A 44,831-nucleotide genomic window follows, 5' to 3' on the forward strand; every position below is an offset into this window, starting at 1 on the left:
CCTGGCTTCTAGCAGACTGCGTTCGGGGTTTTGCAGGATTTCCCTAGCTGAATTGTGGGTGACTCAGGGGCGGATGTCGAATAGCCGGTTGTGGCCGATAGGGACTCGGTTGTTGACCACTTGGTAGCACTCCTGCACCTTGCGGCGTTGCCAGCTACCATCCACGGCGCGGCGTCATGCCGCTGTGCATCGGCCCACTTAGGGTGCACAGACGCTTTTCAATCAGGAGACCCACCCCCCATGTTCAGCCACGTCATGCTGGGAGCCAGCAACCCCGACCAATCCAAGCAGTTCTACGACGCCTTCCTGGGCGCCCTGGGTTGCAAGCCTGGCTTCACCGACCCCAAGGGCCGCACCTTTTGGCGCCACGCGGGCAACACCTTTGCCATCTCCGCGCCCATCAATGGCGAGCCGGCCTGCTTTGGTAACGGCGCCACGACGGGCTTTGCGGCCGAGTCGCCCGAGCAGGTGGATGCGGCGCACGCGGCAGGCGTGGCCAGCGGCGGCGTGACGTGTGAAGACCCACCGGGCTGGCGCGAGCATGCGCCGGGCGGGCGGCTGTACCTGGCCTATCTGCGCGACCCGGCCGGCAACAAGCTGTGCGTGCTGCACCGCCCGCCCAAGGCCGCCTGACCCCCGGAGCGTTCACGCATGCAACTGTCTGAACAATGGGTGCTGGTCACGGGCGGCGCCCGGGGCCTGGGCCAGGCCATCACGCGCGCCGTGGCGCGCGAGGGCGCGGGCGTGGTCATCAACTACCACCGCAGCGATGCCGCCGCCAAGGCGCTGGCCGACGAGCTGGGCCCGCGCGCCATCGCGCTGCAGGCCGATGTGACTGACGCCGCCGCCGTGCAGCGCTTGTTTACCACCGCGCGCGAGCGCACGGGCGCCCCCATCAGCGCCGTGGTGAACAACGCGCTGGCGCAGTTCTCGTTCGACGGCGATGCGCGCCCCAAGCTGGGCGAGATCACCTGGGAGCGCTTCAGCCAGCAGATCGAGGGCGCGGTCAAGGGCGCGCTCAACACCATGCAGGCTGCGCTGCCCGCCATGCGCGCGCAGGGCTTCGGGCGTGTCGTGAACGTGGGCACCAACCTGTTCCAGAACCCGGTAGTGCCGTACCACGACTACACGGCGGCCAAGGCCGCGCTGCTGTCGCTCACGCGCACGGCGGCGCACGACCTGGGGCCGGATGGGATCACGGTGAACATGGTGTCGGGCGGGCTGCTGCGCACCACCGACGCCAGCAGCGCCACGCCCGAGGCGGTGTTCGACCTGATCGCCAGCATGACCCCGCTGCGCCGCGTGACCACGCCGGCCGAGTTTGCCGACGCGGTGCTGTTCTTCCTCTCGCCGTGGGGCCGCGCCGTGACGGGGCAGAACCTCGTGGTGGACTGCGGCCTCGTCAAGGATTGAAAAAGGAGCTGCCCATGGCATGGACCCACCCCATCACGGCCAAATGGCCGGCCGCGCACCCCGACCGGCTGCAGCTGTATTCGCTGCCCACGCCCAATGGCGTGAAGGTGTCGATCCTGCTGGAAGAGACGGGGCTGCCGTACGAGCCGCACCTGGTGAGCTTCGAGACCAACGACCAGCTCTCGCCCGAGTTCCTCGCGCTCAACCCCAACAACAAGATCCCCGCCATCCTCGACCCGCATGGCCCCGGCGGCCAGCCGCTGGCGCTGTTTGAGTCCGGCGCCATCCTGGTCTACCTGGCCGAAAAGACCGGGCGCTTTCTGCCGCAGGACGCCGCCGCGCGCTACGAGACGCTGCAGTGGCTGATGTGGCAGATGGGCGGCGTGGGGCCGATGTTTGGGCAGCTCGGGTTCTTCCACAAGTTCGCGGGCAAGGACTACGAGGACAAGCGCCCGCTGGGCCGCTACGTGGCCGAGTCCAAGCGCCTGCTGGGCGTGCTGGAGCAACGCCTGACGGGCCGCGACTGGATCATGGGCAGCGACTACACCATTGCCGACATCGCCGTGTTCCCCTGGGTGCGCAACCTCGTGGGCTTCTACGGCGCGGGCGATCTGGTGGGCTTTGACGCCTTCCCGCAGGTGCAGCGCGTGCTGGGGGCCTTCGTGGCACGCCCCGCCGTGCAGCGAGGGCTGGAGATTCCGGCGCGGGGCATCCCGGCGCGGGGCTAACCCGGCGCGGGGCATTCCGGCACGGGGCTAGTCAGGCGCGGGGCATCCCGGCGCGGGGCTGACCCGCCCGAGGCCCACCCCGCCCAGGGCGCACGCGTGGCGCGGCGAGCCCTCACGCATCCGGCCCGGCGCGGCACAAGCGCACGCACCAGGGTGGGCGTGCGCCGCGCCCCGGCCAGCGCGCCGGTTCATGGTCAAAAACGGCTCTAGCGCTTATGTAGCAATCGCGAGCAGCTATGCTTTTGATACTTCCACCAGCGCATCCACCACCACGGCGCCCTGGCCTGCGGCGCCCACCATCACCGGGTTCAGGTCCAGCGATGCAATGGCGCCGCCGGCACCCGCGATCACCTGGCCCACCGCCACGGCGATGCGCGACAGGGCGGCCACGTCCAGTGGCGGTTCGCCGCGCACGCCATCCAGCAGCGGGGCGATGCGCAGCGTGCGCAGCGCGGCCTGCACGTCGGCCTCGGAGAACGGGGGCAGCAGCACGGCGCAGTCCTTGAGCGCCTCCACGTACTTGCCGCCGTCGCCCACCACCACCACGGGGCCAAAGATCGGGTCCATGCGCGCGCCCACCATGAACTCGTGCTGGCCCTTGCGCGTGGCCGCCACGATCACCCCGTCGCGCTGCACGCCCATCGCGTCCATCTTGGCCCAGAAGCGCTCGAACAGCTCGGCCGCCTGCTCGCGCGTCTGCACGTTGAGGGCCACCAGCCCGTGCTCGGACTTGTGCGGCACCTCGGCCGAGCAGGCCTTCACGACCGCGGGCGCGCCGATGGCGTCCAACGCTGCGCGCGCCTCGTCGGCGGTGCGGCACAGGTGCATGGGCACCGTGGGCACGCCGTGGCGCGCCAGCAGGCCCAGGCTGTCCACCTCGTTCAGAAAGCCCTGCGCGCCGGCCGGCACCTGCACATGGGGCAATGCGGGCCACGTGGCGCGCGGCTGGCGCATCCGTTCCGTGTGGCCGGCCACCTGGGCCAGCACGGCGATGGCCTCGCCCTCGTTCGGGAAGGTGGCGATGCCGTGCGCGCGAAAGGGCGCCGCCACGCTTTCTTGCCACGCGGCCACGGCCACGGGCTTGCCCGTCGCGGCCTCGAAGGCCGCGGCGTCGCGGGCGAACCGGTCCACGTCGTAGCCCGCGCCGGCCACGGGAATGTTCAGGAAGAACAGGTCCGCCGCCGGGTCCTGCGCCACGGCGGGCAGCACGTCGCCGAACAGGCCGCTGTTGGACAGCAGCGCGGCGGTGACGTCGATGGGGTTGCTGGCGGTGGCAAAGCCCGGCAGCTTGGCGGCCACGTCGGCCTGCGTGGCGGGGCTCAGCTCCGCCAGGGTCAGGCCCATGTCTTCGGCGGCGTCGGCGCCCATCACGCAGCTGGCGCCGGAGTTGCTGATCACCACCAGGCGGCGGCCCTCAGGGCGCCAGCCCTTCAGGTAGGCGTGCGCGGCGCGTGCCTGCTCATGCGGGTCCCGCACGCGCCAGATGCCGTGGTGCTTGAAGAAGGCGTCCACCGTGCGGTCCTCGTTGGCCAGCGCGCCCGTGTGGGACGACGCGGCCTTCTGCCCGCTGGCCGACCGCCCGGCCTTCACCGCGACGATGGGCAGGTCGCGCTCGCGCGCAAAGGCGGCGGTGGCGGCCAGCATCTCGGGGTGGGCGATGTTCTCCAGGTACAGCAGCAGCAGTTGCACGTCGGGGTCGTGCGCCACGGCCCAGGCCATCTCGGACGCGGTCACGTCGGCCTCGTTGCCCGTGGCATGCACATGGCGCACGCCCAGGCCGCGCCCGCGCAGCAGGCCGTAGGCCATGGCGCTCATGCCGCCGCTCTGGCTCACGATGCCCACGGGGCCGTCCATGGGCGGCACTTCGATGAACATGGTGGAAAAGCCCGCGATGGCGCCCGTGCCGAAGTTGGCCAGGCCCTGCGTGTTGGGGCCGTACAGGCGCATGCCGGCGGCGCGCGCGGTGGCCACCATGTGGTCCTGCAGCTCGCGCCCGGCGGGGCCCGTCTCGCCAAAGCCCGAGGCGATCACCACGGCGGACTTCACGCCGCGCGCGGCGCATTCCTCCACCGCGGCGACGGTCTTGTCGCCGCCCACGGCAATCAGCGCCAGGTCGGGCACCTCGGGCAGCGCGGCCAGGCCGGCGTAGCTCTTGTATCCCTGCACCTCGTCGCGCGCCGGGTTGATGGGATAGACGATGCCCCGGTAGCCGTGGCGCTGCATGTAATGAATGGGCCGGCCGCCGATCTTGTGGATGTTCTCGGACGCGCCGACGATGGCGACCGAGCGCGGATTGAGTGCGGAGGTGAGAAGGTCTTGCATGGTAGTTACGTGTGTCTCAGTGATCCATGGTCATGGCGCGCAGACCGTGAAACTGGCGCAACCCCCTGCGCGGCAGCCGAGCAAGGGCCGCCCCGCAGCGAGGGCTGCGTCCCCCCTTCCAGGGGGAAGGCGCGCAGCGCCTCAGGGGGTCAGTCAATCTTTGCGCCCGAGGCCTTGACCACCTTGCCCCACTTGTCCACCTCGGCCTGCAGGAAGCCGGCGTAGGCGGCGGGCGTGTTCCAGGCGGCGGCAAAGCCCTGGGCCTCGAAGCGCTGCTTCACCTCGGGGTTGTCCAGCGCCTTCTTCAGCTCGGCGTTCAGGCGGTCCACCACCTCCTTGGGCGTGCCCGCGGGCGCCAGCACGCCGTTCCAGGCGATGGCCTCGTAGCCGGGCAGGCCGGACTCGGCCACCGTGGGGATGGCCGGTGCGCTGGGCGAGCGCTGGCTGCTGGTGACGGCCAGCGCCTTGAGCTTGCTGGCCTTCACGTGCGGCATGGACGAGAGCATGGTGTCGAACATCAGGTCCGCCTGGCCGCCCATCACGTCGGTGAGTGCGGGCGCGCTGCCCTTGTACGGCACATGCGCCATCTTCACGCCGGCCGACGCGCTGAACAGCTCGGCCGACAGGTGCGTGGACTGCCCGTTGCCGGACGACGCGTAGTTGAGCCCGCCCTGCTTGGCCTTGGCCAGCGCGATCAACTCTTTCACGTTGTTGGCCGGCGTGGCGGGGTGGGTCACGATGACCAGTGGCCCGCTGGTGAGCTGCGAGACGGGCGCGAAGTCCTTGGTGATGGAGTAGCTGAGCTTGGCGAACAGCGAGGGATTGATGGCATGCGCCGTGGTGGCCACCACCAGCGTGTAGCCGTCCGCGGGGCTGCGCGCCACGGCCTCGGCACCAATGTTGGCGCCCCCGCCGGGGCGGTTGTCGATCACGAAGGGCTGGCCCATCTGCTCCTGCAGCTTTTGCGCCACCACGCGCGCCACGATGTCGGTGGGCCCGCCCGGCGGGTAGGGCACGACCAGCTTCACGGGCTTGTTGGGGTAGTCGTTGGCCCAGGCGAAGGGCGTGGCGGCGGCGCACAGCGCGGCGCAGACCAGGCCCGTGAAGCGGCGGCGGTGTAAAGAGGTGAATGGCATGGTTTGTCTCCTTGTGATCTTTCAGTCGATGGATGAAAAGCGCGGCCGATGCAACTGGCGCAACCGAAACCAGGGCAGCCGAGCAAGGGCCTGGGCCGGCCGCGCCGCCCCGCAGCGAGGGCTGCGTCCCCCCTGCCCGCGTTGCGCAGCAATGCGAGAGCGGGGGGAGGACGCGAAGCGTCTCAGGGGGGTGTTGCTTCATCTGGTACAAAGCGCAGCAGCGGCCGGCCCTGGTGCTCAAAGAAGGTGGCGCGCACGCGCTCGCCGATCTGCACGCCCGCAGCTGCATGGCCCATCAGGCGCGGGCCTTCGTCGAGCTGCACGATCGCCAGCGTGTAGGGCGCCAGCGCGCGGAAGTCCTCCGAGGGCGCGCGCGCCACCACCGTGGCGGCGCGCACGGTGGCTGTGCCCGCAGCGTCGCGCCAGTCCAGGCGCTCATGGCCGCAGCGCTGGCAGGCGTAGCGCGCCAGGGTCTGTGCCTGACCGCAGGCGGCGCAGTGTTGATAGCGCACCACGCCTGCGCGCAGGCCGTCGTTGAAGGGGGTTGCCAGCGAGGTCATGGGGTTCAGCCCTGCGTTGAAAGAATCAGGCTGACGTGGGACGACATCACGCCCCCGTCGGCATGGATGAAGGCGCGGCGCGGCGCACGAATCTGGCGCTCGCCGGCCTGGCCGGTCATCTGGCGCCAGGCCTCCACGGTGTGGGCCATGCCGCCGGCCACGCCGCAGTGGCCGAACGACAGCAGGCCGCCGTGCGTGTTCAGCGGCAGAGCGCCCGTGGGCGCGAAGTCGCCCGCGCGGGCCCGCGCGGCGGCGCCGGCGCGCGGGGCGAAGCCGATCTCTTCGAGCAGCATCACCAGCGTGATCGTGAACGAGTCGTAGATGCCCAGGTAATCGATGTCCGCAGGGGCCAGGCCCGCCTCGGCAAAGGCCTGGGCGGCGGCATCGGATGCGCCGCACCGCATCACGTCGGCCATGGCGGTGAGGTGCTGGTGGCGGTGCGCCTGGCCCGCGCCCGCCAGGCGCACAGGGGCGTGCGGGCCGGGCTCGGCCGAGACGACGAACGCCATGGCGCCGTCGGAAATGGGGCAGCAGTCCAGCAGCGACAGCGGCGCGGCGATGGGCTTGGCGGCCAGCACCTCGGCATGGGTGATGGGCGTGCGCAGGTGCGCCTCGGGGTGGCGCGCGGCGTTGGCGCGCATGAGCACGGCGAACTCGGCCAGATCGGCGCGGGTGACGCCCGTGCGGTGCATGTATTCGGACGCCATCAGCGCGTAGTACGCGGGCACGCTGGCGCCGTTGGGCACCTCGTAGTCGGCGTCGCCCACCTGGGCCAGGGTCTGGATGGAGCTGTCGCGCGACTGGCCGGTGAGGCGGTTTTCGCCCGCCACCACCAGCACGTTGCGGCAGCGGCCCGAGCGCACCAGCTCGCGCGCCGCCATCAGCATGGCCGCGCCCGTGGCACCGCCCAGCTGCATGCTGTGCGCGTAATGCGGCGCCAGGCCAAAGCGCTCGCAAAGCAGCGTGGACAGCATCAGGTGCGGCAGCGTGGTGGCATAGCCGCACAGCACGCCGTCGATGTCGGCGCGTGCCAGAGCGGCGCTGGCCAGCGCCTGACGCGCGGCGTCGGCCATCAGGTCGAGCGCGCGGCGGCCTTCGTGGCGGCCAAAGGGGGTGCTGCCCGCGCCGCGCAGCCAGGCGAAAGGGGGTGAGTTCATCGCAATGTCTCCAGGGAAGGGGGGCGAGGTGGCGTGCCCGCCTGTTGGCGGCTGGTGCGCATGGCCTCGGACCAGCGCACCTGGCACACGGTGGACTCGCGTATCAGCGCATGCGCCATGGCGGACTCGCGCGCAAGAATGCGGTCATTCAGCGCGGCAATGCTCAGGGCAGCCACGGGGCGGCCCTCGGGGTCGAGCACGGGCACGCCAATGCCGCCCATGCGCTCGACCACCACGTCCAGCAGCACCACGTAACCGCGTTCGCGCGCATCGGCGATGCGCTCGCGCAGCAGCGCGGGCGTGATGCGTGGGTAGCGGCTCATCTGGCTGGCGAGGATCTCCAGCGCCGCCTCGCGCTCGGCATCGGGCATCCAGGCCAGCAGCGCCAGGCTGCCCGCGCCCGCGCCCAGCGGGCGGCGGCTGCCTACGCGCAGGTAGTTGGCGCGGATGGGGTAGGTGCCGTCCTCCACGTCGATGCACAGCGACTCCACCCCGCTGGGGATGGACAGCACCGCGCTGTCCTCGAACTGGCCCACCAGCCGCAGCAGGCTGGGGCGCGCCAGTGGGCGCGGGTCAAAGCGCCGCAGCGCGGCCGCGCCCAGCACCATCAGCTCGGGCCCCAGCGAGAACTGCTTGCTCTGCGCATCGCGCGCCACGAAGCCGTCGCGCACCATCACCTCCAGCAGGCGCAGCGCGGTGGCCTTGTCCAGATCGGCTGCGGCGGCGATGTCGGTCAGGCGGGCATTGCCGCCCTCGGACATCACCCGCAGCACGCGCATGGCGCGCTCCACGGTGGACGTGCTGCCGCCGGGCAGGTGGTTCACCACGGCCTTGGGGCGGGCGTTGGCGCTGGGCGAGGACATGGGGTTTGTTTCTTTGGTTGAAACCTGATTTGTCATGCAATTTAGGTGCGATGCACGATGTGGGTCAAAAACGCTGTTTTAAATTTCAATGGATAAAACAATCGTGTGGCGATGCCAGGGCTTACCCTGACGCGGCAGCGCCGCTGCGTGGCGCCCATGCCCGACAATCGCCGCCTTGCCGCCACCCGCGTGCGCCCGCTGCGGGTGTGCGCCGCCTTCCATGTCCCATGCCGTTTCCCTGCTGCGCGCCGCGCGCCTGGCCCGCAGCGCCAAGCCGTTTCTGGCGCGCGGCGGTTCGCGCCGCGAGCGCTGCGAGGGCTGCCGCCTGCCGCTGAGCCACTGCCAATGCGCGCTGCGCCCGCAGCCGGTGGTGCACGCGGGCATGTGCCTGCTGATGGCGGACATCGAGCCGCTCAAGCCCAGCAACACGGGCTGGCTGATCGCCGACCTGGTGCCCGACACCCACGCGTTTGGCTGGGCGCGCACCGAGGTCGATCCCGCCCTGCTGGCGCTGCTGGCCGACCCGCAGTGGCAGCCCTACGTGGTGTTCCCGGGTGAGTTCGCCCAGGCCGCGCGCGTGGTGCAGGCCGTGGCGCCACAGGCCGACGCGGCTGCGCCCGCCGCTGCGCCGCAGGGCCCGCGCCCGCTGTTCGTGCTGCTGGACGCCACCTGGCCCGAGGCGCGCAAGATGTTCCGCAAAAGCCCCTATCTGGACCGCTTCCCGGTGCTGAGCCTGCACAGCGACGAGGCCTCGCGCTACCGGCTGCGCCGCTCCAAGCGCAGCGACCATTTCTGCACCGCCGAGGTGGCGGCGCTGTGCCTGGCGCAGGCGGGCGACACCCACGCGGCCGCGTTGCTGCTGGCCTGGCTGGACGTGTTCAGCGAGCGCTACCTGCTGGCCAAGCACCAGCGCCCCGTGGACCTGGACAGCGCTGCGCACCAGCAACTGCGCGCGCTGGCCGGCCCGCAACACACTGGTTGACGCAGTTGGTTGCACCGCGGGCCGCGGCGCTGCGCACAATGCCAGGTCATTTACAGACGCCGCCATGCACCGCCGACTCGCCCTCTCGCACGCACTGACCGCCGCCCTGGCCCTGGCCGCCGGCTGCGCCAGCGCGCAGCCCAGCTACACCATCAGCACCCAGCAGCTGCAGCAGGCACTGGCCGAGCGTTTCCCGCGCAGCTACCCGCTGGGCGGGCTGCTGGACCTGCAGTTGCAGACGCCGCAACTCACGCTGCTGCCCGAGCGCAACCGCCTCAACGCCGTGCTGGACGTGGCGGCCAGCGGCGCGCTGCTGCAGGCGCGGCGGTACACGGGCGCGTTCGATGTGGACTTCGGCCTGCGCTACGAACCCACCGACCGCACCATCCGCGCGCACGACCTGCATGTGAACGCGCTGCGCCTGGACGGTGTGCAGCCCTCTGCCGCCGGCATGCTGCAGCGCTACGGCCAGCAGTTGGCCGACCAGTCGCTGCGCGAGGTGGTGCTGCACCAGCTGCGCGACAAAGACCTGGCGCTGGCCGACGGCATGGGCCTGCAGCCCGAGAGCATCACCGTCACTCCGCGCGGGTTGCTGGTGCGCTTCGGCACCAAGCCGCTGTCGTGAATGCTGCGCTACCCATAGCGCTTCGCGCTGGATACGCAAGCGCTGCGGGCTGTTTGGATGCAAATGCGCAGCGTGAGGGCGGCTGTCCTACGCCGTTGCGCCGCCAGCGCGGTTACAAATAGGGTTTTGCCCTTCGTTGCGCCGCGCAGCGTCTGCGCGGCCCGCCGCACCATGACCACAGCTTTGCCCGCCAGCCCGTCCAGCGTCTTTGCGTCCTCGCCCAATCCGGTGGTGGTGATCACCGGCGCCTCCAGCGGTATCGGCCACGCCACGGCGCTGGCGTTTGCGCGCCGCGGCGCGCGCCTGGTGCTGGCCGCGCGCAACCCTGACACGCTCGCCCCTGTGGCGCTGGCCTGCCGCGCCGAGGGTGGGCAGGCGCTGGGCATTCCCACCGACGTGACCGACGCCGACGCGGTGCAGGCCCTGGCCGACAAGGCGGTGCGCCACTTCGGGCGCATCGATGTGTGGATCAACGGCGTGGGCGTGGGAGCCGTGGGGCGCTTTGACGATGTGCCGCTGGCCGCGCACCGCCGCGTGATCGAGTCCAACCTGCTGGGCCACGTGCACGGCGCGCACGCGGCGCTCACGCGCTTTCGCGCGCAGGGCCACGGCCTGCTGGTGAACCTGATCTCGCTGGGCGGCTGGGTGCCCGCGCCCTACGCGGCCGCCTACACGGCCAGCAAGTTCGGCCTGCGCGGCCTGTCCGAAAGCCTGCGCGCCGAGGTGGTCGACCTGCCCCAGGTGCATGTGTGCGACGTGGCGCCCACGTTCGTCGATTCGCCGGGCCTGTCGCATGGCGCCAACTACACGGGCCGGCGCATCCGCCCGCCGCTGCCCATGGTGGACCCGCGCGCGGTGGCCCAGGCCATCGTGGACCTGGCCGATGCGGCCCACCCGCGCGCCGTCACCTGGCTGGGCCTGGGCGCGATGCCCGGGCGTGTGGCGCATGCGCTGGCGCCGCAGGGCACGGCGCGCGCCATGCGCTGGTTCAGCGACCTGGGGCTGCGCCGGGCAGCGCCCGCGCCGCTCACCCAAGGCAATCTGTTTGCCCCCTCGCACCAGACCTCCATCGACGGCGGCCACCGCCAGCGCATGGCGGGATCGGCCACGGTGGTGGCGGTGCTCGGTGTGGTCGGCCTGGCGGTGGGCTGGTGGTGGGGACGCGGACGGCGCTGATGCTCCTATTTACATAGCTGTCGGCGCTTGATGGGCGGGCGCTGTAGGCCTTTTTTATGCAAAGCAGCAGCGCCCGGCGTTTTCCTACAGCCCGCGCGCGGCCGGCTGCCTACGATGGCGCTGCCGGGGCCGCACCATGTGTGGCGCGGCATCCCACCTGCCACCGCCAGGACGCCGCCATGACCTCTCGCCCCTCCCACACCCACGCCACCGACGCCACCGACGCCGCGCCGCCGCCGGCCGAAAGCCACCCCGCCCACACCTTCACGCTGTACGCATCGGGCGGGCGCGTGTACGCCAGCAATGTGCGCGACAAGCTCATCGACCTGGGCGCCCTCGCACCGCAAGCGCAGGGCTGGGCCTACCAGCTGGACGGCGACGGGCGCGTGGAGGCCGAAGGCTTTGACGATGCGCGGCAAGCGCTGGCCCACATCGCCGCCAGCATCACCTTCCTGTACCTGGACGGGCAGTTCACCGCGCTGCAGGATCTGGGCGACCGCTCCCGCCCCGACGTGCGCGAGGCCCCGCAGATCCAGGTGGCGCTGGACCCGCGCGGACAGGCCCGGCCCGCCATCGGCGCGGCGGCGTAGGCGGTGCCTTTCAACCCCACGGCCCTTTGTGCGGAGAACGCGATGCAAGTCCAACCCTATCTGATGTTCGATGGCCGCTGCGAAGAGGCGCTGGCGTTCTACGCCCAGGCGCTGGGCGCGCAGACGCAGTTGCTGATGCGCTTTCGGGACAGCCCCGAGCCGCCCGCGGGCGAATGCTCCGCGTCGGCCGCCGTGCCCGGCGACAAGGTCATGCAGGCGGAACTGCGCGTGGGGGAGACGACCCTCATGGCCTCGGACGGCATGGCGGGCGGCCACCCGGTGTTCAACGGCATCTCGCTCACGCTCTCGGTGGCCAGCGAGGTGGAGGCGCGCAGCAGGTTCGACGCGCTGGCCGACGGCGGCACGGTGGTGGCGCCGATGGCCAAGACCTTCTTTTCGCCCGCGTTCGGCATGGTCAACGACCGCTTTGGCGTGTCGTGGATGGTGCTGGCGGACTCCGCGCCGGGCTGAAGGCGCGGGGCAGGTGACGCGGGCGGGCCTTCGCTGCGGGAGCTGGGGCCCGCGCACAGGGCGCCAGGTTGCTCATGAAAAGGTAGCTGCCAGCGCTCAGCCCGACTGCCTTTGCGACGGTTTTTGCTCGAAGATTGGGCTGCCATCGTTCCACGCATGGGCCGCAGTGTCGCGCCGGCGCCCGCTGGGCAAATGGCCTTCCGTCCCCACATGATGCACAGTGCCTGCGCCGTGTCGCCGCGCCGGCCTTGGAAAGGAACCCCATGAACACCCGCGCCAGTCCCGTCCTCCAATCCCAGCCCCTGGGGCCGCTGTGGCCCACGCTCGATCCGTTCCTGTTCTGCGCCCACCATGACGACGCCTACCCCGCCGGCAACGGCGCCATGGGCGTGCAGGCGGTGGCGCTGGAGGGGCGCCAGATGGGCAGCGATTTCAGCCGCAAGGACGGCTTTTCGATGTACCACGGCGAGCACGTGCCCGGCTTCCCCGGCCACCCGCACCGGGGCTTTGAGACCGTCACGCTGGTGCGCAAGGGCCTGATCGACCATGCCGACTCGCTGGGCGCGGCCGCGCGCTTCGGCGGCGGCGACGTGCAGTGGGTCACCGCCGGCGCGGGCATCATGCATTCGGAGATGTTCCCGCTGCTGAACACCGACGCGCCCAACCCGCTGGAGCTGTTCCAGATCTGGCTGAATCTGCCCGCGCGCCACAAGATGGTGCGGCCGCACTTCACCATGCTGTGGAACGAACGCATCCCGCGCCTGGAGCATGCCGACGCGGCCGGCCTGCGCACCACGGTCACCGTGGTCGCCGGCGCGCTGGACGGCGCCGGTGCGCCGCTGCCGCCGCCCCCCGAGTCCTGGGCCGCGCAGGCGGACGCCGACGTCGCCATCTGGACGCTGCGCATGGAGCCCGGCGCGCATTGGACGCTGCCGGCGGCCCGCGGACAGGGCACGCGCCGCATGCTGTACTGGTTCGTGGGCGAAGGGCTCTCGATCGCCGGCGAGCCCCAGGGCGGCCACGCGGCGCTGGAGGTGGCGGCCGATCGGGCGCTGGAGCTGGTCAACACCGGCGGCGACACCGTGGAATGCCTGCTGCTGCAGGGCCGCCCCATCGGCGAGCCGGTGGTGCAGTACGGCCCGTTCGTGATGAACACCCAGCAGGAAATCATGCAGGCCATGCAGGACTTTCGCCGCACGCAGTTCGGCGGCTGGCCCTGGGACGCGAGCGACCCGGTGCACGGCAGCGCCCCCCGGCGCTTTGCGCGCCACCCGGGCAGCGCGCAGGACGAGGTGCCGCAGGCCTGAACGCCTGCGCAGCGGCCGGCCCGGCCGCCCGCGCGGCCTTGGCGTGTGCGGGACAATGGCGGCCTTGTGGCGGCGCCTGCCCGCGCCGCCGCCCTCCACGGAAACCAAGCCATGAACATCACCCAAGACACCGCCGTCACGCTCAGCTACCGCGTCACCGATCCCGCCACGGGCAAGCCGCTCGATGCCGGCAATGTGGCCTACCTGCACGGCGGCTACGAGAACATCTTCCCCAAGGTCGAGGCCGCGCTGGAAGGCCAGGCCCCGGGCCATGCCGTCACGCTGGAACTGGCGGTGGAGGACGCATTCGGCGCGCGCGACGAGAGCCTGGTGCGCACCATCCCCAAGAGCGAGTTCCCCCCCGGCGTGAAGGTGGGCGGCCAGTTGCAGGGGCCCGGCGCCGACGGCCAGCCGCAGATGTTCCACGTGGTCAAGATCAAGGGCCCCGTGGTGCACCTGGACGGCAACCACCCGCTGGCCGGCAAGGCGCTGCGTTTTGCCTGCAAGGTGACCGAGGTGCGCGCCGCCACGGCCGAGGAGATCGCCCACCGCCATGTGCATGGCGGGCACGGGCACCACCATTGATGCTGCGTTATTGATAGCTGTCAGCGCTTGCCTATCAAGCGCCAGCGACCATTTTGGTTAACGCCTGCGCAGCAATGCGCGGCGCAGCAGGCGCTCCGCGCGGTCGCGGATCTGCAGCGGGCTGTGGCCGGGTCGGGGCAGCACGCGCGCCCGGCTGCAGGCGGCCAGGAAGTCGTGCAGCAGCGGCGAGTCGTCCAGCGTGACGGCCGCGCTGGCGCGGAATTCCGGGTGCCACTGCGTCGCCGCGATGTAGCCGCGCCCGTGGCTCGGGTTGCGGCGTATCGCCTCGGGCACGCCGTCGGGGTAGCTCCAGGCCTCGATGTCGAAGCCGGGCGCCAGGTTCTTGATGCCCTGGTGGTGGATGCTGTTCACGGTGACGCGCGGCTGCTCCGGATACAGCCGCGCCAGCCGCGTGCCGGGCACGATGTCCACCTCGTGGAAGTGCTGGTCGTAGGTGCTCGGGTTGCGGTGCTGCAGCGCGCCGGGGTGCTGGGTTTCGATGTCCTGGTACAGCGTGCCGCCAAAAGCCACGTTGATGAGTTGCAGCCCGCGGCACACGCCGAAGATGGGCTTGCCGGCCTGCTCGAAGGCCTCCACGACCGCCAGGTCGTACAGGTCGCGCACGCGGTCGCCCAGCCATGCGTCCTTGAGCGGCACCTCGCCGTAGCTGCCGGGCCAGACGTCCGCCCCGCCGTGCATCACCACGCCGTCGAGCCACTCGGCGTAGTGCTTGAGCGTGACGTCGCCGCGCGCGGTCTCGCCCGTGGGGCAGGGCACCATCACCACCAGCGCGCCGGCCGACATGATCCAGTGCGCGATGGACTGCTCCACGTACTGCAGGGTCTTGTTGGTGAACAGTGGCCGGCCCGGGTCCGCATGCGAAAAGCACGCGGACAGGCCGATCTTCAGGCGCGGCTGGGAGGGCGTCACCGACGGCATGCGGTCGGGCTGTAGCCAGGGCGGCAGGACAGTCATCGGCTCAGTTGTAACACCGCGCTTGGCCGTACGCTGTAGGAACGAGCCGCAGAGCGCGGCTGTGCGTTTTGCTTGATACGAATCAAGCATGCAGGCGCCTACTGGGGCATGATAAAGACAGGGGCGCTACCGTCTGCCCCATCGACCCATCCACTTCACGAAGGAGAAAACATGCAGATCCAGGTGCATACCGACGACCACATCCAGGGCGGCGAATCGCTGGCCCGCTGGGTGCAGGAAGAAGCCACCGCCAAGCTGGCGCGCTTTCGCGAGCACGTGACGCGCGTGGAGGTGTTCCTGTCCGACGTGGACGGCGGCAAGTCCGGCGCGGCCGACAAGCGCTGCGTGATCGAGGTGCGCCCCGCTGGCCGCCAGCCTGTGGCTGCGCGTGCCGAGGCGGCCAAGGTGGCCGATGCTTTCACGGCGGCCGTGGAGAAGCTGGTGCGCGCGCTGGGCGACGACATCGAGCGCGCCAAGGACCGCAACGGCCGCGACACCATCCGCACGGCGGAGTGAGCGGGCGCTATTGATGCAATAGCTGCCAGTGCCCGACAGCAGGGCGCTGCAACGCGCAAAAGGCCGCAGGAGCGTTGGCTCCTGCGGCCTTTTGCCTTTCAGAAGCTGCTGCCCGGCTGCTGCAGGAAGGCGAGCTCCTCGGCCGTGCTGGCGCGGCCCAGTGCGGCGTTGCGGTGCGGATAGCGGCCAAAGCGCGCAATGATGTCCCGGTGCGCATGCGCGAAGTGCAGGCTGCCCGGGTTGCCCAGCGCGGTGAACAGGCGCACCGATTCTTCCTGCACGCGCGGCGACTCGCTGTGCATGTAGGGCATGTACAGGAAGGCGCGCTGCGCGGGCTCCAGCCGCGCGTCCAGACCCTGTGCCAAGGCCTCCTGCGCCAGCACCAGGGCCATGCCGTCCTGCGCGAAGGCGGCGGGGGTGTCGCGGTGCAGGTTGCGCGAAAACTGGTCGAGCACCAGGATTTCCGCCAGGCGGCCCTGGGCATCACCGCGCCAGTGCCACAACTCCCCCTGCGCGGCCTGCGCATGCAGCGCAGCGAAGCGGGTGCGGATGGCGGCGTCGAACGCGGCGTCCTTGGCGAACCATTGCTGCGGCGTGGCCTCGTCGAACCAGAAGCGCAGCACGTCGGCGGCGGTGGGGAGGGCGGGAGAGGTGGTCATGCCGCAAGTATGGGGTGCCGGCCGTGGACGTGCTTTGCTATTGAATAAATAGCTACCTACGCTTGATGGATAAGCGCTGGAGGCATATTTGACATAAAAAACGCGCCCGAAGGCGCGTTCTCTGTGAGCGGCGGAGGCTGCGGCTTACTTGCCGGCCATCACGCGCACCATCTCCAGGCACTTGTTGGAGTAGCCCCACTCGTTGTCGTACCAGGCCACGACCTTCACGAAGGTCTTGTCCAGGGCGATGCCGGCGTCGGCGTCGAACACCGAGGTGTGGGTCTCGCCCACGAAGTCGGTGGCCACCACCTTGTCCTCGGTATAGGCCAGCACGCCCTTCAGCGCGCCCTGCGACTGGGCCTTCATCTCGGCCTTGATCTCGTCGTAGCTGGCTTCCTTCTCCAGCTCCACCGTCAGGTCCACCACCGACACGTCGGAAGTGGGCACGCGGAAGGACATGCCGGTCAGCTTCTTGTTCAGCTCGGGGATCACCACGCCCACGGCCTTGGCGGCGCCGGTGGAACTGGGGATGATGTTTTCCAGAATGCCGCGGCCGCCGCGCCAGTCCTTGTTGCTCGGGCCGTCCACGGTCTTTTGCGTGGCGGTGGCGGCGTGCACGGTGGTCATCAGGCCGCGCTTGATGCCCCACTTGTCATGCAGCACCTTGGCCACGGGGGCCAGGCAGTTGGTGGTGCAGGACGCGTTGGAGATGATGGCCTGGCCGGCGTAGGTGGCGTGGTTCACGCCGAACACGAACATGGGCGTGTCGTCCTTGGACGGGGCCGACATCAGCACCTTCTTGGCGCCGGCAGCGATGTGCTTCTCGGCGCTGGCCTTGTCCAGGAACAGGCCGGTGGACTCGATCACGATGTCGGCGCCGACTTCGTTCCACTTCAGGTTGGCGGGGTCGCGCTCCTGCGTCAGGCGGATCTTCTTGCCGTTGACGATCAGCGTGTTGCCCTCGACCGAAACCTCGCCCTTGAAGCGGCCATGCACGCTGTCATAGCGCAGCATGTACGCGAGGTACTCGGGCTCCAGCAGGTCGTTGATGCCAACGACTTCGATGTCGGAGAAGTTCTGCACGGCCGAGCGCAGTACGTTGCGGCCGATGCGGCCGAAGCCGTTGATGCCAATCTTGATCGTCATGGTGTGAGCCTCTAGGGATGGATGGATTGCAAAAAACGAGAACCGGGAGGGATCAGCGCGCGCGCTGCAGCGCGGCCAGCACCGTGTCGGCGACGTTCTCGGCCGTGAAGCCGAAATGCTTGAACAGCACGCCGGCCGGGGCCGACTCGCCATAGGTGTCGATGCCGACCACGGCGGCGCAGCCGTACTTCCACCAGAAGTCGGTCACGCCCATCTCGACGGCGATGCGCGGGATGCCGGCAGGCAGCACCAGTCGCTTGTACTTGGTGTCCTCGCGGTCGAAGGTGGTGGTGCTGGGCATGGAGACCACGCGCACGGCGATCTTCTTGGCGGCCAGCAGTTGCTGCGCGGCCAGGGCCAGCTGCACCTCGGAGCCGGTGGCGATGATCACGGCCTGGGCCTTCTTCTTCAGACCCACGGCGGCGGGCTCGGAGAGGATGTAGGCGCCGCGCGAGATGTCGCCCAGGTCGCTCTTGGGCGCGTAGGGCAGGTTCTGGCGGGACAGCAGCAGCGCGGTGGGCTTGTCGCGGTTGGACAGGGCCACGCTCCAGGCCACGGCGGTCTCGGCCGTGTCGGCGGGGCGCCACACGTCCAGGCCGGGGATCAGGCGCAGGCTGGCGGCGTGCTCGATCGACTGGTGCGTGGGGCCGTCCTCGCCCAGGCCGATGGAGTCGTGCGTGAACACGTGCACTACGCGCTGCTTCATCAGCGCGGCCATGCGGATGGCGTTGCGGCTGTAGTCGCTGAATGTGAGGAAGGTGCCGCCGTAGGGGATGAAACCGCCGTGCAGCGCCAGGCCGTTCATGATGGCCGCCATGCCGAACTCGCGCACGCCGTAGTTGATGTGGCGGCCCACCTGGCCGGCCTCGGTCTTGGCCACGGCGCCGTTGGGCTCGATGCGCAGCGCGGGCGTGCTCTTGGTGTTGGTGAGGTTGGAGCCGGTCAGGTCGGCGCTGCCGCCCAGCAGTTCGGGCAGTGCGGCGGTGAAGGCTTCCAGTGCGATCTGGCTGGCCTTGCGGCTGGCCACGGTCTCGGCCTTGGTGTGCGCGGCCACCACGGTGTCCACCGCCACCTGGGCGAAGTGCTTGGGCAGGTCGCCAGCCATGCGGCGGGACAGCTCGAATGCCAGCTCGGGGTAGGCGGCCTCGTAGGCGGCAAAGCGCAGCGTCCACTCGGCTTCGGCGGCCTGGCCGGCCGCCTTGGCATCCCAGTCGGCGTACACCGACTCGGGGATCGCGAAGGGCTCGTGCGTCCAGCCCAGGGCAGCGCGCGTGAGGTTGATTTCCTCGGCGCCCAGGGGCTCGCCATGGGCCTTGGCCGTGTTGGCGCGGTTGGGGCTGCCCTTGCCGATGACGGTCTTGCAGACGATCAGCGTGGGCTTGTCGGCGCTGGCCTTGGCTTGGCCGATGGCGGCGGCCACAGCTTCCACGTCATGCCCGTCCACGGCGTCGATCACGTTCCAGCCGCAGGCCATGAAGCGCTGCGGGGTGTTGTCGATGAACCAGGGCGCCACCTGGCCGTCGATGCTGATGCCGTTGTCGTCGTACAGCGCGATGAGCTTGTTGAGCTTCCACGCGCCGGCGAGAGCCACGGCCTCATGGCTGATGCCTTCCATCAGGCAGCCGTCGCCCAGGAACACGTAGGTGTGGTGGTCCACCACGGCGTGGCCTTCGCGGTTGAACTCGGCGGCCAGCAGCTTCTCGGCCAGCGCAAAGCCCACGGCGTTGGTCACGCCCTGGCCCAGCGGGCCGGTGGTGGTCTCCACGCCGGGGGTGATGCCGTGCTCGGGGTGGCCGGGGGTCTTGCTGTGCAGCTGGCGGAAGTTCTTCAGCTCCTGCAGGGGCAGGTCGTAGCCCGTGAGGTGCAGCAGCGAGTACAGCAGCATCGACGCGTGGCCGTTGGACAGCACGAAACGGTCGCGGTCCATCCACTGGGGGTTGGTGGGGTTGTGCTTCAGGTGCTGGCCCCACAACGCCACGGCCATGTCGGCCATACCCATGGGGGCACCGGGATGGCCCGAGTTGGCTTGTTGAACGGCATCCATTGCGAGTGCGCGGATCGCATTCGCCATTTGTTGAGAATTGGCCATCGGGGCGGTTCCGGAAGGGGCTGTAAGGGTAAACCTGCAATTTTACCGGGCAGGCGGCCCCCCTGCCCACCAGCCGCGAATTGGGCGACCGCGCCGGTGGCCCGGCCTGCCGGCCATTGACACTTTTTTTACAGGCCGCCGAGGCCTTTCTACCCCGTTTTGATGCGCCCTTCGGGAGACTGCCTGTCATCTGTTTGGATTGGCAGGAGTGTGTTGTATGGACATCGTATGGGTTGCCGGGCTGGGCTTGCTCTGGCTGGCAGTGGCGCAGTTGGCCGTGGGCCTGGATCGCCTGGGACGGGCGCGCGGGGAGCCGGTGTGATGGCGCTCGAAGTTCTTTACGGCCTGGGAGGGCTGCTGGCCGTCCTCCTGATGGCCTACCTTGTGTTCGCGCTGGTCTGCGCCGAGGAGTTCTGACCATGAACACCTCTTCCTGGGGCCTGCTGGCCCTGTTTCTGGCATTGCTGGCCCTGCTGGCCTGGCCTCTGGGCCGCTGGCTTGCGGCCCTTATCGACGGGCGCCTGCCGCGCTGGCTGCTGCGGGCCGAGGCGCCGCTGTACCGGCTGGCTAGCGTGCGTCCGGACGAATCCATGGGCTGGCGCGCCTACGCGCTGGCACTGCTGGTCTTCAACGCGCTGGGTGCGCTGGCCCTCTATGGCCTGCAGCGCCTGCAGGGGTGGCTGCCGCTGAACCCCGAGGGCTTCGGCGCCGTGGCGCCCGACTCGGCGTTCAACACGGCCATCAGTTTCGTGACCAACACCAACTGGCAGGGCTACGCGGGCGAGAGCACCATGAGCTACCTCAGCCAGATGCTGGGCCTTGCGGTGCAGAACTTCCTGTCGGCGGCCACCGGCATTGCAGTGGCCTTTGTGCTGGTGCGTGGTTTTGCCGGGCGGGGCGAGGGCCGTCCGGCCGCGGGGACGCGTTTTGGCGCCGTCGGCAATGTGTGGGTGGACCTCACGCGCATCACCCTGTGGGTGCTGATGCCGATCGCCTTCGTGATCGCCCTCTTCTTCGTGTCGCAGGGCGTGATCCAGAACTTCGATGGCTACCACCGGGTGGCGACCGTCGAGGCCACCACCTACCTGGCGCCGCAGACCGGCGCAGACGGCCAGCCGCTGCTCGACGCGGCGGGCCAGCCGGTGGTGCAGGAGCTGCGCACGCAGACGCAGACGCTGCCCATGGGGCCCGTGGCCTCGCAGGAGGCGATCAAGCTGCTGGGCACCAACGGCGGGGGCTTCTTCAACGCCAACTCGGCCCACCCCTACGAGAATCCCACGGCGCTGGCCAACCTGGCGCAGATGCTGGCGATCTTCCTGATCCCCGCGGCGCTGTGCTTCGCCTTCGGCCGGGCGGTGGGCGACAGCCGCCAGGGCTGGGCGATCCTGGCCGCCATGGCGGTGATCTTCGTGGCCGCCGTGGTGGCCGTCACCTGGGCGGAGCGCGCAGGCAATCCGTTGCTGACGGCGCTGGGGGTGGACCCGGCCCTGGGCAACATGGAAGGCAAGGAGCTGCGCTTCGGTATCTCCGGCACGGCGTTGTTCGTGGCCGTGACGACCGCCGCCTCGTGCGGCGCCGTGGACGCCATGCACGACTCGCTCACGCCCCTGGGCGGCATGGTGCCGCTGGTGCTCATGCAGCTGGGCGAGGTGGTCTTTGGCGGCGTGGGCTCGGGGCTGTACGGCATGCTGGTGTTCGCCGTGCTGGCGGTCTTCATCGCCGGCCTGATGATCGGCCGCACGCCCGAGTACCTGGGCAAGAAGATCGAGGTGTTCGAGATGAAGCTGGTGTCATTCATCATCCTCGTCACGCCGCTGGTGGTGCTGCTGGGCACGGCCGTGGCCGTGAGCACCACGGCCGGGCGCGCCGGCGTCGCCAACCCCGGGGCCCATGGCTTCTCCGAGGTGCTGTACGCCTTCACCTCGGCGGCCAACAACAACGGCAGCGCCTTCGCCGGGCTGTCGGCCAACACCCCCTTCTACAACGCCATGCTGGGCGTGGCCATGTGGCTGGGCCGCTTCGCCGTGATCGTGCCGGTTCTGGCCCTGGCCGGGGCGCTGGCGGGCAAGCCGCGCCTGCCGGTCACCTCCGGCACCCTGCCCACGCACGGCCCGCTGTTCGTGGTGCTGCTGGTCGGCACCGTGCTGCTGGTGGGCCTGCTGAACTATGTGCCGGCGCTGGCCCTGGGGCCGGTGGTCGAGCACCTGATGCTCTGGAAGTGAGTCAACCATGACTTCGATGCAAAAAAATCTTTCGCTTGCCGATCCCGCCCTGCTGCGGCCGGCGCTGCGCGGCGCCTTCGCCAGGCTCAGCCCGCGCGCCCAGTGGCGCAACCCGGTGATGTTCGTCGTCTATGTCGGCAGCATCCTCACCACGCTGCTGTGGCTGAACACGCTCAACGCTCCCGGCGACACAGGCATGGGCGCCGGCTTCGTCCTGGCGGTGGCGGTGTGGCTGTGGTTCACCGTGCTGTTCGCCAACTTTGCCGAGGCCCTGGCCGAGGGGCGCAGCAAGGCCCAGGCCGCGTCGCTGCGCAGCCTGCGCAAGGACACCTGGACCAAGAAGCTCAAGGGCGTACACCGCGACAGCGGCTTCCTGCCCCAGCAGGCGACCGACCTGCGCAAGGGCGACGTGGTGCTGGTCGAGGCCGGCGACATGATCCCGCTCGACGGCGAGGTGATCGAAGGCGTGGCCTCGGTGGACGAGAGCGCCATCACCGGCGAATCGGCGCCGGTGGTGCGCGAGTCGGGCGGCGACTTCTCCGCCGTGACCGGTGGCACGCGGGTGTTGTCCGACTGGCTGGTGGTGCGCATTGGCGTGAACCCGGGCGAGTCGTTCCTGGACCGCATGATCGGCATGGTGGAGGCCGCCAAGCGCAGTAAGACGCCCAACGAGATCGCCCTCACCATCCTGCTGGTGGCGTTGACCATCGTGTTCCTGGTGGTGACCGTGACGCTGCTGCCCTATTCGGTCTTCAGCGTGCAGGCTTCCGGCGCGGGCACCGTGGTGTCGCTGACGGCGCTGGTGGCCCTGCTGGTGTGCCTGATCCCCACCACCATCGGCGGCCTGCTGTCGGCTGTGGGCGTGGCGGGCATGAGCCGCATGATGCAGGCCAACGTCATCGCCACCTCGGGCCGCGCCGTGGAGGCCGCGGGCGACGTGGACGTGCTGCTGCTGGACAAGACCGGCACCATCACCCACGGCAACCGGCAGGCCAGTGCCTTCCTGCCCGCGCCGGGCGTCGACAAGGCGCAGCTGGCGCAGGCGGCGTTGCTGGCCTCGCTGGCCGACGAAACGCCCGAGGGGCGCAGCATCGTCGAGCTGGCGCGGCGCGAGGGCGTGACCTCGCAGCCGGTGCCGGGGGCCCTGTTCGTGCCCTTCACGGCCCAGACGCGCATGAGCGGGGCCGACCTGCCGGCCGCGAAGGGCGGGGCGGGTGAGTGGGTTCTGCTGCGCAAGGGCGCCGTCGAGGCGCTGCGCCACCATGTTGAGGCGCTGGGCGGGCGTCTGCCGCCCGAGGTGGTCCAGGCCGCCGACGCGGTGGCACGCCGGGGCAGCACGCCGCTGGCCGTGGCCGAGGGCGCGCGCGTGCTGGGCGTGGTGGAGCTCAAGGACATCGTCAAGGCGGGCATCCGCGATCGCTTCGCCGAGCTGCGGCGCATGGGCATCCGTACGGTGATGATCACGGGCGACAACCGGCTCACCGCCGCCGCCATCGCGGCCGAGGCCGGTGTGGACGACTTCCTGGCCGAGGCCACGCCCGAGGACAAGCTGCGCCTCATCCGCCAGTACCAGGCCGAAGGCCGGCTGGTGGCCATGACCGGCGACGGCACCAACGACGCGCCCGCGCTGGCCCAGGCCGACGTGGCCGTGGCCATAGGCAGCGGCACGCAGGCCGCCAAGGAGGCCAGCAACATGGTGGACCTGGACTCCAACCCCACCAAGCTGCTGGAGGTGGTGGAGACCGGCAAGGCGCTGCTGATGACGCGCGGCTCGCTCACCACCTTCTCCATCGCCAACGACGTGGCCAAGTACTTCGCCATCATCCCGGCGATCTTCATGGGCACCTATCCGCACCTGGGCGCCCTGAACGTCATGGATCTGGCCAGCCCGTCCTCGGCCATCCTGAGCGCCGTGATCTTCAACGCGCTGATCATCGTCGTGCTCATCCCGCTGGCGCTCAAGGGCGTGCGCTACCGGCCCGTCGGCGCATCTGCGCTGCTGCGCCGCAACCTGGCGGTCTATGGACTGGGCGGGCTGGTCGTGCCCTTCGTGGGCATCAAGCTGATTGACATGCTGCTGGCCGCCAGCGGCCTGGTGTGAAGGAGCCGGAGATGAACAACAACCTCAACCCCAACCAAGGCCCGAGCCAGCGCCACGCGCTGCTGCGCCCGGTGCTGGCCCTGTTTGCCTTGCTGAGCGTGCTGACCGGCATCGTCTACCCGCTGGCCGTGACCGGCGCGGCGCGCGCCGTGTTCCCGCAGCAGGCGGCGGGCAGCCTGGTCGTGCAGGGCGAAACCGTCGTGGGCTCGGCGCTGATCGGCCAGTCCTTCAGCGACCCCCGCCATTTCTGGGGCCGGCCGTCGGCCACGGCGCCCATGGCTTACAACGCGGCGGCTTCCTCGGGGTCGAACCAGGGCCCGCTGAACCCGGCCCTGGTCGACGCGGTCCGGGCCCGCATCGAAGCCCTGCGCGCGGCCGACCTCGGCAACCAGGCGCCCGTGCCCGCCGATCTGGTCACCGCCTCGGCCAGCGGGCTGGACCCGCACATCAGCCCCGCCGCCGCCCTGTACCAGGCGCCGCGCATCGCCCGCCTGCGCGGCCTGGCGCCGCAGCAGTTGGTGGATCTGGTGGGGCAGCATACGGAGCAGCCGCTGCTGTTCGGCCTGATCGGCGAGCCGCGCGTGAACGTGCTGGCGCTCAACCTGGCGCTGGACGCCGCCCATGGCCGATGACTGGCTGCACCTGCTGTGCGCCCTGGCGGCGCTCGGTGTGCCCGTGCTGCTGGCCTGGGTGTTGGTGAGCCGGGGCCAGCGCCGCCGGCGCCGCCCCGCCCGCGGTGGCCGCCCGGCACCGCCCATGCGTTAACCTGCCCTCGCCATGCCCGAAGCCAGCCGCCCCGACCCCGACGCCCTGCTCGCGCAACTGCGCGCCGACGAGGTGCGCGCGCAGCGTGGCCGCCTGCGCATTTACTTCGGCGCCAATGCCGGGGTGGGCAAGACCTGGGCCATGCTCAGCGCGGCCCGGCGCGAACGGGAGGCCGGCCGCGACGTGGTGATCGGCGTGGTCGAAACCCATGGCCGCAGCGAGACCGCCGCGCTGGTCGAGGGGCTGGAGGCCCTGCCGCCGTGCGAGCGGCACTACCGCGGCAAGCTGCTGCGCGAGTTCGACCTGGACGGCGCGCTGCTGCGCCACCCGCAGGTGCTGCTGGTGGACGAACTGGCGCACAGCAACGCGCCCGGCTCGCGCCACGCCAAGCGCTGGCAGGACGTGGAGGAGCTGCTGGCCGCCGGCATCGACGTGTGGACCGCGCTCAATGTGCAGCACCTGGAGAGCCTGAACGGCACGGTGGGCGCCATCACCGGCATCCGCGTGAACGAGACCGTGCCCGACAGCGTGCTGGACGAGGCCGACGAGGTGACCCTGGTCGATGCCACGCCCGACGAAATGGCGGCGCGGCTGGCCGCCGGCAAGGTCTACCTGCCCCAGCAGGCCGAGCGCGCGGCGCAGAACTTCTTTCGCAAGGGCAACCTGATCGCGCTGCGCGAGATCGCCCTGCGCCGCACGGCCGACCACGTCGAGGACGACGTGCGGGGCTGGCGCATCGAGCAGTCGGGCGAGAGCGGCGCGCCGGGGGGCGGCGCACCCCCGGCGTGGAACACCTCGGGCGCCATCCTGGCGGCCGTGGGGCCGGAGCAGGACGCGGCGCAGACCGTGCGCGCGGCGGCCCGCATGGCGGGCCAGCTCAATGTGCGCTGGCATGCCGTCTACGTGGAAACGCCGCGCCTGGCGCGGCTGGACGATGCCGCGCGCGACCGCATCCTGGCCGTGCTGCACCTGGCGCAGGAGCTGGGCGCGGAAACCGCCGTACTGAGCGACGAGCAGGTGGCGCCCGCGCTGGCCGAACAGGCGCAGCGCCTGAACTGCGCCATGCTGGTGCTGGGCCGTGGCCGCGCGCGCGCCGGCTGGCGCCGCTGGGCCGGGCGCTGGTGCGCGCCGCTGGCGCTGCGGCTGGCGCGCATCGCGCCCACGCTGGACCTGGTCAGCGTGGCCCCGGCCGACAGCGCCCGCCGCCTGGCGCGCACGCCCTGGGCGGCCCCGGCGCGTGGAGAACTGCCCGAGGAGCCGGATGCCGCCACCTGGCCCGGCTTTGCCTGGGCCGTGGGCAGCAGCGTGGCCCTCACCGGGCTGGCTGCGCCGCTGTCGGGCGTGCTGGAGCTGACCAACATCGTCATGCTCTACCTGCTGGGCGTGGTGGGCGTGGCGTGGCGTTTCGGGCGCGGGCCGGCGGCCCTCGCGGCGGCGATGAACGTCATGGCCTTCGACTACTTCTTCGTGCTGCCCACCTTCTCGTTCGCGGTGAGCGACGTGCAGTACCTGCTGACCTTCGCCGTCATGCTGGGCGTAGGCCTGCTGGTGGGGCAGCTCACGGCGGGCCTGCGCTTCGCGGCCAGCGTGTCGGCGGGGCGCGAGCGGCGCGCGCAGTCGCTGTTCGAGCTGGCGCGCGAGCTGTCGGCGGCGCTGCAGGCCAGCCAGGTCGAGGCGCTGGGCGCGGCGGCGGTGCAGCGCCATTTCGGCGGCGAGGCCCGGGTGCTGCTGACCGACGCCCAGGACCGGCTCGTGCCCCCGTCCGATCCGCCCGAGGGGTTCGACTTCAGCGTGGCCGACTGGGCCTTCCGCCAGGGCCAGAGCGCGGGCCTGACCACGGCCACCCTGTCGGCCCAGCCCTGGCACTACGTGCCGCTGGTGGCGCCCATGCGCGTGCGCGGCGTGCTGGCGCTGCGTCCGGCGCAGCCGCGCTGGCTGGTGATTCCCGAGCAGGCGCGGCAGCTGGAAACCCTGGCGCGCCAGATCGCCATTGCCGTGGAGCGCGTGCATTACGTCGAGGTGGCGCAGCAGGCGGTGGTGGACATCGAGTCCGAGCGCCTGCGCAACGCCTTGCTGGGCGCCATCTCGCACGACGTGCGCACGCCGCTGACGGCGCTGATCGGGCTGGCCGAGTCGCTGCGCACGCTGGCGCCGCCGCTGTCGCCCGCGCAGGCGCAGGCGGCGCAGGCCATCGTGGCCCAGGCGCGCGCGCTGAGCACGCTGGTGGGCAACCTGCTGGACATGGCGCGGCTGGAAAGCAGCGCCAGCGGCGCCGTGCAGCTGCGGCGCGAGTGGCAGTCGGTGGAGGAGGTCGTGGGCGCGGCCATCCGCGCCGCGCAGCCGGCCCTGGGCGGCATGGCGGTGCGCACCGAGTTGGCGCCCGAGCTGCCGCTGGTGGAGTTCGACGCCGTGCTGATCGAGCGCGTGCTGGTCAACCTGCTGGAGAACGCCGCGCGCTACGGCGCGCCGCCCATCGTCGTGGCGGCCAGCGCGCTGCCGCAGGCGCTGCGCATCACCGTGCGCGACCACGGCCCGGGCCTGCCGCCCCACCTGCGCGGGCGCGAGCAGGTGCTGTTCGACAAGTTCACCCGCGGCCAGGCAGAGTCCACCACGCCCGGCGTGGGGCTGGGCCTGGCCATCTGCAAGGCCATCGTGCAGGCGCATGGCGGCGAGATCTCGGCCACGAACGCCGCCGCCGATGCGCATGGCAGCGGCGGTGCGGCGTTCACCATCGAGCTGCCGCGCCGTCCGCCGCCCGCCGTTACCGAATGAAATCCTATGTCTTCTCCCCCTAGCCTCACCGCCATCGTGATCGAGGATGAACCCCAGATCCGCCGCTTCGTGCGCGGCGCGCTGGAGGACGAGGGCTGGCTGGTGCACGAGGCCGCCACCCAGCGCGAGGGCCTGGTGGCCGCCGGCACGCGCCACCCCGACCTGCTGGTGCTCGACCTGGGCCTGCCCGACGGCGACGGCGTGGAGCTGATCCGCGACGTGCGCGGCTGGTCCAGCGTGCCCATCATCGTGCTCTCGGCGCGCGCCGACGAGGCCGACAAGATCGCTGCGCTGGACGCGGGAGCGGACGACTACCTCACCAAGCCCTTCGGCACCGGCGAGCTGCTGGCACGCGTGCGCGCCAACCTGCGGCGTACGCGTGCCGCGGCGGGCGAGGCGCCCGCGCCGGCCGATGCGGTGTTCCGCTTTGGCGAGGAGGCCGGGGCGGTGGAGGTGGACCGCGCCCGGCGCGTGGTGCGCCGCGCCGGCGACGAGGTGCACCTGACCCCCACCGAGTACCGTTTGCTCTCCGTGCTGGTGGCCAACGCCGGGCGCGTGCTCACCCAGCGCCAGTTGCTGCGCGAGGTCTGGGGGCCGGCGCACAGCGACCAGAGCCACTACCTGCGCGTCTACATGGGCCACCTGCGCGGCAAGCTTGAGGTCGACCCGGCGCAGCCACGCCACCTGCTCACCGAGACGGCGGTGGGCTACCGCCTGCTGCCCTGACCGGGGGCGCTGCGGCCCCTACACTGCGGGCCCATGACGATGCCCCAGTTCCCCGCCATGCTGCTGGCCGCCGGCCGCGGCGAGCGCATGCGCCCGCTGACCGATGCCTGTCCCAAACCATTGCTCGAAGTGCGCGGGCGGCCGCTGCTGGAGTGGCACCTGCGTGCGTTGGTCGAAGCGGGTGTCGAGCGCGCCGTGATCAACACCGCGTGGCTGGGCGAGCAGATTGGCCACCGGTTTTCAGATGTTTTTGCCGTCGAAGGCAAGCGGGACAAGCGCGAGCAGCTATCAATTTCATACTCCCATGAAGGCCGGGATTTCGGTCGCGCGCTGGAGACGGCCGGCGGTATCGCACGCGCGCTGCCGCAGCTGGGGCCGGTGTTCTGGCTGGCGGCGGGCGATGTGTTCGCGCCCGACTTCACCTTCGAGGCGCAGGCCGTGCAGCGGTTCGTGGCCGGCGATGCCCTGGCCCATCTGTGGCTCGTGCCCAACCCGCCGCACCACCCGNGTCGCCCGAGGGGTTGGCGCTGAATCTGCCGGCGCAGGACCCGCGGCCGCGCTACACCTACAGCACCATCGCCCTGCTGCGCGCCGAGCTGTTCACCGCGCCCTGGTGCGACATCGCACCCGGCAACCCCGAGGGTGTGGCCGCGCCCCTGGCGCCGCTGCTGCGCCGCGCCATGGATGCGGGGCGGGTGACGGCGACGCTCCATACCGGGCGCTGGACCGATGTGGGTACGCCAGAGCGGCTGGCCGAGCTGAACGCCGGCTGAGGCAGCGTCCGTCGGCTATCGGCTCAGGCGCCTGGCGCGGATGCGGGGGCCGAGGCAGCGCCCGACGCGGGCTCGGAGGGGTCTGATGCCGGCTCGGCGGGCGGCGGCGGAGGCAGCAACTCGGGCGCGGGCGCCAGCGCGGTGGCCGATGCGGGATGGGCGGGCTGCACATCGATGGCCGGGCCGTTCTCGCAGTTGCGGAACTGCCACTGGCTGGGCAGAAAGCGGGCCTGCGGCCCGTCGGGTGCGGGCTTGCCCACTTCGGCCTGCACGTCGTAGGGAATGTGCGGCACCTGGAACAGGGCGATCTGGCCCTGGCGGCACAGCAGCGCGGGTACCACCTTGTTCAGCTCCCAGTCCTTGGTGTCGGTGTTGTAGCGGTACAGCGGGCCAATACGCTGGTCCTGGGCCAGTTCTACGCGCATCGGCAGCACCTGCATCGCCTGGGCCCATACGCCGGCCACGAGCACGGGCTGCGGAAAGCGCACCGCCTCCAGGCCGCGCAGGGACACGGGCTGCACCGGCGCGCCGTTGTCGAAGGGGTCCAGCCGGTTGATCAGGCTGCCCGCGGGAATCACCAGTTCGCCGTACTGCACGTCGTGCGGCAGCACGAAGCGTTCGCGGTGGGTGCGATGCACGGCGCTGTCCTGGCGCGTCTGCTGCGCGCGACCCGACAGGTACAGGCGCAGGCCCAGCCAGGCATCGCACACCACGGCCACGGCGCACAGGGCGACCAGCACGCGGCGGTCCAGCCGCGGCTTGTTGGGAACATCGATATACCGCGCATAGAACGCGTAGAAAAGCAGGGCCACGGTCAGCACCAGGCCCAGCAGGGGGATGAGGGTGGTCAGCAGGAAGGACATGCGGCGAGTCTGCCACGGCGCCTGGGCGCCGCCGCGCGCGCCGGCCGTTGGGCCCACAATGGCAGCATGACCACGCCCAGCTCCCTCTACGCGCAGCGTCGCGCCCGCCTTGCCGCCCAGTTGGGCGCGGGCGGCATCGCCATCGTGCCCACCGCCCCGCTGCAGCAGCGCAACCGCGACAGCGAGTTTCTCTACCGCCACGACAGCTACTTCTACTACCTCACGGGCTTTGCCGAGCCGGGCGCGTGGCTGGTGCTGACCGCGGAAGGCCACAGCACTCTGTTTTGCCAGCCCAAGGACCTGGAGCGCGAGATCTGGGATGGCTACCGCCTGGGGCCCGAGGCGGCCCTGGCCACCCTGGGCGTGGACGCCGCGCACTCCGTGGCCGATATCGACGCGCGCCTGCCGCGCCTGCTGGAAAACCGCGGCAGCGTCTGGTTCCCCTTCGCCACCCACCCAGGGCTGGCTGCGCGTGTGGAAGGCTGGCTGAACCAGGTGCGCGCACGCGTGCGGTACGGCGCGCTGTGCCCCGCGCAGCAGGGTGATCTGTGCACGCTGCTCGACGAGATGCGCCTGATCAAGGACGCGCACGAGCTGGACCTGATGCGCCGCGCCGCCGCCATCAGCGCCCGCGCCCATGTGCGCGCCATGCAGCGCAGCAGCCGCATGCTGCGCGCCGGCCAGGATGTGCGCGAATTTCACCTGGATGCCGAGCTGCTGCACGCCTTCCGCGAAGAGGGCTCGCAGTGCCCGGCCTACGGCTCCATCGTCGCGGCGGGCGCCAACGCCTGCGTGCTGCACTACCGCGCCGACGCCGCGCCCGTGCGCGCGGGCGAGCTGGTGCTGATCGACGCGGGCTGCGAGCTGGACGGCTACGCCAGCGACATCACGCGCACCTTCCCGGCCGATGGCCGCTTTACCGGCCCGCAGCGCGCGCTGTACGACCTGGTGCTGGACAGCCAGAAGGCGGCCATCGCCGCCACGCGCGCGGGCAGCCGCTTCAACGAGCCGCACGACGCCACCGTGGCGGTGCTGGCGCAGGGCATGCTGGATCTGGGCCTGCTGGATAAAGACAAGGTGGGTACGGCGCAGGACGTGATCGAGCAGCGCGCGTATTTTCAGTTCTATATGCACCGCACCAGCCACTGGCTGGGCATGGATGTGCACGACTGCGGCAGCTACGTGGAGCCGGGCGAACTGGGCCAGGTGAGCGAGCGCCGCGACCCGCTGTCGGGCGAGCTGATCGCCAACCGCCCCAGTCGCATCCTGCGCCCGGGCATGGTGCTGACCATCGAGCCGGGCCTGTATGTGCGCCCGGCGCCCGGCGTGCCAGAGCAGTTTCACCACATCGGCATCCGCATCGAGGACGACGCCATCGTGACCGACAGCGGCTGCGAGCTCATCACCCGCGGCGTGCCCGTGGAGGCTGACGAGATTGAGGCTTTGATGCAGGGTTGAAGTGAAACAACCCCCTGTCGCGCTTCGCGCCTTCCCCCCTCTCTCGCAACGCTGCGCGCTGCGGGAAGGGGGACGCCACCAGCGCGGCGGGGCGGCCCTTGCGCGGTGGCCCTGGCCCAGGTCGCGCCAGCCTCATGCGTCGCAGGTGCTGCGTAGCGCCAGCGAAAACTGAAATGCGGTTGGGAACCGTCACGTAACCGGTTCTGTGCAAAATAGAAACCCAATTACATCCAAAGGACGGCCAACGCCATGCAGATCTACCGCGCCACCAAGATCGTCGCCACCCTGGGCCCCGCCTCCAGCGACCCGCAGCTGCTGGAGCAGATGATTGCCTCGGGCGTCAACGTGGTGCGGCTGAACTTCAGCCACGGCAAGGCGCAGGATCATGTGGAGCGCGCCGCCATGGTGCGCGAGGCCGCCCAGCGCGTCGGGCGCGAGGTGGCCATCATGGCCGACCTGCAGGGCCCCAAGATCCGCGTGGGCAAGTTTGCCGACGGCCGCGTCATGCTGGAGTCGGGCCAGCCCTTTGTGCTGGACGCGTCGCGCGCTGAAGCTGGCGACCTGCGGGGCGTGGGCCTGGACTACAAGGAGCTGCCGCGCGACGTGAAGCCCGGCGACGTGCTGCTGCTCAACGACGGCCTCATCGTGCTGCAGGTGGACGCCGTGCGCGGCGAGGCCGTGCACACCACGGTGAAGGTGGGCGGCGAGCTGTCCAACAACAAGGGCATCAACAAGCAGGGCGGGGGGCTGACGGCGCCGGCCCTCACCGGCAAGGACATGGATGACATCAAGACCGCCATGAGCTTTCAGGCCGACTACGTGGCGGTGAGCTTTCCCAAAAACGCCACCGACATGGAGATGGCGCGCCAGCTGTGCAACGTGGCCGCGGCCGAATACCGCCACAAGCCCGGCCTGATCGCCAAGATCGAGCGTGCCGAGGCCATCCCCCGCCTGGAGGAGATCCTGCGCGTGTCCGACGGCATCATGGTCGCGCGCGGCGACCTGGCCGTGGAGGTGGGCAACGCCGCCGTGCCCGCGCTGCAAAAGCGCATGATCCGCATGGCGCGCGACATGGACAAGGTCGTCATCACCGCCACACAGATGATGGAGAGCATGATCACCAACCCCGTGCCCACGCGCGCCGAGGTCAGCGACGTGGCCAACGCCGTGCTGGATGGCACCGACGCGGTGATGCTCAGCGCCGAGACGGCGGCCGGCAAATACCCGCTGGAGACGGTGCAGGAGATGGCCAAGATTTGCGCCGCCGCCGAGGCCGCCGAAGACTTTGACCGCGACTCCGACTTCATCGGCCAGACGGCAGGGCGCATTGACCAGTCCATCGCCATGGGGGCGCTTTTCACAGCCCACCACCTGGGCGCCAAGGCCATCGTTGCCATGACCGACAGCGGCTCCACCGCGCTGTGGATGAGCCGCCACCGCATCCACATTCCCATCTACGCGCTCACGCCCCGGGTGGCCACGCAGCGGCGCATGGCCATGTTTCGCAACGTGCGCCCGCTGCTCATGGACACCAGCGCCGACCGCGACACCGCGCTGGAGCAGGCCGAGAACCACTTGAAGATGCGCAACATCGTGCAGCAAGGCGACCTGTACGTGATCACCTGCGGCGAGCCCATGGGCGCGCCCGGCGGCACCAACATGCTGAAGATCTGCCGCGCAGGCTGACTGCGATCACGGCGCCGATCACGGCGTGAAAGGCATTCAGCCTTTTACAACCCCCGTTTTCTTCAGCGACCGCACAAGAATATACAAAACGAGCCAGCCAACCAATCCGACAAGGAAGAATTCGATGGCTGGCAAGGCCGCCGCGCCAATGATGCGGAACTCGCTCCATAGCTTTGAAGTCATGAGGGCGAGAATCAACAAGAAAAACGTGTTGTATTCCTTGACGAGAACGCGGCTCCAGTTGAAGCGCATTTCTGCAATTGAGCTGCTCCAGCCCTTCCAGCGCGGCAGCCAGCGGTTCACGCGACGGCAATACTGGTTGTATTCTTCTCCGAATTTATTCCTTAAAAAATCTTCCTCTGCCGCCACGATGCTGCCATAGACAAAAATGATGAATGGAACCACGATCAGGTGAAAGGCATACGAATGGACAATGAATGCAAAACCCACGGCCATCAGGATGTTGCCAACATAGAGCGGGTTCCGGCAGTGTGCGAAAACGCCGCCCTGTATTAATTTGCTGGCATAGACCTGGCGGTTTTTCCCGCCTCTTTCAATGTATTCATAACCAATCGTGACGATGCGCAGGGCTTGCCCCATCAGGGCGATGATGACTCCTGCTACATCGAATGCGATATTCAGGTCTGATCGCCCAAGGGGGTATGACGGCTGCTCCAGCAGAAGGGCCAGGATGAGCAGCAAAGGTCCCAATATGTTGCGGTAGCGAAAGAAAAACTTTCCGATATTTTTATTCATATGCCTATGCGTTCTTCAGGTTTGATTTTCGGAAGGGTGAGGCAAAAATTCATGGCAGGCGCTGAAAAATGGTTTCTGCTTGAAGGCGGCTTACTTGATGGCCAGGAATCCCTCGAAGCAAATCATCTTCTGGATCGTCATGATGTCCTGGAAGCCCGCTCGCCTGAGTAAATCAATGTTGCCCTGGGTTGAAAACGGCTCCATGACGCCCTTGATGCTCCGGGATTTGTTGATGATTTCGGCTTCGCTGAAGCCGTTGTCAATTTTGAAATCGATATAGACCTGGTTTGCATAGTCCTGAAACCTGCCATCAGGAGCGCGGACTTTTTCAAACATGAAAAAGGCTCCGCCCCAGTTCAGGGTTTGGTAGATTTTTTCGACAAGTGCCTGCCTGATTCTCGGGGGCATGAATTGAATGGTGTAATTGGCAATCACCATGTCGCATGGCTGTAGCTCAATATCCAGCACATTGGCGTTGATGAAGGAGATGCGCGAATCATGGGCGGCATTGTTGATGGCTTTGCCAATCATGTCTGGCACGGTATCAATGCCGATGAGTTTTAGCGCGTCTTTTTGTGGGTGTTGCTCGGCAAGCTTGAGTAGCATCTGGCCGGTGGAGCAGCCAATATCGTAAATAATGCTGTCTGGTTTTAGAAAGAAATCGCTGTAGCGGCGAATTAGATCGTGGCCGTGTGCGTACAGCGGGATTGATTTTTGTATATGGGAATCAAAACTCTCGCTGATGTTATGGAAAGACCATCCCGCATTGTGTTGATTGATGTTTTCGTCAACAGCCTTCATTCTCTGTCCTCTTGATGTGAGAAAAGAATTAAAACAATCCAGGGCGCCATGGCAATGGGTGTCTGGTGGCGCCTGATCAATACATTCGCCAGCAGGCACGCAAGGGCGCCTTGCCTTCCGTGCAAGGGTGTTGCGCAGGAAGTGGCGGGCAAGGCGGATGAAAGACTTGGCCCCCGGATGTTCGGCACCATAGGCTTGGGCACTTAACAGGGGCTTAACTTTTGCCGGGGGTGGCGCGGCGACAATGGGGCCATGCGAATCCTTGTGGTGGAAGACGATGCGGGCATTGCCGACGGGCTGCGCACCAACCTGCAGCAACGCGGTTATGCCGTGGATGTGTGCGATGGCGTTGCCTCGGCCTGGAACGCGTTGCGCGCCGAGCCCTTCGACGCCGTGCTGCTGGACCTGGGGCTGGCCGACGGTGAAGGCAGCGAACTGTTGCAGCGATTGCGAACGAGCCCGCCAACTGCCGGCCTGGGGGCGGGCGCGCCGACGCTGCCCGATCCTGCGACGCCCGTGCTCATCGTGACCGCCCGTGACCGGGTCAGTCAGCGCATTGCGGGCCTGGACCAGGGCGCCGACGACTACCTGGTCAAGCCCTTTGATGTCGATGAGCTCGACGCACGTTTGCGTGCGCTGCTGCGCCGGGCGGCGGGACGGGCATCGCCCACCATCCGCTATGGGGCTATTGAAGTGGATCCGGCAGCGCGCACGGTGGTGCAGGATGGCAAACCGGTCGAGATGTCGCCCCGCGAGTTTTCCGTGTTGCTGGTGCTGCTGCAGGCCCGGGGCCGTGTGCTGTCACGCCAGCAGATCGAAGAGCGCCTGTACAGCTGGCAGTCGGCCATCGAAAGCAACGCGGTGGAAGTGCATATCCACCATTTGCGGCGCAAGCTGGGCAGCGGGTGTATCCAGACCATGCGGGGCGTGGGCTACTTCATGCCGCAGGAGGCTGTGTGATGCCGGCACCGGATTCCGCTGACCAGCCGGCTACGGGAGCGGGTCGCCATTCCCTGACCCGGCACCTGCTGCTGTGCTCCCTGGGTGCGCTGGTGCTGGTGTGGGGCAGCTTTGTGTTCATGGGATACCGGGCCGGAGTGCACGAAGCCGATGAACTGACCGATGGCCATCTGGCCAGTGTGGCGGCGCTGCTCATCAATCTGCGCGCTTCCGAGGCCGTGGAGGCGTCCGTCACCACGCAGCGCACGCCGATGCCGTGGCTCAAATCGCATGATTACCAGCAATCCATCAGCGTGGTGCAGTGGGATGCCAGCGGGCGGGTGCTGGCGCAAAGCGGCAGCGCGCCATTGCCCGACTTCGAGGTCCCGGAGGGGTTTGCCGACTTGCGCCTGGGGCCGCAGGCCGTGGCCTGGCGCAGTTTTTCGCATTGGGATGCGGCAAAAGCCCGCAAGGTCATGGTGCTGCTGGAGTTGCGCGAGCGTGACGAGCTCGCGCAGGACATCGCCGAGCAGATGGTCGAGCCCGGGCTGTGGCTGCTGCCCGTGGTGGCGCTGGCCCTGGGCCTGGCCTTGTGGCGCGGCTTGCAGCCCCTGTATGCGCTGTCCGCCGAGGTGGCGGCGCTGGACCCCTCCAGTACGCAGCGGCTGGCGTCACGCCACGCATGGCGCGAGCTTGAGTCGGTGGTGGCGTCCATCAACACCCTGCTGGATCGGCAGCAGGACGCCCTGGTGCGCGAGCGCCGCCTGGCCAACGAAGTGGCCCACGAGCTGCGCACGCCGCTGTCGTCCATAGCGCTGCAGGCCAGTGCGCTGGGCGGAGGGCTGGAGCCGCAAGCCCAGGCGCAGGCCGTGGCGCGGATAGGGCAGGACGCACTGCGTGCCGGCCATGTGCTCAATCAGTTGCTGGCGCTGGCACGGGCCAGCCGTGCACAGTTGCATGAGGCCAAGGCGCCGGTGGATCTGGTGGCCATGGCGCGTGCGGTGTGTGCCGACTATGCGCAGGCCGCGTGGCAGCGGGGAGGCGAGATCGCCCTGGAGGCGCCCGATGGCCTGGAGTTGGCGGGGAATGCGGTGCTGCTGGATCTGGCGCTGCGCAACCTGGTCGAGAACGCCCTCAAGCACACGCCGCACGGCACCCGGATTTCGGTGCAGATCGGGCAGTCCGACGCCGGGGCGGCCTGGCTGCAGGTGTGTGACGACGGCGGGCGGCTCAAGGCGGGCAGCGAGCGCTTGGCGCACCCGGTGGACAGCCTGCATCTGGGGCATGAAATTGTGTTGCGCGTGGCAGAAATGCATGGCGGCGCCTTTGGCGCGGCTGCCGCGCCGGCGCCATTCACCACCAGCTACCGCCTGGATTTCCCGCAGCTTGCCACGGTGGTGGCCGGTTAAGATCGCGGGTTACCAAGCGGTTACCGCCGCCTGATCCTCAACCCTCGAACGGATTCACGACCATGTCCCTCGTCTCGATGCGCGAACTGCTCGACCATGCCGCCGACAACGGCTATGGCATCCCCGCCTTCAACGTCAACAATCTGGAGCAGGTGCAGGCCGTGATGGCTGCCGCCGATGAGGTGGGCGCGCCGGTGATCCTGCAAGCCAGCGCCGGCGCCCGCAAGTACGCCGGCGAGAGCTTTATCAAGCACCTGATCGCCGCCGCTGCCGAGGCGTATCCGCACATCCCCCTGGTCATGCACCAGGACCACGGCACCAGCCCCGCCATCTGCAAGGGCGCGCTGGAGCTGGGCTTCGGCTCGGTGATGATGGACGGCTCGCTGCGCGAAGACGGCAAGACCCCCGCGGACTTCGACTACAACGTGCGCGTCACCCAGGAAGTGGTGGCCATGGCCCACAAGATCGGCGCTACCGTCGAAGGCGAACTGGGCTGCCTGGGCAGCCTGGAGACCGGCGAGGCGGGTGAGGAAGACGGCGTCGGCGCGGCTGGCAAGCTCAGCCACGCCCAGCTGCTCACGGACCCCGAGGAAGCCGCGCAGTTCGTCCAGGCTACGCAGCTGGACGCGCTGGCGATTGCCATCGGCACCAGCCACGGCGCCTACAAGTTCTCGCGCCCGCCCACGGGTGACGTGCTGTCGATCCGCCGCGTCAAGGAAATCCACGCGCGCATTCCCAACACCCACCTGGTGATGCACGGCTCGTCCAGCGTGCCGCAGGATCTGCTGGCCCTCATCAACCAGTTTGGCGGCAAGATGAAGGAAACCTACGGCGTGCCCGTGGCCGAGATCCAGGAAGCCATCAAGCACGGCGTGCGCAAGATCAACATCGACACCGATATCCGCTTGGCCATGACCGGGGCGGTGCGCAAGTTCCAGGCCGAGAACCCGGACAAATTCGACATGCGCGAGTGGATGAAGCCCGCGCGCGAGGCCGCCAAGGCGATCTGCAAGCAGCGCTACCTGGAGTTCGGCTGCGAAGGCCAGGGCGCCAAGGTCAAGGGCGCCACGCTGGCCGTGATGGCGCAGAAGTACGCGGCGGGCGAGCTGGCGCAGGTGGTGAACTGAGCGAGCAACAGTCGCTGAGCGACTGCCCCGGCAGTTTGCGATAACAAGCAGGGTAACGGCAGCCTTCGGGCTGCCGTTTTCTTTTGTGGGCAATGCGCGTTCTTCTGGCGGTTATCGCACGTGATCCGGGCGGAAAAATTCTTCATGTAAGATCATGTACAAAACTTTGAGGAGAAACCGCATGCAATCCAACCCCGTAGCCCAGGCGCAGCGCATAGGCGTGCCCAGGGAGATCTTTGCTGGCGAGAAGCGCGTGGCCACCGTGCCGGATGTGGTCGAAAAGCTCATCAAGCTGGGCTTTTCCGTGGCGGTGGAGTCCGGCGCCGGTGAGGGGGCCAACTTCAGCGACGACGCCTACCGCGCCGCCGGGGCGGAGATCATCGACGGCGCCGCAGCGCTGTGGGCCGCGTCCGACATCGTCTTCAAGGTGCGCCCGCCCAGCGGGGCCGAGGTGGGGCTGATGCGCGAGGGCGGCACGCTGATCGACTTCATCTGGCCTGCGCAGAACCCCGATCTGATGCAGCAGCTGGCCGCGAAAAAGGCCACCGTGCTGGCCATCGACTGCCTGCCGCGCACGCTGAGCCGTGCGCAGAAGATGGATGCGCTGACCTCCACGGCCGGCGTCAGCGGCTACCGCGCCGTGATCGAGGCGGCGAATGCCTTTGGCCGCTTCTTCAACGGCCAGATCACGGCGGCGGGCAAGGTGCCCCCGGCCAAGGTGTTCATCGCGGGCGCGGGCGTGGCCGGTTTGGCCGCCATCGGCACGGCGGCCAACCTGGGCGCCGTGGTGCGCGCCAACGACACGCGCGCCGAGGTGGCCGACCAGGTCAAGTCGCTGGGCGGCGAGTTCGTCAAGGTGGACTATGAAGAAGAAGGCTCGGGCGGCGGCGGCTACGCCAAGGTGATGAGCGAGGGCTTTCAGGCCGCGCAGCGCCAGATGTACGCCACGGAAGCGAAGAACGCCGACATCATCATCACCACCGCGCTGATCCCCGGCAAACCCGCGCCCAAGCTCATCACCGCCGAGATGGTGCAGAGCATGAAGCCCGGCAGCGTGATCGTTGACATGGCCGCCGAGCAGGGCGGCAACTGCGAGCTGACCGTGCCCGGCGAGGCCGTGGTGCGCCATGGCGTGACCATCATCGGCTACACCGACCTGGCCTCGCGCCTGGCCAAGCAGTCTTCCACCCTGTACGCCACCAACCTGCTGCGCCTGACCGAAGAGCTGTGCAAGGCCAAGGACGGCGTGGCCGTGGTCAACATGGAGGACGACGCGATTCGCGGCCTCACCGTCATCAAGGACGGCGCGGTGACCTGGCCCGCGCCGCCTTTGGCGCCGCCGCCCGCCCCCGCGCCCAAGGCCGCCGCTGCGCCGGTGGAGCAGAAGAAGTCGGGCCACGGCCACGGCGCGGGTGCGCCCATGCCCGCCAAGACGCTGGCCATTCTCTTTGCCGTGGCGGCGGTGGTGTTCTGGTTCATCGGGGCCTATGCGCCCGTGGCCTTCCTGGGGCATTTCACGGTGTTCGTGCTGGCCTGCTTCATCGGCTACATGGTGGTGTGGAACGTCACGCCCGCGCTGCACACGCCGCTGATGAGCGTGACCAACGCCATCTCCAGCATCATCGCCATCGGCGCGCTGGTGCAGATCGCGCCGCCCGAGGCCGGGGCGAACGGACGGCCCGATGGGCTCATCATGTGGCTGGCCTTCGCCGCGCTGGTGCTCACGGCCATCAATATGTTCGGCGGCTTTGCCGTCACGCGCCGCATGCTGGACATGTTCCGCAAATAAGAAACACAACGACAAGGAAAGACGGTCATGTCCCAAAGTCTCGCCACGGTGGCTTATCTTGGTGCCGCCATTCTCTTCATCCTCAGCCTGGGAGGGCTGTCCAACCCCGAAACCTCGCGCCGGGGCAACCTGTTCGGCATGATCGGCATGGCGCTGGCCGTGCTGGCCACGGTGTTCGGCCCGCGCGTGGGTGCATCGGGCATTGCCTGGATCGTGGGCGCGCTGGTCATCGGCGGCGGCATCGGCCTGTATGCCGCCAAGGCGGTCAAGATGACGCAGATGCCCGAGCTGGTCGCCCTCATGCACAGCCTGGTGGGCATGGCCGCCTGCCTGGTGGGTTTCGCCAGCTATGTGGATACCTCCATTGAGCTGCAGGGCGCCGAGAAGATCATCCACGAGGTGGAGATCTACGTCGGCATCCTGATCGGCGCCGTCACCTTCAGCGGCTCGCTCATCGCCTTCGGCAAGCTCAACGGCAAGATCGGCGGCAAGCCGCTGCTGCTGCCCGCACGCCACTGGCTCAACCTGGCGGCGCTGCTGGTGGTGATCTGGTTCGGCCGCGAGTTCCTGCGCGCCGAAACCGTGGAGCAGGGCATGCTGCCGCTGATCGTGATGACGGCGATCGCGCTGCTGTTCGGCATCCACATGGTCATGGCCATCGGCGGGGCCGACATGCCGGTGGTGGTGTCCATGCTCAACAGCTACTCGGGCTGGGCGGCGGCGGCCACGGGCTTCATGCTCAGCAACGACCTGCTGATCGTCACCGGCGCGCTGGTGGGCTCGTCGGGCGCCATCCTGTCCTACATCATGTGCCAGGCGATGAACCGCAACTTCATCAGCGTGATCGCGGGCGGCTTCGGCTCGGGCGGCGGCGCGCCCGCCAAGAAGGGCGAGGCGGCAGAGCCCCAGGGCGAGGTGGTGCCCGTCAGCGCCGCCGAGACGTCCGAGCTGCTGCGCGATGCCAAGAGCGTCATCATCGTGCCCGGCTACGGCATGGCCGTGGCCCAGGCCCAGCACACGGTCTATGAGATCACCAGAACCCTGCGCGACAAGGGCGTGGAAGTGCGCTTCGCCATCCACCCCGTGGCGGGCCGCATGCCCGGCCACATGAACGTGCTGCTGGCCGAGGCCAAGGTGCCCTACGACATCGTGATGGAGATGGACGAGATCAACGCAGACTTCCCCGACACCGACGTGGCCATCGTCATCGGCGCCAACGACATCGTGAACCCCAGCGCCCTCGACGACCCCGCCAGCCCGATTGCGGGCATGCCGGTGCTCGAAGTGTGGAAGGCCAAGACCTCCATCGTGATGAAGCGCTCCATGGCATCGGGTTACGCGGGTGTTGACAACCCGTTGTTCTACAAGGAGAACAACCGCATGCTGTTCGGCGACGCCAAGAAGATGCTCGACGAGGTGCTGGCGGGGCTGAAAGACTAGTTCTGTCCCGCATATCACGCCCCAAGTCGAGGGGGCATAATCTCCTGATAAAAGCACGGCCGTGCGAATTTATTCGCCACGGCTGGCAACCGATGCCATACATCAGGAGACAGCTGCATGACCGACCGCCCATGGCTTTCGGCGTACCCGCCGGGTGTGCCCTCCGACATTGATCCGACCCAGTACGCATCGCTGGTGCAGCTCATGGAGCAGGCATTCCGTGACTACGCGGATCGCACGGCCTACAGCTTCATGGGCAAGGAGGTCAGCTTCCGGGAGACCGACACCCTCAGCCGCCAGCTGGGGGCCTACCTGCAAAGCCTGGGCCTGGCGCGCGGTGACCGCGTCGCCATCATGATGCCCAATGTGCTCCAGTACCCGGTCGCGGTGGCTGCGGTGCTGCGCGCGGGGTTCGTGGTGGTCAACGTCAACCCGCTCTACACCCCGCGCGAGCTGGAGCACCAGCTCAAGGACTCGGGCGCCAAGGCCATCGTCATCATCGAGAACTTCGCCGCCACGCTGCAGGCGTGCATTGCCCAGACCGCCGTGCAGCATGTGGTGCTGTGCGCCATGGGTGACCGGCTGGGGTTGATCAAGGGACTGCTGGTCAACCAGGTGGTGCGCAACGTCAAGAAACTGGTGCCGCCCTATCAGCTGCCGGGCGCCGTGGGTTTCAACGACGCCCTGGCCCGGGGCGCGGCGGCCACGCTGTGCCAGCCCGACCTGGGGCCGGACGACATCGCCCTGCTGCAGTACACCGGCGGCACCACGGGCGTGAGCAAGGGCGCCGTGCTGCTGCACCGCAACCTGATCGCCAACGTGCTGCAGTCCGAGGCCTGGAACGACCCGGCGATGAAGCGCATCCCGGCGGGCGAGCAGCCCACCGGCGTGTGCGCGCTGCCGCTGTACCACATCTTCGCCTTCACGGTGAACATGATGCTGTTCATGCGAACGGGCGGCAAGCTCATCCTGATCCCGAATCCGCGCGACATCCCGGCCGTGCTCAAGGAGCTGTCCAAGCACCGCTTTCACAGCTTCCCGGCCGTCAGCACGCTGTTCAACGCGCTGGTCAACCACCCTGATTTCGACACCGTCAACTGGAGCCACCTGAAAGTCTCGGTCGGCGGCGGCATGGCCGTGCAGGCGGCGGTGGCCCGGCAGTGGCTGGACAAGACCGGCTGCCCCATCTGCGAGGGCTACGGCCTGTCGGAGACCAGCCCCTCGGCCAGCTGCAACCCGGTCACGTCCCGGGAGTTCTCGGGCAACATCGGCGTGCCCATTCCCGGCACCTGGATGCGCATCCTCGACCACGAGGGCCGCGACATCTCCGCCACCGGCAAGCATGGCGAGATTGCCATCAAGGGCCCGCAGGTCATGGCGGGCTACTGGCAACGCCCCGACGAGACCGCCAAGGTCATGACCGCCGATGGCTATTTCAAGTCGGGCGACATCGGTTTCATGGATGAGCGCGGCTACTTCAAGATCGTGGACCGCAAGAAGGACATGGTGCTGGTCAGCGGCTTCAAGGTCTATCCCAACGAGGTGGAGGAGGTGGTGGCCCTGGTTCCCGGCGTGCTGGAATGCGCGGCCGTCGGCGTGCCCGACGAGCGCACCGGCGAGGCCATCAAGCTGGTCATCGTCAGAAAAGACCCCCACCTGACCGAGGAGCAGGTGCGCGAATACTGCCGCGCCAACCTCACCGGCTACAAGCAGCCCAAGGTGATCGAGTTCCGCGACGAACTGCCCAAGACCCCGGTCGGCAAGATACTGCGCCGCGAGCTGCGCGATAAAAAATGAACAACCCCCTGTGGCGCTGCGCGGCTCGGTGCGGCCGCCAGAGGCGGTAGCCCTTCGGGCCGTCCAAGCCTGCGCAGGCAGGCTCGGAGCCGCGGCCCTCAGCCCTCGCTGCGGGTCGGCCCTTGCCCGGCTGCCGCCGAGATTGGGCGCGTCGGCTGCATACTCCTGGCCCATGACTACAGCCATTCTCAGCGCCCTGTCCGAAGAGCAGGGCGGCCTCATGCACGCCCTGCAGCAACCCGAGCAACTGCGTCACGCGGGCCGCGTCTTCTGGCGCGGCCGCCTGCATGGCCAGCCCGTGGTGCTGGCGCTGTCGGGCATAGGCAAGGTGGCGGCGGCCACCACGGCCGCCGTGCTGGCCGAGCGCTTCGGCCCGGCGCGCATGGTGTTCACCGGGGTGGCCGGCGGCGTGGGCGAGGGCGTGCAGGTGGGCGACGTGGTGGTGGCGCAGGACTACCTGCAGCACGACTTTGACGCCTCGCCCATCGTCCCGCGCTGGGAGGTGCCCGGCTACGGCGGCGCGCGCATGGACTGCGACGCAGCGCTGACTGCTCTTCTTTCAGGAGCTGTTCGCGATTGGTTGACAAGGGCTCAGGGTACTTTTGATGCAAATTCCCAGCCGCGACTCCACCAGGGCCTGATGGCCAGTGGCGACCGCTTCGTCTCGGCGGCGCAGGAGTCGCGCGCGCTGCGCGCAGCGCTGCTGGCCGCAGGCCACGACGTACTGGCCGTGGAGATGGAAGGCGCCGCCGTGGCCCAGGTCTGCCGCGACTACGGCCTGCCCTTCGCCGCCGTGCGCACCATCTCCGACCGCGCCGACGACAGCGCGCACGTCGATTTCCCCTGGTTCGTCGAGCATGTGGCCGGCCGCCATGCGCAGGGCATCGTCAACAGCCTTGTGCAGCGCCTATGAGCAGCACCCCGAGATCACCTGCGCGGGCGTGGGCATGCCCCGATTATTCGGCGGCCGGGCGGCCTTTCGCCAACCGGAGCCAGCCGACCAGCGTGCAGGCCATCAGCACGAAGCCGATGTAGCCGTAGGCCGGGTAAACGGTGCCGACGAGCTGGATGAATCCGACGAAGCTCCCTGCCAGGGCGAGCGCGCCCGCGATGGCGCTGGTGGTGCGAAAGCGCCGCTTCGACGCGGCGGCGGTGGGCGTGATGCGCGCGACGAAGGCGTAGAGCATGCCCACCGCCGTGTTCAGGATCATGCCGAAGATCACCAGCGACATCAGGTGGCCCAGCCATGGCGAGATCTGCGTGGCCAGGGCCAGCATGGGCATGGACACGCCGCTCAGGCTGTCCATGCGCCAGTACATGGCGGCGGCGATCAGCAGCATCAGCACGCCCAGCAGCAGGCCGCCAAGCACGCCGCCCCACAGCGCGTTGCGGCGCGAGCTTGCCTGCCCGCCCATGATGACCAGGAACGGCAGGCCCGCGACCAGGTTGTACGACACGTACAGCAGCGCCGCCACCAGCCAGTGGCCCGCTCCCCGGGGCTGCTGCGCGGCGGCCTGCGCCAGCGCCTCGTGCCCGGCGTGGGGCGTGGCCAGCACGTAGCCCGTGACGACGAGGGTCATGAACATCAGGAGTGGCGTGACCGCGCCGATGAGCGCGATCACGCGGCCCAGGTCCAGGCAGACGATCAGCACCGTCGCCACCGTGGCGAGCACACTGCCCCAGACCTCGGGCCAGCCCAGCCACTGCTGCAGCAGCGAACCGGCCCCGGCCAGCATCACCACCGTGATGGCGAACAGGAAGAAGGTAATCAGCGCATCGAATGCCAGCCCCAGGTGTCGGCCCAGCAGGGCGTGGATGACCTCCTTGTGCGAATGCGCGTGCAGCCGCTGCGCCAGCGTGGACAGCGCCATCGCGAGGAACACGAAGACCAGCCCCGCGATCACGCTGCCGACCAGGCCGAGACGGCCGAAGCTGGCGAAGAACTGCAGTATTTCCTGCCCCGACGCGAAGCCCGCGCCCACGAGCACGCCGACGAAGGCGCCTGCGATCCGGATGATTTCTCCACTGGCCCGCATGGTGCCGCTGCCTTTCTTTTTTTATGGCGCTGTTCGCGTTACGTATTGATTTCGTCCATACTGTTGTCCAG

Annotated in this window: 41 protein-coding genes and 1 pseudogene; 29 read left to right on the forward strand and 13 right to left on the reverse strand. The window is 69.1% G+C overall.

The features are described from left to right. Window positions 1–240 precede the first annotated feature (240 nt). The 3 genes from OX89_RS14495 to OX89_RS14505 are packed head-to-tail and all read left to right on the forward strand — an operon-like array spanning window position 241 to window position 2,141. The gene (locus OX89_RS14495) at window positions 241–633 is read left to right on the forward strand and encodes a VOC family protein (RefSeq protein ID WP_011807063.1); all 393 of its coding nucleotides are present in this window, start codon (window positions 241–243) and stop codon (window positions 631–633) included. Between the two features lie 18 nt (window positions 634–651). Further along, window positions 652–1,413 (forward strand): 3-oxoacyl-ACP reductase, encoded by a 762-nt coding sequence (locus OX89_RS14500; protein ID WP_047351161.1) that lies wholly within the window; start codon window positions 652–654, stop codon window positions 1,411–1,413. Between the two features lie 14 nt (window positions 1,414–1,427). Then, window positions 1,428–2,141, forward strand: coding sequence for a glutathione S-transferase N-terminal domain-containing protein (locus OX89_RS14505; protein WP_047351162.1), 714 nt, complete (start codon window positions 1,428–1,430; stop codon window positions 2,139–2,141). Window positions 2,142–2,375: 234 nt separating this feature from the next. Here OX89_RS14505 and OX89_RS14510 read toward each other — a convergent pair whose 3' ends face one another. From OX89_RS14510 to OX89_RS14530, 5 genes are all read right to left on the reverse strand, one after another. Next, entirely contained in the window at window positions 2,376–4,463 is a 2,088-nt protein-coding gene (locus OX89_RS14510; RefSeq protein ID WP_047351163.1) for an acetate--CoA ligase family protein, read from the reverse strand. A 149-nt stretch (window positions 4,464–4,612) separates the two neighbouring features. After that, window positions 4,613–5,599: a tripartite tricarboxylate transporter substrate binding protein gene (locus tag OX89_RS14515; protein ID WP_047351164.1), complete on the reverse strand. Its 987-nt coding sequence runs from the start codon at window positions 5,597–5,599 to the stop codon at window positions 4,613–4,615. A gap of 182 nt (window positions 5,600–5,781) precedes the next feature. Then, on the reverse strand, window positions 5,782–6,159 hold the full coding sequence (locus OX89_RS14520) for a Zn-ribbon domain-containing OB-fold protein (protein WP_047351165.1): 378 nt from the start codon (window positions 6,157–6,159) through the stop codon (window positions 5,782–5,784). Window positions 6,160–6,164: 5 nt separating this feature from the next. Beyond that, window positions 6,165–7,316, reverse strand: a complete 1,152-nt coding sequence (locus OX89_RS14525) for a thiolase family protein (RefSeq protein WP_047351166.1) — start codon at window positions 7,314–7,316, stop codon at window positions 6,165–6,167. Next, complete coding sequence (locus OX89_RS14530) at window positions 7,313–8,179, reverse strand: IclR family transcriptional regulator (protein WP_047351167.1); 867 nt, start codon at window positions 8,177–8,179, stop codon at window positions 7,313–7,315. The genes OX89_RS14525 and OX89_RS14530 overlap by 4 nt, the downstream gene beginning before the upstream one ends. A 220-nt stretch (window positions 8,180–8,399) precedes the next feature. Here OX89_RS14530 and OX89_RS14535 point away from each other — a divergent pair, with 220 nt between their 5' ends. The 7 genes from OX89_RS14535 (at window position 8,400) to OX89_RS14565 (ending at window position 13,915) form a co-directional block, all read left to right on the forward strand. Further along, the gene (locus tag OX89_RS14535; protein WP_047351168.1) at window positions 8,400–9,161 is read left to right on the forward strand and encodes a tRNA-uridine aminocarboxypropyltransferase; all 762 of its coding nucleotides are present in this window, start codon (window positions 8,400–8,402) and stop codon (window positions 9,159–9,161) included. A 64-nt stretch (window positions 9,162–9,225) separates the two neighbouring features. Next, a complete protein-coding gene (locus OX89_RS14540) occupies window positions 9,226–9,786 on the forward strand; it encodes a hypothetical protein (RefSeq protein WP_011807054.1) in 561 nt (186 codons plus the stop codon). Between the two features lie 171 nt (window positions 9,787–9,957). Further along, window positions 9,958–10,962 (forward strand): SDR family oxidoreductase, encoded by a 1,005-nt coding sequence (locus OX89_RS14545; protein ID WP_047351169.1) that lies wholly within the window; start codon window positions 9,958–9,960, stop codon window positions 10,960–10,962. A gap of 179 nt (window positions 10,963–11,141) precedes the next feature. Continuing rightward, a complete protein-coding gene (locus OX89_RS14550; RefSeq protein ID WP_047351170.1) occupies window positions 11,142–11,552 on the forward strand; it encodes a hypothetical protein in 411 nt (136 codons plus the stop codon). 42 nt (window positions 11,553–11,594) lie between these two features. After that, complete coding sequence (locus OX89_RS14555) at window positions 11,595–12,023, forward strand: VOC family protein (protein ID WP_047351171.1); 429 nt, start codon at window positions 11,595–11,597, stop codon at window positions 12,021–12,023. Window positions 12,024–12,286: 263 nt separating this feature from the next. Beyond that, window positions 12,287–13,330, forward strand: a complete 1,044-nt coding sequence (locus OX89_RS14560; RefSeq protein WP_011807050.1) for a pirin family protein — start codon at window positions 12,287–12,289, stop codon at window positions 13,328–13,330. Between the two features lie 111 nt (window positions 13,331–13,441). Further along, entirely contained in the window at window positions 13,442–13,915 is a 474-nt protein-coding gene (locus OX89_RS14565) for a peptidylprolyl isomerase (protein ID WP_047351192.1), read from the forward strand. A gap of 57 nt (window positions 13,916–13,972) precedes the next feature. Here the strand turns inward: OX89_RS14565 and OX89_RS14570 are convergent, their stop codons facing one another. Beyond that, window positions 13,973–14,890, reverse strand: a complete 918-nt coding sequence (locus tag OX89_RS14570; RefSeq protein ID WP_011807048.1) for a gamma-glutamyl-gamma-aminobutyrate hydrolase family protein — start codon at window positions 14,888–14,890, stop codon at window positions 13,973–13,975. A gap of 171 nt (window positions 14,891–15,061) precedes the next feature. Between OX89_RS14570 and OX89_RS14575 the strand changes: the two genes are divergently transcribed. Further along, a complete protein-coding gene (locus OX89_RS14575) occupies window positions 15,062–15,406 on the forward strand; it encodes an HPF/RaiA family ribosome-associated protein (protein ID WP_015914545.1) in 345 nt (114 codons plus the stop codon). Between the two features lie 98 nt (window positions 15,407–15,504). Here the strand turns inward: OX89_RS14575 and OX89_RS14580 are convergent, their stop codons facing one another. From OX89_RS14580 to tkt, 3 genes are all read right to left on the reverse strand, one after another. After that, window positions 15,505–16,065, reverse strand: a complete 561-nt coding sequence (locus OX89_RS14580; RefSeq protein ID WP_047351172.1) for a DUF924 family protein — start codon at window positions 16,063–16,065, stop codon at window positions 15,505–15,507. A 144-nt stretch (window positions 16,066–16,209) separates the two neighbouring features. Then, window positions 16,210–17,211 carry a type I glyceraldehyde-3-phosphate dehydrogenase gene (gene gap / locus OX89_RS14585; RefSeq protein WP_047351173.1) on the reverse strand — a complete coding sequence of 334 codons (1,002 nt, stop codon included), beginning with the start codon at window positions 17,209–17,211 and terminating at the stop codon, window positions 16,210–16,212. Window positions 17,212–17,263: 52 nt separating this feature from the next. Further along, a complete protein-coding gene (gene tkt / locus OX89_RS14590) occupies window positions 17,264–19,300 on the reverse strand; it encodes a transketolase (RefSeq protein WP_047351174.1) in 2,037 nt (678 codons plus the stop codon). A 318-nt stretch (window positions 19,301–19,618) separates the two neighbouring features. Here tkt and OX89_RS14595 point away from each other — a divergent pair, with 318 nt between their 5' ends. The 9 genes and pseudogenes from OX89_RS14595 to OX89_RS19195 all read left to right on the forward strand — a co-directional run. Then, window positions 19,619–19,717 carry a potassium-transporting ATPase subunit F gene (locus OX89_RS14595; RefSeq protein WP_084002077.1) on the forward strand — a complete coding sequence of 33 codons (99 nt, stop codon included), beginning with the start codon at window positions 19,619–19,621 and terminating at the stop codon, window positions 19,715–19,717. A 2-nt stretch (window positions 19,718–19,719) separates the two neighbouring features. Then, entirely contained in the window at window positions 19,720–21,522 is a 1,803-nt protein-coding gene (gene kdpA, locus OX89_RS14600; protein ID WP_047351176.1) for a potassium-transporting ATPase subunit KdpA, read from the forward strand. Window positions 21,523–21,529: 7 nt separating this feature from the next. After that, window positions 21,530–23,623, forward strand: a complete 2,094-nt coding sequence (kdpB, locus tag OX89_RS14605) for a potassium-transporting ATPase subunit KdpB (protein WP_047351177.1) — start codon at window positions 21,530–21,532, stop codon at window positions 23,621–23,623. An 11-nt stretch (window positions 23,624–23,634) separates the two neighbouring features. Then, window positions 23,635–24,255 (forward strand): potassium-transporting ATPase subunit KdpC, encoded by a 621-nt coding sequence (kdpC, locus tag OX89_RS14610; RefSeq protein WP_047351193.1) that lies wholly within the window; start codon window positions 23,635–23,637, stop codon window positions 24,253–24,255. Further along, the gene (locus tag OX89_RS18705; RefSeq protein WP_157497510.1) at window positions 24,245–24,388 is read left to right on the forward strand and encodes a hypothetical protein; all 144 of its coding nucleotides are present in this window, start codon (window positions 24,245–24,247) and stop codon (window positions 24,386–24,388) included. Before kdpC ends, OX89_RS18705 begins: the two co-directional genes overlap by 11 nt. Window positions 24,389–24,400: 12 nt before the next feature. Then, window positions 24,401–27,160 carry a DUF4118 domain-containing protein gene (locus OX89_RS14615; RefSeq protein WP_047351178.1) on the forward strand — a complete coding sequence of 920 codons (2,760 nt, stop codon included), beginning with the start codon at window positions 24,401–24,403 and terminating at the stop codon, window positions 27,158–27,160. A 6-nt stretch (window positions 27,161–27,166) separates the two neighbouring features. Continuing rightward, complete coding sequence (gene kdpE / locus OX89_RS14620; protein WP_047351179.1) at window positions 27,167–27,886, forward strand: two-component system response regulator KdpE; 720 nt, start codon at window positions 27,167–27,169, stop codon at window positions 27,884–27,886. Window positions 27,887–27,919: 33 nt separating this feature from the next. Continuing rightward, window positions 27,920–28,393 (forward strand): NTP transferase domain-containing protein (locus tag OX89_RS19190; protein ID WP_234305583.1); only part of this gene is annotated, 474 nt, incomplete at its 3' end. 1 nt (window position 28,394) lies between these two features. Further along, window positions 28,395–28,659, forward strand: a pseudogene (locus OX89_RS19195) (NDP-sugar synthase); the annotation flags it as partial. Window positions 28,660–28,682: 23 nt separating this feature from the next. Here OX89_RS19195 and OX89_RS14630 read toward each other — a convergent pair. Further along, entirely contained in the window at window positions 28,683–29,522 is an 840-nt protein-coding gene (locus OX89_RS14630; RefSeq protein ID WP_041836122.1) for a hypothetical protein, read from the reverse strand. A 66-nt stretch (window positions 29,523–29,588) separates the two neighbouring features. Between OX89_RS14630 and OX89_RS14635 the strand changes: the two genes are divergently transcribed. Next, window positions 29,589–30,980, forward strand: a complete 1,392-nt coding sequence (locus OX89_RS14635; protein ID WP_047351180.1) for an aminopeptidase P N-terminal domain-containing protein — start codon at window positions 29,589–29,591, stop codon at window positions 30,978–30,980. Between the two features lie 249 nt (window positions 30,981–31,229). Continuing rightward, window positions 31,230–32,666 carry a pyruvate kinase gene (gene pyk, locus OX89_RS14640; protein WP_047351181.1) on the forward strand — a complete coding sequence of 479 codons (1,437 nt, stop codon included), beginning with the start codon at window positions 31,230–31,232 and terminating at the stop codon, window positions 32,664–32,666. 36 nt (window positions 32,667–32,702) lie between these two features. Here the strand turns inward: pyk and OX89_RS14645 are convergent, their stop codons facing one another. Further along, a complete protein-coding gene (locus OX89_RS14645) occupies window positions 32,703–33,422 on the reverse strand; it encodes an isoprenylcysteine carboxylmethyltransferase family protein (RefSeq protein WP_047351182.1) in 720 nt (239 codons plus the stop codon). A 90-nt stretch (window positions 33,423–33,512) separates the two neighbouring features. Next, window positions 33,513–34,541, reverse strand: a complete 1,029-nt coding sequence (locus OX89_RS14650; protein ID WP_234305584.1) for a methyltransferase domain-containing protein — start codon at window positions 34,539–34,541, stop codon at window positions 33,513–33,515. Between OX89_RS14650 and OX89_RS14655 the strand changes: the two genes are divergently transcribed. From OX89_RS14655 to OX89_RS14685, 7 genes are all read left to right on the forward strand, one after another. Next, complete coding sequence (locus OX89_RS14655; RefSeq protein WP_047351184.1) at window positions 34,476–35,183, forward strand: response regulator transcription factor; 708 nt, start codon at window positions 34,476–34,478, stop codon at window positions 35,181–35,183. The two genes, OX89_RS14650 and OX89_RS14655, sit on opposite strands and share 66 nt — an antisense overlap. Further along, window positions 35,183–36,571, forward strand: coding sequence for a two-component sensor histidine kinase (locus OX89_RS14660; RefSeq protein WP_047351185.1), 1,389 nt, complete (start codon window positions 35,183–35,185; stop codon window positions 36,569–36,571). The genes OX89_RS14655 and OX89_RS14660 overlap by 1 nt, the downstream gene beginning before the upstream one ends. Before the next feature lie 62 nt (window positions 36,572–36,633). Further along, the gene (gene fba, locus OX89_RS14665) at window positions 36,634–37,698 is read left to right on the forward strand and encodes a class II fructose-bisphosphate aldolase (RefSeq protein ID WP_047351186.1); all 1,065 of its coding nucleotides are present in this window, start codon (window positions 36,634–36,636) and stop codon (window positions 37,696–37,698) included. A 181-nt stretch (window positions 37,699–37,879) separates the two neighbouring features. Next, the gene (locus OX89_RS14670) at window positions 37,880–39,487 is read left to right on the forward strand and encodes a Re/Si-specific NAD(P)(+) transhydrogenase subunit alpha (RefSeq protein ID WP_047351187.1); all 1,608 of its coding nucleotides are present in this window, start codon (window positions 37,880–37,882) and stop codon (window positions 39,485–39,487) included. 27 nt (window positions 39,488–39,514) lie between these two features. Further along, on the forward strand, window positions 39,515–40,927 hold the full coding sequence (gene pntB, locus OX89_RS14675) for a Re/Si-specific NAD(P)(+) transhydrogenase subunit beta (protein WP_047351188.1): 1,413 nt from the start codon (window positions 39,515–39,517) through the stop codon (window positions 40,925–40,927). 117 nt (window positions 40,928–41,044) lie between these two features. Then, window positions 41,045–42,724: a long-chain-fatty-acid--CoA ligase gene (locus OX89_RS14680; protein WP_047351189.1), complete on the forward strand. Its 1,680-nt coding sequence runs from the start codon at window positions 41,045–41,047 to the stop codon at window positions 42,722–42,724. A 172-nt stretch (window positions 42,725–42,896) separates the two neighbouring features. After that, a complete protein-coding gene (locus tag OX89_RS14685; RefSeq protein WP_047351190.1) occupies window positions 42,897–43,637 on the forward strand; it encodes a 5'-methylthioadenosine/adenosylhomocysteine nucleosidase in 741 nt (246 codons plus the stop codon). A gap of 43 nt (window positions 43,638–43,680) precedes the next feature. Here the strand turns inward: OX89_RS14685 and OX89_RS14690 are convergent, their stop codons facing one another. Beyond that, complete coding sequence (locus OX89_RS14690; RefSeq protein WP_047351191.1) at window positions 43,681–44,760, reverse strand: membrane protein; 1,080 nt, start codon at window positions 44,758–44,760, stop codon at window positions 43,681–43,683. Window positions 44,761–44,831 lie beyond the last annotated feature (71 nt).

Origin of the sequence: Diaphorobacter sp. J5-51, from assembly GCF_001023515.1 — a bacterium.
Lineage (GTDB): Bacteria > Pseudomonadota > Gammaproteobacteria > Burkholderiales > Burkholderiaceae_C > Diaphorobacter > Diaphorobacter nitroreducens.

Excerpts from the sequence above, each read along its gene's own strand:
- OX89_RS14495 (WP_011807063.1), top strand. The coding sequence starts at position 241 with ATGTTCAGCCACGTCATGCTGGGAGCCAGCAACCCCGACCAATCCAAG.
- OX89_RS14500 (WP_047351161.1), top strand. The coding sequence starts at position 652 with ATGCAACTGTCTGAACAATGGGTGCTGGTCACGGGCGGCGCCCGGGGC.
- OX89_RS14505 (WP_047351162.1), top strand. The coding sequence starts at position 1,428 with ATGGCATGGACCCACCCCATCACGGCCAAATGGCCGGCCGCGCACCCC.
- OX89_RS14510 (WP_047351163.1), bottom strand. The coding sequence starts at position 4,463 with ATGCAAGACCTTCTCACCTCCGCACTCAATCCGCGCTCGGTCGCCATC.
- OX89_RS14515 (WP_047351164.1), bottom strand. The coding sequence starts at position 5,599 with ATGCCATTCACCTCTTTACACCGCCGCCGCTTCACGGGCCTGGTCTGC.
- OX89_RS14520 (WP_047351165.1), bottom strand. The coding sequence starts at position 6,159 with ATGACCTCGCTGGCAACCCCCTTCAACGACGGCCTGCGCGCAGGCGTG.
- OX89_RS14525 (WP_047351166.1), bottom strand. The coding sequence starts at position 7,316 with ATGAACTCACCCCCTTTCGCCTGGCTGCGCGGCGCGGGCAGCACCCCC.
- OX89_RS14530 (WP_047351167.1), bottom strand. The coding sequence starts at position 8,179 with ATGTCCTCGCCCAGCGCCAACGCCCGCCCCAAGGCCGTGGTGAACCAC.
- OX89_RS14535 (WP_047351168.1), top strand. The coding sequence starts at position 8,400 with ATGTCCCATGCCGTTTCCCTGCTGCGCGCCGCGCGCCTGGCCCGCAGC.
- OX89_RS14540 (WP_011807054.1), top strand. The coding sequence starts at position 9,226 with ATGCACCGCCGACTCGCCCTCTCGCACGCACTGACCGCCGCCCTGGCC.
- OX89_RS14545 (WP_047351169.1), top strand. The coding sequence starts at position 9,958 with ATGACCACAGCTTTGCCCGCCAGCCCGTCCAGCGTCTTTGCGTCCTCG.
- OX89_RS14550 (WP_047351170.1), top strand. The coding sequence starts at position 11,142 with ATGACCTCTCGCCCCTCCCACACCCACGCCACCGACGCCACCGACGCC.
- OX89_RS14555 (WP_047351171.1), top strand. The coding sequence starts at position 11,595 with ATGCAAGTCCAACCCTATCTGATGTTCGATGGCCGCTGCGAAGAGGCG.
- OX89_RS14560 (WP_011807050.1), top strand. The coding sequence starts at position 12,287 with ATGAACACCCGCGCCAGTCCCGTCCTCCAATCCCAGCCCCTGGGGCCG.
- OX89_RS14565 (WP_047351192.1), top strand. The coding sequence starts at position 13,442 with ATGAACATCACCCAAGACACCGCCGTCACGCTCAGCTACCGCGTCACC.
- OX89_RS14570 (WP_011807048.1), bottom strand. The coding sequence starts at position 14,890 with ATGACTGTCCTGCCGCCCTGGCTACAGCCCGACCGCATGCCGTCGGTG.
- OX89_RS14575 (WP_015914545.1), top strand. The coding sequence starts at position 15,062 with ATGCAGATCCAGGTGCATACCGACGACCACATCCAGGGCGGCGAATCG.
- OX89_RS14580 (WP_047351172.1), bottom strand. The coding sequence starts at position 16,065 with ATGACCACCTCTCCCGCCCTCCCCACCGCCGCCGACGTGCTGCGCTTC.
- gap (WP_047351173.1), bottom strand. The coding sequence starts at position 17,211 with ATGACGATCAAGATTGGCATCAACGGCTTCGGCCGCATCGGCCGCAAC.
- tkt (WP_047351174.1), bottom strand. The coding sequence starts at position 19,300 with ATGGCCAATTCTCAACAAATGGCGAATGCGATCCGCGCACTCGCAATG.
- kdpA (WP_047351176.1), top strand. The coding sequence starts at position 19,720 with ATGAACACCTCTTCCTGGGGCCTGCTGGCCCTGTTTCTGGCATTGCTG.
- kdpB (WP_047351177.1), top strand. The coding sequence starts at position 21,530 with ATGACTTCGATGCAAAAAAATCTTTCGCTTGCCGATCCCGCCCTGCTG.
- kdpC (WP_047351193.1), top strand. The coding sequence starts at position 23,635 with ATGAACAACAACCTCAACCCCAACCAAGGCCCGAGCCAGCGCCACGCG.
- OX89_RS18705 (WP_157497510.1), top strand. The coding sequence starts at position 24,245 with ATGGCCGATGACTGGCTGCACCTGCTGTGCGCCCTGGCGGCGCTCGGT.
- OX89_RS14615 (WP_047351178.1), top strand. The coding sequence starts at position 24,401 with ATGCCCGAAGCCAGCCGCCCCGACCCCGACGCCCTGCTCGCGCAACTG.
- kdpE (WP_047351179.1), top strand. The coding sequence starts at position 27,167 with ATGTCTTCTCCCCCTAGCCTCACCGCCATCGTGATCGAGGATGAACCC.
- OX89_RS14630 (WP_041836122.1), bottom strand. The coding sequence starts at position 29,522 with ATGTCCTTCCTGCTGACCACCCTCATCCCCCTGCTGGGCCTGGTGCTG.
- OX89_RS14635 (WP_047351180.1), top strand. The coding sequence starts at position 29,589 with ATGACCACGCCCAGCTCCCTCTACGCGCAGCGTCGCGCCCGCCTTGCC.
- pyk (WP_047351181.1), top strand. The coding sequence starts at position 31,230 with ATGCAGATCTACCGCGCCACCAAGATCGTCGCCACCCTGGGCCCCGCC.
- OX89_RS14645 (WP_047351182.1), bottom strand. The coding sequence starts at position 33,422 with ATGAATAAAAATATCGGAAAGTTTTTCTTTCGCTACCGCAACATATTG.
- OX89_RS14655 (WP_047351184.1), top strand. The coding sequence starts at position 34,476 with ATGCGAATCCTTGTGGTGGAAGACGATGCGGGCATTGCCGACGGGCTG.
- OX89_RS14660 (WP_047351185.1), top strand. The coding sequence starts at position 35,183 with ATGCCGGCACCGGATTCCGCTGACCAGCCGGCTACGGGAGCGGGTCGC.
- fba (WP_047351186.1), top strand. The coding sequence starts at position 36,634 with ATGTCCCTCGTCTCGATGCGCGAACTGCTCGACCATGCCGCCGACAAC.
- OX89_RS14670 (WP_047351187.1), top strand. The coding sequence starts at position 37,880 with ATGCAATCCAACCCCGTAGCCCAGGCGCAGCGCATAGGCGTGCCCAGG.
- pntB (WP_047351188.1), top strand. The coding sequence starts at position 39,515 with ATGTCCCAAAGTCTCGCCACGGTGGCTTATCTTGGTGCCGCCATTCTC.
- OX89_RS14680 (WP_047351189.1), top strand. The coding sequence starts at position 41,045 with ATGACCGACCGCCCATGGCTTTCGGCGTACCCGCCGGGTGTGCCCTCC.
- OX89_RS14685 (WP_047351190.1), top strand. The coding sequence starts at position 42,897 with ATGACTACAGCCATTCTCAGCGCCCTGTCCGAAGAGCAGGGCGGCCTC.
- OX89_RS14690 (WP_047351191.1), bottom strand. The coding sequence starts at position 44,760 with ATGCGGGCCAGTGGAGAAATCATCCGGATCGCAGGCGCCTTCGTCGGC.